This is a genomic window from Bradyrhizobium pachyrhizi, assembly GCF_001189245.1.
In the GTDB taxonomy this organism is placed as follows: domain Bacteria; phylum Pseudomonadota; class Alphaproteobacteria; order Rhizobiales; family Xanthobacteraceae; genus Bradyrhizobium; species Bradyrhizobium pachyrhizi.
On sequence record NZ_LFIQ01000010.1, the window covers coordinates 1 to 51,576 of the forward strand.

Consider the following 51,576-nt stretch of genomic DNA (forward strand, 5'->3'; position numbering starts at 1 on the left):
AGACAAGACGGCGCCCGTCGGATGCGTACCATGAACGCTCATCAAACCAAGGATCACCTCCGTCATCCAATGACCGGGCGGCATTGGAGATCTCTTTGTGAGGCACCGAATAAGATGTCTCGACACGTGCACAGTCCTTACGTCGACAGTATTCTTCCCGCAGATCGGCTTGCTCTGTATCCCTGTGAAGAGCTCTGAGCTCTCAAGCTAACGGCTTCCCTACAGCGTCTTCAAATACTCGAGAAGCGCGCGCCGGTCCGTATCGCTCAGTTCCGGACCGATGACCCCAGGCGGCAGCCTCCTGATATCAGTTTCGTTGCCCTCAAACGAATGCCCGCGATTGCTGTTGCCAAGCAACGAAACATTGAAGTCCGTCAGGCCGGCCGCGCCGGCGTCGTTCGCTCGCGCTTTCGTAACAAGCCCGACATTGACAGGATCAAACTTGCGGCTACCAACGCAGAAAGAGCTTGGCCGCCGGCCCTGCGGCAATAGCATGTCCTTCAGCGTCGGCACGGACCCATTGTGCAGATATGGGGCCGTTGCCCAAACACCGTCCAGCGGGCGCGCTCGGTATTGAGGTTCAAGGGCAAGGACATCTTTATCCTTGCCGTTACGGCTGACCCGCGCTCCAAGGTATACCCGTGGGTTTTGGCAGTTCTTCCTCGGCCCCCACATCTGCTGCTTGGCTTGTTCGGAAGAGTTGTTGGCGACGTTCCATTGATCGATCGTCTTGCCCACCACGTCCATCAGGGCTAGCACAAAAAGCGGGTCGGCCGCCCGATCGGCCGAAAGGCCGCAGCCCCAGGCTTTATTCAGGTCATCGATCGGATTGAGGCCGAGTGCTTCGGGTAGGTGAACGCGCCGCGTCGTCAGGACGTTGGATTGTTGATGGTCAGTGCCGATGACATTCACCGGTAGCTGAGCGACGTTGAAGTAGCGGCGTCCGCCGATCTCCACCCAATTCTTCTCGCCCTTGGCCGATCGATCCGGGTTCTCCGGCTTCCAGAAGGAATCTTCCGGCCACTTTGCGTCGAACGCGGGATCATTGACCGGTCCTCGGTGGCATTCAAAACAATGCGAGCGATAAAGATCCCGACCTTTCTCAACGAGTGTTTCGTCAATAGACCAGGCGGGATCGCCTTTGAACCTGTCCTGTGCGTCCTTCCATCGTGGCGCGACAAGCCCGTTGAATTTCCTGCCGCTCGCCTCCGCGGATGAGAAGGGATCGGTCCCGCGCAAAAGCTCCTCGAAGCGCGCAATGTCCGACAGATGGATAGATGATTCAAAAAGCGGCCGGCCCGGTGCGGGTGCCCGCATATTGATTTTCGCGCTGACGCCGAGCGCTTCGCCAGAATTGCGAACAAGCTCGTTGAGGACAGAGGCGTCGTACTGCGCCCACAGGAAGTACGGCGTGTCCCAGATCGGCGGAAAGCTCACCGGAGCATCGTTACGCGCGAAGTTGCCCTTGAGAAGCGGATCGGAGAGCTCTCCGGTCACAGGATCAAGAAAACTGGTATAGAAGACCTGGTTGCCGATCCTGTTCAAGGCATCCAGTCGGCCGAACCCCTCATCGAGATCCGCAACACCTTGACCCGCCAAAAGGCCATCGCTTGCAGTCTTTTGAGCCTTGATCTTCTGGAGTGCCAGCTCCAGATCACTTCGCAGCTTCTTGCGGTCGATGCGACCTTCAATGCTTTCCAGCCGGTTGGCGAAGCGTTCAAACCGCCACGGCAGGATCAGCGTGTAGCCAATCGATAGTCCAATGACCCGTTCCACCTCACCGAGATTGACCATCGCTGGTCCACCATCGAAGCGAATGCTGACGTTCTTGTACTCGAGATGACCGGTATGACAGGCGGCGCAGGTTAATCCGATCTGATCTTCGTAGAAGGCTCCCGTTGCCGGATCGATGCCCCCTTTCAGAATTGCGAAACCTACCGGCAAGGGTTGTCGGGCATGCTCGCCGTCCAAGTGGAGCCTGTCCCCTTCGCATCCTCGCGGTAGCCGTATGCAGGTGAGCTCGCATCAAAGTCCTTTGAGCTTGGACTTGGGATGAAGCCAAGGCGTCGCAGATACTCATTGTCGGTCAAGCTCGTGTAATGGATCGATAGCTCGGGACGCTCGAGAGCCAGGAACCAGCGATAGGGCACGGGAATGGTCGCCGTGCCCTGGGAGGTGTGGTGAAACCAATAACGCTGCCGTGAACTCCAGTTCTGGGGCAGCCAATACGCGCTATCAATCTTCGACGGCGCCGGCAGCGTCGCTGGCAGCAGCTGGGCAACCAGATTTGCGTCATTCTTGACCTTGAGCGCCGTATCGCGAAGCCTCTCCGGTACAAAGTACGCCATGCCGGCGACCAGTACCGCCACCACGAATACGATCGCGACCAAGAGACCGATGGCGTGCGGCAACCGCCTCAGCCGGCCACCTACCCAAGACCTGAACGAACGTGCCCCCATGGCAATCCTCCCTCATTTCAAATAGCGCGCGTCGCTCTGCGAGCGCGCCGGACAATGACCGTCCTTACTTGTTCAGCAATTGGCTATTGATGAAGGAGACGACGTCGGCGGTCTCCGCTGCTGCGCGTCGGGTGATGGTCGCGGCCGCAGGACCACCATGCAAGAACGAGGGAAACCAACCGAAATTACGAACATTCCAGTCTTCTTTCGGGAGAACCGCCCGGTTCACACCGGATACCGCGAAACCTTGCATTTTCCTTTTGAGCGGCTGCGCGGTCTCGGTATGACAGCTCACGCAATCCGTATTGAAGAAATGGCTCTTCTTCGTATCCGCAACGACGTTGACGATCTCGAGCACGCGGCTATTGGGAACGTTGCCATCGATGAAATCGGCTGTGGAGACGCCCTTACGGTTGGAAATCGGCAAAGGAGGATTCTGCAGCGCCGCGTGGCGGCAGGTCACTAGATTCTGATTATTCGTGACCGGCCGCGGGACGACATGCGTGTCGCCGACGATGCTGAACATCTGCGCAGCATGCAGGCCATCAAGGGTCGGGCCCGGCACTGGTATCAGCCCGGCCTGCGGCACCCTTAGCATCGAAACGAACACCCAGGGTTCGGGCGGCGAAATGCCCATGACAGCCATGGTGTTGAGGCGCTGCGGCGAGAGATGCTTCTCCAGCATGGCTTTGACCGCATCACGAAACGGCTTTGCAGATGAACCGACCAGCCCGGGGTGCACGTTCATGTCGCCGACAGTCGAGATCTTGACATTGCCGAACTTTCCGGCCGCAAGTTGATCGCGCAGAGCCGCAACGTCCCGAATGATCGCCTTGAAAGTTGCGTCGTCAGGCTTGAAGCGAGGGAATGGCGCACAGCCCTCGAGCGGTGGATCGGGATCGAGATTGAAGCTGAAGATCAGGTGGCCGGCAGTGTCATGGACCTTGAATCCGTCCGGGCCATTGGTCACGGGTTGGATGATCAGCCGGATTTGCGGCTGCCGTCCAAACTGGGCGATGACATCAGGGGATAGGCCCGGTGCTCCCGGATCGATCCGAATGCCCGCAACGAACCAGGCATCGATCTTTTTGACGGCATCCGGCAGATGGATGTGGCGCGCGCCGGAGTCCGGCACGCCTTCGCGTTCGGGATTTTCGGCGTTTGCGATAAAGCGCGCGAAATCCTCATCGGACAACAACCGGTGCGCGGCCCCAGCCGGACCGGCAAGGTCGGAAACCGCAATCAAATTGACGAGGTCTGCAGGCGCCTTGGGGGAAGGAAACAGGATGGACACGTCGTTGGCCGAAAGTGGCTTCGATGGCGGCTGGGCCTCTGCTGTTGCTGGTCCCAAAGCACCGGCGAAGATCAGCCCCGCTGCGAACAGATTTGTAAGCACCCACCCAAGCATCGAGCGGCGGATTTCACCTTTCGCCATCGTCGGCAATTCCCTTCTAAGATTGAAAACTCGAGGTCCGATTGAGAGACAGCCGTCTTCAGCGACATAAGCTGGCGTATTTTGGTGGGCAGCCGCGTTGAGGACGTTCACTCGAAAGACGTTCACTCGCTGCCGTAAAACTTGCTTTGCAATGTCTTGAGTTGAGTAGGATGCAAAGCCTCATCTATGCAGTTGAAAAACATCTGGCTTCTTGCATTGACACGCTCCCGATCAAGGGGGCCATGCTCCATGTCTGTTTGCAGCCCGCGCACGGCGATCCAGTCGTTCGACGGATCCTTGAGCAGCTCAAACAATGTTCCATTCTGATAGGGGTGAAGCCGAAAATGAGCGAAGGCCACCTTGGCTGAGATCTTCGCATCACGCAGTGCGTCGGGGAGCGCGAGGAGATCAAGCGCTTCTAGATCGCCGATATCTTGTATTTGGCTCTGTGCTTCCTGATATTGCTCCCGCCCCACCGGTTGATACATGCCTCGTGGGCGAAACAGCCAACCATCGTCCGTCCCCGTCTGGTTTCCGAACGGGTTGCCCTCGTAACCAAAGACAAAATTCGCCAATTCCTTGGGATGATTGAGCAATGTCTCGATCGCAATAGGCGGCTTATTCGCCGCCACCAGATCAGCGTTGTTTTTGGCGATGCGGTCGCGCCATTTGCGCGGCAATTGCGAGACCGCGCTGTAAGAGAAATTCTCGCTGCTGCGGGTAAAATCAGCGCTGTCGTAGGAGATTGCTCCCAGTATATAGGCAAGGATCCGCGGCTCGGTTTCTGCGACGCGATCCCATTCCTGCAACAATGCCTTGACCTGCTCGGCCTGAAAATACGCCATATAACTCTTCCGATATGGCGGCAGGGGCGCCGGAGCCGGCGAATGGTCTTTGATCGATGCCGCGAGCTGGTGCTCGTATGCGGCAACTTGGTCGCGGTACTTCTGATAGCCGCGCTCCTGCAACCACTTCCTCTCGTAACAGGCAAGTAGCGGCTGCGGCTTGATCTTTGGAGCGGGCCTGTACTCTTTGCTCAATTCATCGGCGTAAGCAGCTTGGGCGAGCTTAGCATCTCTGAGCGCTTCAAAGGCGGATGCGACGGATCCGTTCAAGAGATGAAACAATTTCACCTGCAGGCAATCAGCGTTGCTCTGCTTGGTCCGGGATTGATCGAAATCATCCCTTGGCACGCAATCCCAAAAGCGACCGCTGCTCAGCGAGATGATATCGTCGGTTTGCTGAGATAGGGTCCAACCAAGCGGCAGGCTGTAAAACAAGCCGGTTATTTCGGTGCGGCCGAATGTCGGAAAGCGCTGTACACTCGCAGCTAGGTCATTTTCCTGCGCGCGATCGATCGTGGTTGCGTGATTGAGTGCGACATAGGTCCGCGAGGTACGCGTGCTCAGCAGCGCGCGCACCGGCTCCATGAGCTCACCGAACATGAAGGACCCATGATCTTCGAACTGGCCGCTCACCAGCGACAAAAGATAGATCCGGAACTTTGGCGCATCGGAGGTGCCCTTGATGCTGTTGAGCCGCTCGATCAGATCGAGAGCAGTCTCGATTCCGGAGTTCTCGACATATCCGCCGTCCACCAGGCGTGCCTGTCGATTGGCGGTAATAAAGTCGTTCTTTAACGGAACCGTCGCCGCCGGCGTCACCCATGGAAAGCGCGCGCTGGTAAACGCCGCCGCGCTGAGCGGAATATGGAGGGAGCGGCTTGTGACGGTTTGATCGGGTCCAGTGCCGGCGCGATCAAGCGTTGCGAGAATGCACAGGTCTTTGTCTTTCGCGTGCAGCGGGTCGATATCGAAGGGGGAGATCACAACGCGCTTGCCGCTTCCGGCATCCGTCGTATTCAACAGCAGCGCGGGCATATTGTTGTCTGGCGCCCAATGTGACTGAAAATCGGCCTTCAGCAGGTTGGACTGTGCGCCGGCCCCCTTCTGGTTCCTGAGCGTTCGGTCTGTCGCATTTTCCAGCGTGTATTCCAGAAAGCGCGCGCGGTCGAAACTTGGAATCGCGAACGGAGAGAACAGCTGGGTGAAGTCGGTAAAAAGAAAGCCGGCGACCAACGGCGAGAGAAAATCCGTTTCCAACACGCTTGCTACGCGCTGTTCTACCGGCCCGGAAGCATCGATGTCCTCGGCGCGACCGACGCCGGCGAGGAAGTCTGCGATCTTGGGGCATGTCTTTGCGTCGGGAGCAATCGCATCAAGTGGCGCATTGTCGGCATGAAGCGCAGCCGCGAAAATTGCCGAGCCGACGCTTCCCCCAGAGACACCGCTGATCGCAAACAGATGCTGCCGAAACGCCGGACAGAGATCTTGCATTCTGGCAAGAAAGCGGGCCGCGTTGTTGGCCGCATAGATGCCACCGCCCTGGGCCGCCACAATGAACACGGGATATTCGCCAAGCCTCTTGGCCTCGGCGACCCGCGGTTTTTGCACAATCCATTCGCGAAATGCTTCGACCGCAGAGATGCGAGGTTTGTCTTCCGGCTGGCCGGCTGCAATATCGACTGTGCGCAGGCCGTGATCGTCACTTCCAAATAGGGACGCAACCAGGAATAGGCCACCGAACACAACCGGTATAAACGGGAAATTGAGCCTGATTGTCAGCAGCGCAAAGTGGGTGGAGAGAGCAACCACGCACATCGTAAAAAGAGCGATCACGCCAAACGAGCCGACGAATTGCGCAAGCCTATCGGGAAGCAGAAGGAAGCCAGCCGTCAATAGCGCGATGCCGGCGATCGTGAGCGCAAGAAATCTATAGCGGATGAAATAGGCATTGTTCGCCCTGCTCGCGAGCTCGGTGGCCCGATCTCTTGCTCCCATCCGCCAGGCAAATACGACAAATGCGGCTAGCAGAATCAACATGGCAAGGGCCAGGATGAGCAGTAGGTTGCGCTCGAAGGCAAGCGCCTGAGCCTGGATGCGGAAGATGCTTCCGACTTCCTCGACCTCACCGATCTTTTGAGCCGGCCGCGAGTCGAGTTGACCTGCGGTCGCAGCCAGTATGGGCAATGCGCCGAGGATTACGGGCGCAAGTCTTATATACAGGGCCAACCGGCCTGTCGCGCGCGGCATGCGAGCTATTGTTGCAGCGGTGAGCTGAAACGCAGCCGCCCAAATCGTTATCGCAATCACGCCAATGGCGATGAACTCTTTGACAGTTGTCCAGCCAATGTCGTCGGCGCCGATTCGGTAGAGCTCCTGAATCTGATCTGGTAGGTAGAGCAGAACGGAAATGGCGACCGAGAGAACGATGATCCATCGCAGATTGCGCAATAATGTGAACAATTGCTCGCGCACAGTCATCGCTCGTTCCCTAATACTGTCTACAGAAGATAGTCCTGAGCAAATATTGGCTTTAATCCCAAACACACGGCCGAACTCTCACCGAACGCGAACGCTTAAAGAGAGCTCGCCGCGCGCAATGCAAAAATAGATCCGCTATCGGAAAGCGGGTTTAACGCCATAAACTTAACCTGCAGTAGTGGAGCGATTTATCGAATATTCCGCTAGACGGTCAAGAGATTTTCGGTGCGGATGAGACGAAATGGAGCGCTCGATGTTTTTCATCTCGCTCCAGCCCACTTGCGCACTTTTTCCCCACTCATTCGACTGAGACGCAAAGAAGGCGCACGGCGCCGCCGCACTTCTTCCTGCTATCGCCGGTCGCATTCATCGATCGGTTCATTGATCGATGCGGCTTGACGTTGACGAGAGCTCGGACGCTTTAAGACCTAGCCTTTTGAAGCCGACTTTGAGCAGGAGGACAAGAGCTTGCCCGCGACGAGACTGCAGACGCGCTCAAACCGGCCCTAGCATCAATGATCGTGCGCTGACGCCAAGCGTTCACACCGATCTAGGCCGATCAGTTCGCCATACCCAGCGATTGAGCCCACTCCGTGAATGCATACGTGATGACCTCGCCCTGGTCCACACCACCTCGCTCTTGAACAGAAAGGTGCCCCATCAACACCGGAGCGCTCGATCGGTACAAGTCGAGGATTCCGCGAACCGACAACGCAAGCCCCGCCCCGGCAACTGTCATTTGCCACCAGAAACAGCCGGACGTTAACAAAGCAGCAGCGCTTCAGATCGCCCTTTGTAGGGCACGGCGCGCAAAGAGCGGCGCCAACTAGATGCCTCGTCCAGGATAAGCTCGGTTTGGTGTGATCAGACATGCCTCCTTCATTCCGGCCGGAACCATGGACCTAAGTGCCCGGTCGTAGCTGCATAAGCACGCAGGCATTGACCAGCGAGTCAGCGATCAAGGTTTTCTTTTTGCGCCCAAAGATCCCGCACTTCATACCCTCGCTGGTTGGACCTCTCTGTGCGTGCCCCGCGTATCGCCGCACGCTAACATCGCTGACGATCGGCGGCGGGATTGTTTTGTCCGATTCGGACAATCATCTGGACATCAGACCACCGATCGATAAGTAAGAGTCGCATCAGTCATTTGCGTCTTTGAACAAAACTTGCATCGATCATCGATGCCTTGTGAGAGTATACTCAAAAGTCTAGCGGGCTTGTGCGTCGGCTATCAACCCGGCGAATTTCAGAACGCGGAATCATATTCGGGCAGTCACGGCTTTGGACATCACCGACGAGCAGTGGCGGGAGAACGCTTTCAGCATTCCCGCCAATCTGAGAGCTGTGCCTCGCAGCGAGGACGACGACGGTTTGCGACACGCCATGCTCATCGTCTGGGCCGCGCTCGCCAAGGCATCGGCCACGATCAAACATTTATACTCGCTTGTCCCGGAATCGATGATCCTCGAGTTCGCTGCGACGCTCGACATGCAAGCGCCGGACTATGGTCTGTCATTCGACGGCACGGAGACCTACGAGGAAATCGTGATGCGGCTCGGCGGTTGTCTTCGCGCCATGGAGCGTGAATACACCGAACAGGATCTGGGCTCGAGGCCGACTGATCCAGCCAGGTGGCTCGTCGAACACGCAGGGCATTGCGCTTATCTCATCCCCATGGGGCGCTTAGCGTGGAAGGAGATAAAGACCCCTCCCCAGGATATGCGCAACTTCGACCAACGCGGGCTGCTGCGTGTCCGGTTCGTCCCAGCTGTCGTCGACGGCGCGACGGTTCAGATCGTGAAAGCCGACCGGATGGCCAGGAAGTCGTGGACATTCGGCGCCGTATTGTTTCCTGATCCCACCTTCGACTGCGATGAAACACCGACGAGGTTCTTCGTCAGAGCGGTTACCATCCCTCATGGCGAAACCATTATTTCCGATGCGTGCAAGGCGGCTCACACCGAACTCTGTCTGACCACCGTGTTTCCGGAACTCATGATCGACCCGCAATCACGTCGTCTCATCGAAACTCAACTTGTCGAGAAGCCTTGGCTTGCCGAGGGTGAAATGCCGGACGCACCTGGCATCGTGGTCGCAGGCTCATGGCATGAAGTGGAGCACGGCCAGCGATACAACATCGCTACGATCTACGACGGTCACGGCGTGCAAATTGCTCGGCACAAGAAGCGCATGGCCTACAAGGACGCTGAAGGCCGCGTGGAAGACATTCGGCACGGGACCGAGCTTGTTGTCGTGGTCCTGGAGGAAGCCCTTTTCGGCTTCGGGATCTGTCTCGATTTCTGCAATAGGTGTTATCATACCCCTTATGGATGGCTAGATGTTGACTTCGCAATCGTCCCGTCCTGCGGCAACGAGGTCACCATGGACGGACACATCCGGACCGCCAAGGATTTGGACAATGAGCGAAAAACCCGCAGTTTTGTGGTCCAACAGGCCTATCCCCCACTGGGTCAGGCTGCCGGGTTTGTCCTGAACCCGGACGGGAACTCATCGCGCTGGGCGGCAGAAGAGCTTCTGACAGGCGCGCCCTGGAGCGTTTTCCGCGGCGAAACGTTACATGACCGTTGACTTGGCGTTAAAGCAAGCCAATGTAAAGCGTACCAAAACGAGTTCCACGCCCCCTTTCTCAGCTGGTCTAATGTCCGCCACCGACCGCAAGGCCTTCGAAATATCGCTCGATCGGATTGGGCGAGGCGATGCGACGCCGGCCGAAGCGGCCGCCGCGATCCGAAAAGCGCTAACCAGCGAACCCTCTCTGACAGAGCGGGTCTATGATGTGCTGCGCGACGTCACGTGGCGCACACTGACCTCGCGCTCCTTCGGCCACGAGCTTTCGCAATGGTTTGAGGTGGTGCGACACGCTTCGGCACTTGCCGCCAGCAGAAATGCCGGCGGGATGTCGGAGAGAATGCGCGCCTTTGCCGACCTGATCTCGCAGTCAGCGAGATTTGCTGAGCTCCAACCATTGGAAGAGGTGCTCAGTCGAAAGCACACCAAGTCGCTTCTGAGCGCCATCGCAGGCGCCGGTAAGGCCGTCAGCAATATCGCACTGATGAGCATTCTCGGCCTTCGAGAGTCCAACCTTTCGAGGGTGACCGGTGCCCTGCAGGGAACAGGGCTGATTGAGCGATCCTCGTCGGGAAAGGAAGCAAGCTTCGCGCTGACTGACCTCGGTCGTCGCGTCGCGAGAAAACTCGACATCGCCGTCAATGATCCAGCCACAGATCGCGAATGGTGGCATCAAGCGCCCTATCCGTTGGCGATCTGGACGGCGAGCGGCGAGCCTGTCGGTGCGAATGCCGCGTTCTATCGACTGACCCGTTCAAAGGAGCCTCATGTCCTTCCATCGCTTGCCGACTGGAAAATGACAATCGCGAAGATGTCGCGCAATGAGCTAATGACATCCAACGATACTTGGCGGCTTCAAATCGACGACACGACGTGGCTCCAATTCACCGAAGCGGTTATGCCGGATGGCGGCCTGTGCCTCCTTGGATCAGACGTGTCCGTGGCGATGAAAGCGCGGAGCGAAGCCGAACACGCGCTCAAGATCGTGAAGGAAGCCGAGGCGCGGGTCCGACGGGAGCTCGCGGATACGCAAGATCGCCTGGTCGCCTACCAGTCCGCAAACTCGCATGTTAGAGACGAGATCATGAGCGTTGCCGCGCGATCGAACCGACGCGTGCGCGACACGATAGACGTTTGGGCACACACCGCGGAGAATCAAATCGTGCCACGCGAACTGCAGGCGGTGGAGAAGGATCTCGGTGCAATGCAGGTCGCAGTGCGCAACCTCATGGGGCCCATTGACGTCGTCGCAGCAGGAAGGTCCGCTTCCGGCTGGATCGACCCGAACAGGGTCGTGATGGAAGCTATGAACACGGCAAGACACCTCGACCCGAGTATCCATGCGACCGCATCGTTCGGCAAAGTTCCAAAAATTCGTGTTGCGGAGTCCTTGCGCATGGTCCTCAGTCACATGGTCATCATAGGCACTCGTCATGGCGCATACGATTTTCATGGCACATTGAAAGGATCCAACCTGGTCACAACGGTACGCGTCAAAAGCCCCGAGGAGCACGCGAAGCGCACGCCGTTCGAGGCGGTGTCGAGTTCCGGTCTTGGCTATTGTCGTTCAATTGTAGAAACCAACGGCGGAGCTTTCGAAGTACGGGAAGCCGGTTCGGGATCTGACACTATGATCGTCTTTTCTTGGCCTGTAGAGGGGACGATGACCCATCACGGAGGCAAGATAAAGTTCGGAGCAACGGCCAAGACGATCAAATTGCGCAAGCGCTCTGTTCGCGGAGACATCGATTAGCCGCTGAGGCTGCGGCTCGATGATTGGCTTGAGCCTGCAATTTACCGGACCACGCCTTCAGGTCATCCAATCCATTGAGCTCATCTTTCTTCAACTCAATGAATGCCCTTCTCGAGCTAGCCAGGCTTGACGAAATACCCTCGTTGCGCTCCTCATAATGAGATGCATGCACGATACGAGATCGTTTCACTGTGGATCATTGCTCCAAGTTTCGCCTGACGAGCACTCGCTCCAGCGCGGAGACTTCGTCTAACTCCCGGATGGGAAGAGCGGAATAGCCGCAGCGATGGATCGTGCAGAAAAAGTCCGCCATCGGCACGCTGCCAGCTACCTAAATACCAAGTTCGATTTCCACTCGTCTGTCCACAAGGCGTTCACGTCCTTGTCAAAAGCTGAATGGATGAACGTGACGATATCCCTATAGCGTTGGCTGGTGTGTGAGACATGGCCTTTGTTCGAAAAGACATATGTATGCGCCGCGACCGCTGAGAGGAAGCGGTTCAAGTCGGCGCGCGGACTGGAGTGTTCTTTTGGAAACCACAGATGATGTGGCCATTTCAGATAGCCTGCAGACAGCGATCCCGGCGGCAGGGCAAGAAGCATCGTCCTCATCGTGCTTGCGCTTATATCGTCGGTCAAAAGCCAGCTCGTCCCCCTGTTCACGAGTTTGACAACGATCCCAGCATCGTTCGGCTCCTTGCCATCCGACACATGATGCAGGGTGATTGTCGTGTCGTTGCCGGGATAAAGCGTGAAGGTCTCAACTCCATCTCTTTCGACTACATTCTCCAGATTGATCCAAGGCGTTACGCCGTCGCGAACGAAGTGGCCGATTGAATCTGTCGACTGGTTGTTGTATCCCGCGCTCTTCAAGCGTTTTTGTAGATTGGCAATAACCCCATCGTCCGCCAAGTCTTGCATGGATTTGCCGACTAGAATCTCATCAATGCGGAACCCAGCATCGATGAGAGCGTCAAGCCCGCCGATATGGTCCTGATGCGAATGAGTGATGATCAATTTGATCTGCGGCTTCTCATTCCTGTAGTTCCGAACGAGAAACTTCCTCAATTGCTGGACGATGTCGCGGCTTCGTCCGGTATCGACTATGACGATGGATCCATCCTCCAGCTTAATCACGCCTGCATCGCCATTTCCGTCCAGCTCGAGTATGGAGACGTCGGTCGAGCGCTCTCCTGCCTTCGCTCTCTGCACGATCTCAACATCGGGCCTTTTGCCCGGCTTCCCTGTCGGCATTCGGACAGAACTTGCCGCGAGCCGCAATCTCGCGTTAACGAGGTTTTGAGCCTCGGCGCCGGCCGCGCTGAGCAACTCGTCCAGAGCGCCATCACTTCCGTCTGTGATGAATACGGCGGGACCGAAGCTTGACACGAAACGGTCCCCGAATTCCCCTCGCGGTATCTTCCTTGTATTTAGCTTTCCATGATCATCGAACCACTGGAAACAAATATGAGTATCGTTGCTCGACACCTTCACCTTGCGCGATTTACCAAATTCGTCAGCGTAGAGATGCAGTTGACGAGCCAAAGCCTGCAGCGGAACAATCGATACGGCTGCAGCTTGTTCGTTGCGAACGAATAGCCTGCCGCCAAAAAGGCCTGCGGCTGCATCCTCCCGATCCAATTCAGCCGCGCATTGCAAGTCCTGCAGAAGATCGTATTCAACCTGGCCGCTTGCCACATCAAGCGGATTGAATCGCTGATAGGCTGCGATCCGAAGCGCCTTTGCGAAAGGCTGACCGCCCTGTGTCCGGATGGCGTAAAACGACCGCAAAATGCCGGGCCCCGAGGCGAGACCGACCTCGCTCTCAGCAGAAAATATTCGAGAAGGTTGAAGCGCCCGAGCGCGATCCAGAGCCATCAGTCTGTTGACGCTTGCAAGCATCGAAAGAGTTTCGGGCTGATCGATGTCATTCGGCAAAGCGATTTCCGTGCCGATATCAGACATCACTCGCGAAAGCTGCTCTCCCTCAGAAGCTGGAACATTGCCGCCCTTCGCGAACGTTATCCAGTCGCCGCGATCGCGCGCCTTCAACACGCCGCCTCGGGGCGCAAAATCCGCTGCCACCAGGCGGTCAACTGCGGCCCGAACTACAGGCAAGTTCACTTTGGCGCCCGCCACGTCCGCACCGGACGATTGGTTTCCGAAGAAGCGCCACTCCAGCCCCTGCCTCACGTTCTCAATCCTATCGAGAGTCTCGTATGGATCTGGCGCCGATGCGACGACCGTCCTCATTACATCGAAGGTGCTGGAGACCCTCAGAACTCCTTCATTCCCCCTCCACTCCTGGGAGGCCTTGGCAACATCGTTGGCGTCGGTCCCTGCAATCGCCAAGCCCTGGACGTGGACCGCGTAGTCGTAACGACCATCAAGCGGGGTGATCGCAATTCTTATTGCAGATCCCTCTTTGCCCGCACCGTCTTGCCCCGAGACAGAGACCCAGGGCATTGGTCCCGAAATGGCATCGGCAAATGGCTTCTCTGCGATGAGCCGGCCCTTTTCGTACCGTTGAATTCGGACGTCACCACTGAACGCCGTGATCGGGTGACCGCTGTTTGGTGCCGACCGCCCCTTGTCGATGCAGTAGGCGGGCATGCTGAAGGTCGAACGTCCGTCGCTATTGGCCGTGCGGTCCAGCCGCAGGTGCCCCGACGGGAGGTCGCCGCCTCCGCCACCCCCAATCCAATAGCTGCCGACCGGCAGCCTCATTCGTTGCGGCAGGTCGTCCGCGGATGCTGAGGTGCCTAAGAGCGGCAACGCTACAAGGATGGACAGAAACACCGCAAGTGACCCGAAACGGGCCGTGATCCGACCGAGCATATGGATTTCCTGAATCGAGATAACCGACAAAATGGCTTAGTTTATGCTAGGTTGTGATGTACGCAAAAACAACCCTTGAACTGAATGTAATCGACTGAGGGTTACGCAGTCGCCACTCATCCGATGCTGGATTGCCATGGCCCGCGGTAGCAGGTTAGTGTGGCAGCGGCACTCTCCTCTGTTCTTTGGCCTCTACGACGCGACAGCCGACCAAGGCTTCTGGAATGCTCCAATCTGGAACGAGCCAAGGCTAAGTCGAAATGCAGCTTGACCATTTCATCATGTCGCTGAGGGGGATGCTGCTCTCTAATCCTGACAGACGACATAGCCGTGCGCATTCATTTCCGTGCAGGCTGAAAAAAACGACATCAGAAGCCAGTAGAGTTGAACAAAATACGGGTCCGCTGCGTGACCTGCCTTAACGCGCTCAAGAGCAGCTTCGACCGCACTTCGGCTGAGCGATGACGTCACGATAAAGACCCGGCGGATTGCATCGGGAGCAGTTCGCGCACGTGCGAATTCGGTGGCGAGCTGACCTGCGCTTCCCCGGAGGGTCCGCGGGATCTTGGTTGTTGCCCCGCCGTTGCTATAGTCCTTTTGCCACCTGCGGATTTTTGCTCCCATCACGTCTGCCGGCAAGCTCATGCGCTGCAAATTCTTGATAGCTTGACTGACCGAAATATGAAACTGACCGGCGCCCAGCGAAGGCTGCCCATGTTTAGCATGATAAAAGGTGATGCGAGGTGGACTGCCGGAATTATTCAGCCCGATGAAGTCCGCCCATTCGTCGCCCAAATCGTCGCATACAAGAACTTCGTCTCCATCGGCGACGCTTTTTTCGATAACTCCGAACGTTGAATCGGAATCAAACGTCGCATGTGCAGCCGTAAACTTTCCCTTCTCATCGACAACACCGCCGAGGAGAGTGTTCGCGCGCAAATAACGTAGCAAAGCCACGCCACCGTCGGTGAACCCCTCATCCCTGAATAGCGTGCCGTCTATATACGCCAGCGAGGGCGAGTCGAACAATACGATGAAATAATCCTCCCGTTCTACGTAACGTCGAAGCGAGATTCGATCTGGATCTTCGCCCAGCGGACGATCAGGATCTTCAATCTCAACGTCGGCGCTGAGAGGCAGGCGTAGGTCACGCAGCGCAATCCGACTCTGATTGATCGCTATGACACCGAGCTTGCTGCTGGTGGCGCTATCGACCAGATCCAGCAGCTTACCTTGGCCGTCGATCTTTAGCACGCAGTCCAGCTCCGATAACACCTGGTCGACTTCGGGCTTTGAGAGGGCGACATAGTTCTGGTTGCTCTTCCGCACCAACCTGATATCGCCTCGCTCGTGGACGGCGTCTGTCAGGCTAGCTACGTCAACCGCAAACGCAGTCGGACTGACGCTTCCTTGGATGCTCGACAAGTCAATCGCACGGGCGAATGTACCGATGAATCTGGCTGGGGCTCCCTGAGCGTCGACCAGCTGATCAATTACGGAGGTCGCATAAACGATCAAATCCTCGTGGCCGACACGATCGGATCGTTGACCAATCCGGCCCGTGCGAGGGGTTGTCGAATAGTGGCCGGCATTCGATCGGACTGTGTAACCTTGTGGCACGTACCGGCTCGCCCCGGCCGGTCCCACAACGTTGCTTAGATCGTTAGCTTCAAATGTCTTGCTTCGCATCACGTCTTTTGAAATCGACATGTTGCGGAGCCGGATCTTTTCGAACACGGCGTCGTTACGCGCGATAGCGATATCCACTCGTTCGGACGGTACCCGCGCAAAGTATCGGGTCGAGAATTCCGCGGGGAGATCAAGCTTCGACCTGAATATGGCGACGTGGCCTCGGTGCTCGACCAGCAGGAGAAACCCACAAATCCGCTCCCGAATGCCGGCCTCCTCAGACATGAACGCGGCTGGGCGTTCGTAAAAAAACGAAATCGCTGACCAATAGGTCGCCCCTGCCAAAACGCGGCGATGGTGGAAAACATTCTGGGAGACGGACGGCTGCCCGGCACGAATTCGCCGGAAAAGATCGTCAACCGCGGCGTTGCTGAGTGCTCGCTTTAGACTGTGAAAATTGGCTGTCTTTGCCACGCGAAGTGCATTGATCATCTAATCCCCGGGACTATCAAATAAATTTACTCAGTCTACTTGGCGTGGCAGATCCCACTCCCAACCGGCCAGGCCGGTAGTACGAAGGGTCTCGAACATTTCATTCGAGACCTCCACGGCAGCAATGCTTGCCTTGATATCCTTCTCGGTTCAGTTTGCAGCCGTGCTGAAGCAACGAGGCCAGGGCGCGGAAGGCCATATCCGCGATGAGAACCCCGAGAAGCGGTCGGTTGGCCAAAGGCGACCCTCGTCTCGAATAAGAAAAATCTAAACACCCGCCGCCCCTAAGAAGGTCCCGCTGTACCGTTCTTCCCTGAATCGTCTTCAGCGCGAAACCGCCCAGTCCTCGCCTTCGCCAAGCGCTGCGATCCACGAGACAATCGTCTTTACTTTACATAATCTGACGCGCATGTCCTGAAACACAAATGCAGGCCGGCCCCCTAAGGCAGCGACGCCCCCACGAGCCTGCCGACGCGTTTTGTTCAGCCAGTCCAGTCGATTACCGCAAACCGACCATCCTCCACGCCAATTTTGCGAGTACTACCGAAAGTAGCCGAAGGCAGACGCAGCTTATCTGCATTTTTTCATACGTATTGATTGAAAACCTCGAGGGACCTATGCAACACTATCGTTGTGGTTGAACCTTTGCGAAGCGCCGCATATAAGCAGTTTCATACGCCGACATAATTGATCGAGTCGCATTTTTAACAGCGCTGGAGACACGGACGTGTGGCGGCGCTTGAGCCCTTGCGTCACACGTTTTCAGTGAACCATTCAGATGCCACGTCCATTCCGCAGTCGCTCCGATTTGTTCAGTCAATCACCCCCCGTGCAAGGCTCCCCAAGCCTTAGATCTGCTGAACGAAATCAAACCGGCGGTTGGACGTGATCGCTCGATTTGCGATTTGACCTTGCGAGAACGCCAGCAGCTGGGATCTCAAATGGAAGAAGCACTCATTGATCCGCATAAGCAATCTGTAGCCATCGAAGATGGGGTCGCCCTGTCGCTTTCGGGTGGCGGATATCGTGCCATGGTCTTTCATGTTGGAGCTCTTTACCGGCTCAACGAGATCGGGCTGTTGGGGAAGTTGAAGAGGATATCTAGCGTCTCGGGCGGGTCCATCACGGCAGGTGTGTTGGGATTGCTCTGGGACGAACTGCAATTTAGCAACGGTAAAACAGCAAAGCTCGGTCTGCTTGTTGACCGCATTCGCGCAATGGCAGACACCACAGTCGACGCCGGCGCTGTCATCGGTGGGATTTTCTCCTCACTTTCGATTAGCGAAAAGGTCGCCCAGTCGTATGACGACGTACTATTCAAGGGTGCAAAGCTCAAGGACCTTCCCGATGATTCACAAAACAAGGCTCCACGCTTTGTGATCAATGCAACAAACGTCCAAAGCTCGGCACTCTGGCGCTTTTCGAGGCCGTACATGGGCGATTATCTCGTCGGCTTGGTTAAGGATCCAGACGTATCGCTTTGCACTGCGGTTGCTGCATCATCCGCCTTTCCGCCCATCCTCTCGCCCATGGTCCTGCCTATCGGGCAAAAGGTGGAGGCGCCGCCCGGCAGTCAGCTCAACCGCCCTCCATTCACGACACAGGCCGTACTCAGCGATGGCGGGGTCTATGACAATCTCGGCTTGGAAACGACCAAACGTTTCAAGACGCTGTTGGTGAGTGATGCCGGCCAAAAGATTGCGCCCGAAGAGGATCCGCATCACGATTGGGTACGCCACTCCATGCGTATCCTCGACACGATTGATAACCAGGTCCGCAGTCTTCGCAAGCGACACCTGATCGACGCTTTCAAGCGCGGTGACCACACCGGCGCGTTCTGGGGAATTCGCACCTCATTTTCAGATTACCAGCTCGCGACTGATCCACTGAAATGCGCGACCAGACAGCCCGCTACGTTGGCTGCAGTCGCCACCCGTTTGGAACAGATGCCGCTGAAACTTCAAAATCAGCTCATGAATTGGGGCTACGCGATCTGCGACGCCGCACTGCGCAAGCATATCGCTCCCGGATTGCAGACGACGCTTGACATAAAGATTACTGATCCCACGGGCTTTCCGTTTCCCGACGAATACTAAGGATCAAGCGAGATAGCGGCAGCGCGCACCTGGCGCAATGCCGCTTAGTCTCGCTCATTGTGAGGCAACATGATGAGGCGTCCGACTATTGTTTGCGAGGAAGTTCGCGATCGGGGCGACAATGGAAAGCAATCGCAGGTTTCGGCACCTCCCGACATCTATACGTCGTCGGAGATACCAACACCGAGCGAACGTCCGCTAAGCGTTTACGCATTTGATCCGAGCGCAGGTCGCCTTGTTGGAAACTACATGACCGCATCGGTACGTTATGAAGCGGTTCAACCAGGTCCGATCGGCGAACGATTCGCGGTGATCGACTACGACGGGGCAAACAAGACATTTTACCAGCCGGTCGATCTAAACGATCCGAGGCTCCTGATCCGCGGGGGCCTCGCACCAAGCGAGGCAGATCCTCGCTTTCACCAGCAGATGGTCTATGCGGTGGCGAGCGAAACGCTGCAGCGGTTCGAGTTCGCGCTGGGACGTCGGATTCATTGGCGGGGCACAAAGCGCTCGGCTAGCGCCGATCCAGTTCCGCGCGGCGCGTCTCGCTGCCTCAATCTATTTCCTCACGCCATGTGCCAGGCGAACGCGTTTTATAGTCCCGATGCACACGGAATCCTCTTCGGGTATTTCAGAGCCAGCCGCAGCAATCCGGGAAGCAATCTTCCCGGGCAGACCGTCTTCACGTGCCTGTCGCATGACATTATCGCGCACGAGACGACGCATGCGATCGTCGACGGTATACGCAGCTTCTTTACCGAACCAACCAATATCGACGTTCCGGCATTTCACGAGGCATTCGCAGATCTTGCCGCGTTGTTCTCGCACTTCTCACACAAGGAGTTCCTGCTTGACACCTTGGAAAAAACCGGCGGCCGATTGTTCGACTCGCACCTCAAACCAGAGCTAGCAATTTCGGCCGGATCGACTGGAGCGGGCATTCAGGCGCAGATTGGAAAAGCCAATCCCCTCGTCGCCCTCGCGACCCAGTTTGGAGAGGCAGTCGGTTTGCGCGGCGCGCTCCGCAGCGCGCTCGGCACACCGCCCAATTCAAACGACATTAACGTCAAGACGGAACCTCACGATCGCGGGTCGATCCTGGTCGCTGCGGTGTTCGATGCGTACTTCACCATCTATATCCGCAGAACAGCGGATCTCTTTCGGATTCATCGCGCTGGTGGCGGCAATCTCGACCATGACGATCTGCCCGCGCCGCTCGCCGAACGCCTGGCAGCGGAGGCAAGTCATACGGCAGAGCAGTTTTTCGTCATTTGTGCACGAGCGCTTGACTACTGCCCGCCGGTCGACATCACCTTTGGAGATTTTTTGCGCGCCGTCCTGACTGCGGACCTCGATCTGCATCCAAACGATCCGGACGGTGTTCGCGACGCGCTGATGCAGGCATTCCGCCTGCGCGGAGTCATTGCAGACGGAGCGTCTTCATTCTCTGAAGAATCCCTGTTCTGGCCGAAAGTCCGGCGCGATGCACTCCCGACCGTCGACGGACTTCAATTCGGCGATCCGAACGGATTGACCAAGTCCGAGAAGGACAATAACGGGGACGTTCTGCGCGCCTATGCGCAGAAGTACGGTGACCTGCTCGGGTTTGATAAGAATCTCGGCAAAATCCAGGCACTTTCGTTTCATCCCATGTTTCACATGGGCGAAGACGGTCGGCTGTTTGTGGATATGGTGGCTGAATTGGTCCAAACCGTGCGAACGCCGTTCGGTGATGCTGGCTCGGGTACTTTTCCAATGCGGAACGGCGTGACGCTGCTGATCTCTCAGGACCCGCCGCAAGCGGACAAGAGGCCGCCGCCGAGAATACGGTTTGTGATTGCAAAGCTTCACAGCGCTGAGCGCGAGGATCGCGTGCGGACATACTATGCCTCGAGCGGCCGCGCGATCAGCTCCAAGATTGAAAGTGGCGAGGTCGGCGAAGCAGGAGACGACGCACGCTTCCAGCTTGATTTCGGCTTACTGCACGCCGGAGCTTAATCATGGCACCCAAGAAAAAATCCACCCCCAAAGTTCGGAACAAGACGGCAAAGGCACCTGCCAGGAAGGCCGGCAAGGCCGCGAAGATGCCTCCGCGCGGGACGGACACGAGCTCGCCTTCGACCGATCCTTCTTCAAACGAGAGCGCCCGAGGGTTACGGGTACGAATGTTTCGAGTTGGTTTTGGCGATTTCTTTCTCTTGACTGTGCCGATGGCCGGCGGGGCGAGCGAGCATGTTCTGATAGACTGCGGCGTTCACGCGCAGGACCTCGGGAGCATCCGGGATGCGGTGCAGCAGATGGCTAACGATTGCGGCTCTAAGCTCGCGCTCGTCATCATGACGCATCGACATGCCGACCACATATCGGGCTTTGCGAGCTGTAGCGACATCTTCAGCGGCTTCACGGTCGAACGTGTTTGGATGCCTTGGTTCGAGGATCCAAAGAACGACAAAGCGATGGCCTTTCAGGCGAGCCTCACTGCGATCGCCGATAATCTTTCGGCGAAATTCGCCGCGCGAGGCGGCAGTGATTCGTCGATGCTCAAGGATATGGTCGACAATATCACCGGAGGGATGGCAGCCGCCGGCGGGGGGTCAAAAAATCAAAAGGCCTTGGATGTCCTTCACAGGGGCTTCAAGAACGAGGCGGACTATGATTACTACAAGGCCGGCGACCAGCCCATCTTGCCCAAGAGTCTCACTGATGCCGGTCTATCCGCCCAGATCCTCGGTCCGCCGATTGATCCCAAGCTCATCTCGCAAATGACCAAGGTGAACCAGCAGTATTTGTCTGACGAGATCGAGACAGATGACGAAGTGGTGCGACCGTTTCCCAAGGCATTTTGCACCGACAAGAACGGCTATCCCAGTGACGCTTTCAGGATTTATGACGATCAGACGATAATCCACTTGATCGATGGCGCGCAGCCCGACGTCTTAGCGGCTCGCGCCAAGGCGGCGGATAACACCTTGAACAACCAAAGCCTCGTCGTCCTGTTCAGCTTTCGAGGAAGGCATTTACTGTTTGCCGGTGATGCCCAGTGGGGCAACTGGGAAAACTTTCTGTACGGCGGGGCGTATGGAACCCCGGGCCATACCGAGCTGACCAAAAATGCCCAGTCGATCCTGGGGAAGATCGACTTCTACAAAGTAGGTCATCATGGCAGTGCAAATGCGACGCCAAAGGATGCGGTAGCAGCTATGAGGCTCGGCTGCGTTGGGATGTGCTCCACGCAGATCCACGCATACAACCAGGTTCCTCGAGAGCCCTTGCTGGACGCTCTGCGCGGGCGAATGGAAGGTCAACTGGCAAGGAGCGACCAAGTGGCCACGCAAGGGACGAAGGCTGAGAAGACGGCTGGCGAGCTCCCGGATCAGTTCAAGGTCCCGGCCACGGGCGAATTATTTATTGATTATGAGTTCAACTAGCGAGCCGGCATGCCCCATGAGACTGAACCACTTCTTCCTGCCTGAATGTGCTTTTAAGGTTCCCGGCAGAGTCTACGCACGACTGATCGAATGGAATCGATCAGAGTATGCGCTGTTTGATGCAGTCGACGCCGACTGGTTCGACGGTGAGAACGCCTCATCACTGGGACCTCTGACCACTGGCCTTTGGCTTTCGCTTTCGACGGGGGCCCTGGTTTACGCGATCGAGATCAACTCACGGCTAGGCGAGGATCTCGCGGCCCTGGAATGGTCGGGCAGGCTTCCGACGTGGTTAGAGCTTCAAATATTCGAAGACGAACATGGCCCAGCTAATCTATACGGAAACATAAACGGGCCAGCCGTGCGTGTGCGCTTCTCTCAAGGGGGTATCACACCGCATGTTCTAAGCAGCTTGAAGAGAGTAACCGATTTATCGCCCTACGCAAAATCAGGCGATGAACTCCGAGAAGCTCTGCCGGCCGACAGTGTAGAGAGAGTTTTCGTTCTGGATGTTGGACAAGGCGCAGCCAACGCGCTGGTCACGAAATCGAAGAAGGTATTGGCTTATATTGATCTTGGAGCGGGCGTTCTGGCGGACACCGGCACATGGCCGGCTGCAATGACCGGGATATGTCTTAAGGACGATCCCGTGGTGGTGCTTACTCATTGGCACTACGATCATTTTCATGCCGCCAACAAGTTTACGACAGCGCTCAACAGAACCTGGATCGCCCCTTTTCAGAGGATAGGACCCGGCCCGCAATCCGCTATGGCGAGCAGCATTGCTCAAAATGGGAACCTGTTGATCTGGAATGGAAAGGGCATTCTGAAGAAGGGGAGCGATCGAGCTCGAGCGTTGCACGGGATCGACAGGGAACTTCAATCGTTCCGGGATCGCCATATGGGTCAATGGGCCGAACCACCAAGACGATCCAATCTTGCTGCCCGGTGACGCCGGATACTCCGACATCCCGTCCTTGAAGCGCTCAGTGCGGTCGATCACGTCATTGGTCGTATCTCATCATGGCGGACGGGCTCCGGGCAAGGCGCCCGCAAAGCCAAACCTATCGACGGCCCGCGCTGCAATGTCTTTTGGAAACAAGAACAGCTACAAGCATCCGCTAGCACCGTCCATCGCAAAATTGCAGAAGGCCGGATGGCTGATCGGCTTTCCGAAGCCAGTACAGGACGATCGTCGTACTGAGGATCGAGGCTTGAAGGGTCTCGGCACAATCGATCTCCGCTGGAGTGGCTCGGCCATCGGCTCGTATCCGTGCAATTGTGGCTGCTCGATTGAGCCAACGCAGTAGGGTTCGCGACTGCCTAGTCTAAACCGTCGGGTCGCGTTCAGCGCCACCCCGCCGTTGCGGAGCGGCAGCAGGCAGCGCAGATAATTCGCATGCAGGCTGAGTGGGCTGAGCGAATAAGTTTAGCAAAAAGAACCTGGATCACGAACCATCTGGCAGAACGCCGAAAAGCTGCGCAACTATATAGAAAAACGAAGCAAACCTGCCCAATGACATCGTACATCTCACTCGTCCCTAGACCGTAAGTCGCGGGCGCGCGCCCAGCACGCGACCGTTAGATCCGCACAACCTTTTTGAACATATCTGATTGCTGGGCAGGGGTGACTCGGTTTGACTGCATATAAGTTTAAACCCAAGCGATTTCTTGAAAGGCTTTATTTTCTTGATAGCGCAAATCCCGTCGACGCCATCTGTTGTGCGGGTTTCGAGCTGAAGGCCTGGCGCTGCATTCCGTTCGCAGAGCATCTGATCGAATGGCTCCCCGAATATGCCCTTCCTGAAGATGAGCTCGCGATCACGCATGCCAATATGTATGTGAAGCTGAAGAAGGCGGCTGTTCGGGTCTACACGAGCAAGAAGTACGCAAAGCGCGGTGAAGCCGGCGAAATCGCACTTCACGCGATTTGCCGTGAGTTTTTTAATACCACGCCAATTTCGAACCGCGTTTTTTACAAGAGCGCCTCGAATGACGTGGTGAAGGCATTCGACATGGTACACGCCCGCTTTCCTCAAGCCGGCGGGGTTGAACTTTGGCTCGGCGAGTCAAAGCTATATTTGGACACCATGGACGCGATCACCGAGGCTCTGAAGTCGGTGACGGAACATCTGGAGCAAGGATTTCTAAAGGAGCAAAAGCTTCTTCTCGGGCCTCAAATACCAAAAACCACGCCGCGGTACGATGAGTTGATGGAGCTCTTCGAGCCTCAAACGAGCCTCGACAAATTCATTTCGTGCGGAGTGTTCGTCATCGGCATTCTCTCCAACAGCAAGGCATGCGCCGGTGCAACGCAAATCACCGACGCCTATAAGGCCGCTCTAGAAAAGGAATTCGACGCGATTAGCGAGCGACTTGCCAGGTCCGGGCTGACCAAAAGCATACGCATGGTTCTGCTGTACGTGCCGCTAGCCGACAAGGATGGCTTTGTCACCGCATTCGATGACAAGTTGAAGGGGCTGCAATGACAGTTACCCAACAGCAGTGGCACGAGATCGAGAGCCTTCACGGTTCTGCGCTCAAGGAGCGTATATTTTCCATCCTTCAGGAAACCGCTCGGGACATTCAAACACTTGATGTCGACGATCCCGGTGTCCTCGCCGTGGTCCCTCGCCTTGCGAACCTCCTGGAGACAAGGCCTGAGCTGGCTTCCTACCGCGAGATCTTCAGCACCTTGGCCCGCGCCGTGGGACTATGGAACTACATCGACAAGGACGCCGCGGACTACCGCGATGCGGCAGTTGCGGACGCAGTCACTTCCGATGAACTGGATGGAATCACGTTCCATAGAGAACAGATAGCGGCATTAAACACGCTTCTATCCGGTAACAACCTCGTCTTGAGTGCGCCGACGAGCTTTGGAAAGAGCCTATTGATTGACGCTCTTCTCGCCACCGGCCGATATAGGCGGGTCGCCATCGTTCTCCCGACAATCGCCCTGCTTGACGAATTCCGCCGAAGAATAGAGCGACGGTTTGGCGGCAAGTTCGCACTGATCATGTATCACTCGCAAGAGGCTCCCGCCGATGGAAGTGTAATTTTCCTCGGCACGCAGGAACGGCTGATCAACCGCAAGGATTTGGGCACAATCGATCTGGCAGTCGTGGACGAGTTCTACAAGCTCGACCCCTCACGCCAGGACGACCGCAGCTCGACATTGAACGCAGCGGTCTATCAACTCTTGCGACGCTCCAAGCAGTTCTTCTTTCTCGGCCCCAACATCGAGACGGTTCGCTACTCGGCAGATAACCGCTGGAAGTTCGAGTTCCTCCATACGCGCTTCTCAACGGTCGCGGTTGATACGTTCGATCTGACCCGGATCAAGAACAAGGAAGAGCGCCTGACAGCGGAGCTCAAGAGCTCAAGCAATTGGCCATCGCTTGTCTTCATTTCCTCGCCCGACCGCGCAAATCAGCTTGCGACCACGCTCACGCAAGAGAGCAGTTTCGCAAAGCTTGGCGACATGTCGGCGTGGATCGACGACAATTTCGGCGAGGGCTGGGAGCTGAGCGAAGCTGTTGCCGCCGGCGTAGCCGTGCACCATGGACGTATACCGCGTTCATTGGCCTCTCAATTCGTTCGAATGTTCAACCGCGGCGAGTTACCGATCCTGATCTGCACCTCGACGCTGATCGAGGGAGTGAATACAGCGGCGAAGTCCGTGCTGATTTACGACAAGCAAATCGCCCGAAAGGACTACGACTTTTTTACCTTCTCGAACATTCGCGGCCGCGCCGGCAGGCTCGGTCAGCATCACGTCGGCGCTGTGTATCTTTTCCACGCCCCACCGGACCAGGAGGCCATCGAGGTGGAGCCCCCGCTCTTCGGCGATCTTGACCAGGCCCCTGACGAACTCGTCGTCCACATCTCCGACGAGGACAGCTCCCCTGCCATAAGCGACCGCGTCGCAGAACTCGCCCGCACGATGGGACTGTCATCTGATGAGCTCCGTCTCGCGTCGTCCGTCGGACTCGAAGATGCAGCGGCACTCAAACAGCAAACCCAGATTGCGTCGCGCCAAGGGGCCCGCGTGCACTGGACCGGCTCACCCAAATACGACGACATTCACGCCGTATGTCGAATCATTTGCGGCGTTCGGAACGCGAACGAGTTTGGTGTTCGCAGTGCGGCACAGCTCGCCGTCTATTTGACAAACTTGCGTACTCACGGGACGCTGCGAGGCTTCTTTCGCTGGCACAGCAGCTCATATCGTGGCGCCCCGCGCGGTCAGGACAACATTTTCCGTTTTCTGCGCTCCTGTGAGTACGGGCTGCCGCAACTGTTCTTGGTGGTTGAGCTCTTCGCCAAACGCATTGAACCGAAAACCAATTACGGCCTGTTTGTGGCCGAGATGCCTCGCTGGTTTCGAATGGAAGTCCTCAAGAACCTCGACGAACAGGGAGTACCGGTACAGATTTCTGAGCGCTTTCTCGTGCGCGACGATACGATCGACAGTTTGCGTCGGCGATTGATCCAGGAGGCGCGGAGCAGCCGGGACCGACTTACGCCGCTCGAGAAGCAGTGGGTGCTTGATGCCCTAGCCGTTTGAAGCAGCCCGGTTCGGCCATTGGACAACCCCGCGAGCGACTTTGGCGGCGCCCTGACGAAGCCTTTTGCCGCTCGCCGATATTGGCGCCGCGCCGAGCGCTAAGAGATTCATGCCGGAGCACCTCAAAGCTTGGCGCCCTCTGTTGGCATCATAGGCCGCGTAGGAAGTCGTCCGTGAAGAATGCGGATTGACCTGAGAAATAAGCAGAATTGGTCTTGATATAGTATTCGATTTTGCAGGAAAGCGGGGTGTTGGACCTCGCTTTCTTGCGTTTGGGATTTTGCTTTTGGGCGATTCGTGATTCCCTGACGGCGTCGTCGACATTGGGGAATGCGATGAGCAAGCCGCGGGATGATCGCCAGAAAGACCTGTTGCTTCCGGCGCTCGATCAGATCATCGACATGGGTCATCCGCTGGTGCGGTTGGCAGCGCTGATCGACTGGAACATCCTGAATGAGCGCTTCAGTTCGGTGTGCCAAGCCGGGTCGGGACAGCCGGGCTTGCCGACGCGGCTCGTCGCCGGCCTGTTCATTTTGAAGCACATGCACAACCTGTCAGATGAGGTGCTGTGCGCTCCCTGGATCGAGAACCCCTCACATGGGGAATTGGGTGTCAAGACAAGATGCACCTTTTTGTTTGACTGGAGCCACCTTTTCGCCCCGACCACATGCGCTCTTGGATGGCGCGCGCAGATCAAGTCAAGGCCGGCCCGAAGGGACGCCGCGAAGCGGCTTGGCCTTGATTTGATCGAGCACGCCATCCAGCTTTTATGGTTGGGTGTAAGCTGCTTCTCTCCTCGCGAAGCGCAAAGTCAAATCGATCGGTTTCCAAGTTCCAAAGCCCGACTGCATGACGCGGCTCGATTGCCGAGCCTGGTCCACCTCACATTCGGTCGCCGCTCATGACGGCCGCACCAATATCCCGCTTGCGGCGGGCGGGGCTCAGGATGACGAGACCATTCTATTAGTCGGCATTTCGCCATGGGGTTCTTCGGCTCGTCGACCTGGGCCACCAGGGTTGATGAACCCAGGTGGCTTTCGCGATGGCTTGAGCGGATTAGGTGCTCTTCATGATTGCTCCCTCAATGAGGACGCCGGAGGTCGCGTACTTCCAAAGCGCAACGAGCAACTTGCGCGCCAGCGCCACGATGGTCGATTTCTTCAACCGACCCCGATTGCGCTGGACGCGTTCATTGAACCATTGGGTCAGCACTGATTTGGGTTGATGCCGCAGCCACAGCCATGCCATCTGGATCAACGTCGCTCGCAATCTCGGATTGCCTGCTTTCGAGACGCCTTGCTCTCGATCGATGGACCCGCTCTGCCAGGGCGTCGGCGCCAACCCCGCATAAGCGGCAACCTGGCGACGGTTGTCAAAATGTCGGAACAGTCCCTCTGACCATAGGATGGCGGCACACTCGGTGCCGATCCCCTTGAACTGAAGCAGCATCGTGACTGGCGAAGGTGTTGCCGCGGCGGCTTGTACTGCGATGAGCGCGTCGCGTTCGGCCTCGACCGCCTTGATCTGTTCGAGTAGAAGTTCAAGTCGATCCAACTCCCGGCGTATTTGGGCTTGCATATGTGCAGGTAGTGCACGCCCATCACCGGTTCGCAGTTCAGCAAGCCGCTCTCGCCGATCCTGGCGTAGCGACCCGTAGTTCGTAATCCCTTGCGCGAACAAGAGGCCCTTGATGCGATTGACATGAGCGACGCGCTCAACGATCAGCGCCTTCCGCTCGCGGCAGATCCGCCGCCGATCCTCTTCCTCTGGAGACGGAGGGCGCGCCATGGTGCACACGCGCGGCTCGCCCCGTTTATAAGCCATCAGCGTTCGCAGCAATGCCTCACCATCAATCCGATCCGTCTTAGCTCGCCTGCTTCGGCGTGATGCCGCAATCGAAGCTGGGTCCACGACGTGGCTTTCGATTCCTTCCTTCTCAAGGACCCGATGAATCCAGAAGCCGTCAAGACCGGCCTCCTGAATGGTGATCATCGGATAGGTGTGCCCGGTCTTGATACGGCTTTTCTCGCCAAGCTTCGAAAACAGCGCGAACAGTCCGGGCACGTCCCCGGCCAGGACAGAATGCTTTGACATCTTCTCACTTCTCCCCGGCGACAACGATGTGATCAACCAGGTTGAGCGACTGAGTTCCAGTGACACGAAAATCGCACCAAGATTGGTGCGGATCACGGTCGGTTGTGAGGATTGTGCGGCTGTATGCATGGTCACCTTCAGGATGATTGTTTGGGCAACCGCATTCTGCAAAAATGCCGGCTGCCATCCACCCATGGGATCTATTACCAATACTTCTGCGGCGAATTGAGCTTCTGCCACCGTCTGCCGTTCGATCGATCGTCGATGACGCGCTGGCGGCAGCGGCTCGGCGAGGAACAGCTCGTCGCGTTGATCCAGGAAAGTCTTTCAGTGGCGCACAAGACCGGCGCTATCGGTCCCAAGGATCTGGAACGGGTGGTCGTCGGTCGAGTAGCCCCGGGGATTTGCACCCCGAGGCTCTCACGAAACCGGACGTGAACCTCTCGATTCATCCGGCTTCTATCTTCCAGCCGCAGGTCGAATGCCGACCCGCCACAAATAGAGTAGGTTCGGATCGCGCTGTGCAAGCCGTCCCAACCAATATACTGAGGCGACTTTCCGGCCTTTCAACCGCTTGTATTTCCGCCTCGTCCAACGGGCGAGCGCGTCGTTGACGTGACGAAGGACGTTGACACATTCCGTCCGGTAAAACCGTCCGTAATAGTTCAGCCATCCTTGCACGACAGGATCAATCAGCTTGGCGAGTTCTTTAAGACTCCAGTGGTTTCGCGTCGAACTCAGTCGCCATGAGCGAATGGTTTGTCGGATTCCTTTGGCAGCCTTGTTGCTGATTGCCGGGAGGAAGTTGAGGAACTTCTCGCCCTTTCGATCGCGAGCGCTGCGCGGCTGGAAGGTGTAGCCAAGGAAGTCGAACGAGATGTGTTCGCATTCCTTTCTCCGTTTGTTATCCTTGCAGTAGACGATCCGGGTTTTCTCCGGGTGGAGCTCCAGACCACATTCCGCAAGACGTTTTCGGATCGCCTCCATCACGGTTCGAGCCTCGCTTTCAGTTCTGCAATGGACTATTGCATCGTCAGCGTATCTTTCGAAACACAAACAAGGGAAGGTCCGCTGCATCCAGCGATCGAATGCATAGTGCAGAACCAAATTTGCGAGCAGCGGAGAAACCACTGAACCCTGAGGGGTTCCGCGTGTTCTCTCCACTAGGAATCCGTCTTCTCTCTCCACGGGAGCTTGCAGCCACCGCTTTACGTAGAGACGAACCCAACTCAGTTCCGTGTGATGGGCGACAGCCTTTTCGATCAGGTGCCAAGGAATCGAGTCGAAGAACGACTTGATATCAAGGTCTATAACCCAGTCGAATTTCCAGCAACGTTTTCGCGCTGTCCCTACTGCGTCAAGCGCCGAGCGGCCGGGCCGATAGCCGTAGGAGTCTGGATGGAATATACGTTCCATCGTCGGCTCTATAACCATCTTTGCAACCGTCTGAGCCACGCGGTCAGCTATAGAGGGAATTCCTAACGGACGTTTCCCTCCATTCGCCTTGGGAATTTCCACGAGACGGACAGGAGGCGGAAAGTATGTCCCCGACGACATCCGATTCCAGACCTTGTAGAGGTTTCTCTTCAAGTCCTTTTCGAACATCTCGATGGAGACCCCATCCACACCCGCCGCCCCGCGGTTCGCTCTCACCTGTTTCCAAGCTTCCCAAACGAGATGTTTGGGTATCTGATACGACTTTGCCTCAGTCATCGGCTCCTCCCGTTTCCGGTTGGCCTGTGACTTTGGCTGGAAGATCGGGTCCCTTCGCTCCGCCCGTATTACCGGGCCTCATCACTAATACGAACCCGTCCGCCCCTGCGTCGCGCTTTGGTACTCTGCCCTCGGCGGGTCCGCCGCCTTTGGGGTCTCCCTTGGCATCGTGACGCAGGTTCCCATGTTCCACGCAAGAGCCTGCCATCGGGATCACGCCGCCTCTACACCGGTTGCCGCCCGGCCAATAGACAGGCTCTCGCCGCGCTTGATCGCAGGAGGTAGTATCGCCCCTGCTTTCGACAACACTTGAACTGTACTTTCGATGCGTCATCAGCGGTTTACTTGCGTTCGTCTTCCCGTAGCTCACCTGACGGGCTGATCGCCCGCCTTTTCCAGCAACGCTCACCACCTCAGCCATTGAGCTAAAGCAGCTTGTGGCGGTTTGGACTCTGATCCTGCAATCCGAGTCCGAGGGGCCTGCCCTCATCTCTTGCGCAGCAAGGCTGCTCTGAAGATGGTCTACATACTCAACCTCCTTCTTCGCGCCGTCATGGCGCACATACCACAGTGCAGCCCAAGGCAGTTGCACATCCGACCGACGCGCGGCTGCTGCATCGAGCAATCATCAAGCTGGTCGGGCTCGCCAAGCGCAACCGTGTGCCGCTGCGCCAGAGCTATCTGCGCCTGGCCAAGCGCGCCGCCATCATGACCGGCCGCTATACCCACGCCCACCAGTTCAAACGCGCCCGGCGGCAGCTCAAGTTCCTGCGGCACGGCTTGGCCGGATCATCCGTGACATCCGCCGCAAGATTGATGGCGATACGGTGCTGGAAGCTCGCTTCGGCCCGTTGCTCGGTTTAGCGCAGCAGGTGCGCAGCCAGGATCAGCATCAGCGCGGTCCGAAGGTCTATGCGTTACATGCTCCGGAGGTCGAGTGCATCGGCAAGGGTAAGGCCCGCGCGCCCTACGAGTTCGGCTGCAAGGTCAGTATCGCCACTCCCGTGACGTCTCCGAAGGGCGGCCAGTTCGTGCTTCACGCCAAGGCCCTGCACGGCAATCCCTTCGATGGGCACACGCTCGGCCCCGTGATCGCCGACATGGAGAAGCTCACCGGCGTGGAGGCTCGCCGTATCCACGTCGACAAAGGGTATCGCGGTCACAATCACCCGCATCGGTTCAGGGTCTGGATCTCGGGTCAGGTCCGCCGCGTCACGGCTTCCATCCGTCGCCAGATGAAGCGTCGCGCGGCTGTCGAGCCCGTCATCGGCCACGTCAAGGCCGAGCACCGCATGGACCGAAATTATCTCAAGGGACGCCTCGGCGACCGCATCAACGCTGTTCTCGCCGCAGCCGGCTACAACTTCGGCCTGCTGCTGCGATGGTTCGCTGAGCTCTTGCGTGCCATCATCCGAGCCTTCCTCGAGACCGTCCCGGCTCGAAACATCGCTTGAGCCGGCCGCCGCGCCAGTTCTTCACGAACGACTAGGAAGTTTCCGTGACGCTACGATCACGCTTTTTCGCTCTGAATCAGATCGGTCTCTTACACCACACCGACGCTCGACACATAGTGCCGCGCCCGCCTGATGCTTGCCAGCGAACCCGGCCCTTTGCCCGTCGCCTTCATCGTCCAACCGGGCAATCGAACAGCAAGGACGAACTCAGGACTGGATGAAGTTTTGGGTAAGGTCACAATTTGTCTATCTTCGCCACGCCAGGCGCAACGAACTACTTCAACCACACACCGATGATTGTACCGAGGGCGCCGAAAAGCCCATTTTTCTTGATCGGCATTGTATCTCTTCGAGAGGATGATGATCAGGCTAACAGTAAGAACGATGATGCTAATGAAAGACTTCATCAATTGCTGCGCAAACTCGTACCAAGGCCTAAACTCGTCTAGGACGGATTTTGCATTCTGATTCTGGTTCGAGAGACCTTTCAAATGGGCGAGCGTCTCATCTAGTTCTGCCCGTACCTTTGGATCCTCCACTTTCACAACCTGTTGGACGTTCTGGGTGGTCGTTTTGACAACAAGGGGGCAAACGGGCGGAAGCTTGATGCCTCCGAAATTGATGTTGGGTGACCTGCATTCGGTTGTCACGGTCTGCGTCGGAACGGCCACAGTTTTCGTTTGCTCGACCGTTAGGTTCTTCTGCAGCTCCTGTAATCGCGTTTCGTAGTCTGCCCGTATCTGAGCGATTTTTTCGCTGTCCGCCTGAAGCTGGTCCAAAGCTCGAGTATAGAAATAGGATAGCTCGCCGATTGCCAGGACGAACAAAAGGGTTCCCCAAAAGAGTACTTTCGCCATTGGTGTGCTCCCCCAATAAAAATCAAGTCAGCTAGAAGCCCGCACAACGAAAAGACGCGTCTGAAATCACATGTCATTGCTTGTCGTTGTTGGCTCCGACAAACCGCATCGGCGTTTGACTTATCGCGTCCGTTGACTGTGCTGCGATATTGGTCGGTCTCGGAGTATCAGTGGCATCGAGTACACTACGAGGAAGAGTTGATCCCAGGACCAAACGATCAGCGTCTGTCCGCAATAAAATGGTAGGATCGCTTCGCTAATGCTACCGATCAACGGCTTGCCAAACTGCGCCTTAGCGGGCGAATATGTCCGGACCATGAGCTCGCTCGGTTTGTGAACGCCTGTTGCAGTCCGATCACGCGGCGCGACTCAAGCGTTGCGGATTTCGGGTGGCACCTCATTGGCACTTACCTCGTGGCAGTTGCCGTAGGTGCAGTCTGATCGGAGTGAGCATTCCAGCCACGACCCATCAGATTGCTTGAGCCATTTGAGCGGCGGTTTGTTACAACGCGCAACTCGGTCAACCAGAACATTCGTTGCTGGGTCATCCGACAGAGAGTCGGAGACGGATTCCGCGCTGGTTATTCTTGCTGTCTTGACAGCGCGCTGCTTTCTCGTTTTTTTGGCCATTATTACCCTCCAATCAAAGATCTACGTTAGACATTCTATTGACCCAGGGCACTTTTGAAGCCGGTTGTAATGCCGCTGGTCAACTGCGAAGCAATGTGCGTGCTTTCGCCGATTGGGATGAGAAAATTTCCGCTCTGTGTCTTGTCGAGCGGCGCAAAGGTCACCACGAGGTCATGCTTGCGATTGCGCAAAGCCGACAACAAGTTGCCGCTCTGATTGAACGTCGCTCTTACGAGCTTCCATGCAGGAGTAATGCTTCCGCTAGTATCGATTTCGAACGTTACTTGGTGCGAAAGCACATTTTGCTTCGCGACGCTTGTGATTTGCCCTGTCGCGACCCCGTTGACCATTGCGTCCAGCCATTCTGCCAGTTTCAAGTCACTCTGAATCAGTAATGAGTCCGTCGGCGCCGTGGTGTCACGCTCACATCTTCCGTTTGGTCCCAGATAGAGCTCGCTCACCTTGTAATAGAAATTTACTTTATCCACGCGAGTTGCGTCTGCCGATCCATTGAATGCACCGCTCAAACTGAAGATCGACGAAGGTGGTGACGGAGGGAGCCAAACGGCTGTCGGATTAGCGGTCGACTTCTCTTCAAGTTGAATAGTGAGGGCGACCTGAGCCCCCCACTTGCGCAAGAAGAGCGCATCAGACGAACCGGCTCTGGCGTTGAGAACGTTGGTGACTGCATCCTCAAGTTCGCAATGAACGCTACGAACGATCGCCTGCACCAAAGCATTGTTGGAGGCGTATGACCCGCCGTTAGGAAAATCGCGGATCTCTGGAACGCGCAACCCGCATCCGGCAAGCACACAACCAGCGAAAAGTGCAATCAAATTGACGCCCGGCCTCAACATGCCAAACCCCCGAGCTTGAAATTTACAGTGTGCAGGCTTCTGGAGGGCCGAGGACCACTCCGGTCAATCCTGACCAAAAATTCTGGTTGTTAAGGAATGCTTTTCTATCTGAGCGCGCAACCAGCAAACGTTGTCTTATTGGATTTCATGAACCGGCTGCTGCGTCTCCGCCACAGCACTGCACGTTTCGTACAATGCTGCATGTCGAAATGTTCGGGGCGGGTTTGGTCGGACAGTCTTTCGCGGATTTCGTTGACGGGCGCGACGTACCTGGCGCCAGAAACGCCATCACGGCGTGCGGGCTGCTGCCTTTTCTCTGAGGGGACATACAGAGCGCACCGAGCGTCGCTTTAATGCTCGAATTCTTCGGCCGAGCGCGATTATTGAAGGATTTCACCAGCACTGCTGAGCGAACATCTGACCCGATCTGGAGATCTTTCGCCGATTGGCCAGTGCACGGCCCATACACCGACCCGTCGAGTTACCTCCTCCCCTCAAAAGTAGGGCTTTGATTGTTCTCGAAACCTGCGATTGTACATCATGAAACAAGCTGCCAAGGGGGTAAGATGATTCGATTGATTATCGGCGTGGGGCTGATGGTTGGGTTGGCCGGCACCTCGCAAGCTCAATACCTGGGGACCGGCTCAAATCCCAACAGCCACGGCATATCAGGTTACACTCGCAGCAACGGCACTTATGTGCAGCCCTACACCGCGACGAACCCGAATAGCACCCAGCGCGACAACTACGGCACTCGCGGCAATTACAATCCCAATAATGGGACATTCGGTACCCGGACGCCGCGGTACTGAGGGGCGTTTCAATGGCAAAATCAACGCGCAATACGGGCAAGCCCTGGACCTCTCAGGATGTGACGCAACTCAAGCAACTCGCAAAGAAGAATACCCCAACTCGCGTCATTGGGCTGAAACTTGGGCGAACCGCCGACGCAGTTCAAAATAAAGCATCGTCCGAGGGCGTATCGCTCAGTCCGACAAATCAAAGCCCATACAACCGCCGCAAGGATTGAGGTCACCCCAAGTACCAACGTTGTCCACCACCCTGGTCGAAAAGAGATCGAGGTGAGGAAGGGCGACGTTGAGTTGGGGATAGCCGAGACATGGAGATGCAGCGCCTCTATTGGCAAGAAATGATAACTCTCAAGCGCGATGCTCGCTATGTTGATCTTTGCCTCGCTCGCACTGAAACGATCGACCGATGTATCAAGGGAGCACTTGCGATTGCGGCAAGCTCATCCATTGGAAGTTGGATCATTTTCAAGGAGTATTCGTTTCTCTGGGCCACCATCGTTGCTGCCTCCCAGGTCTTGCAGGTGGTCAAGGAGTATCTGCCCTACAAGAACCGTTTGCGAGCGCTGACAGGCCTCTCCCAGGATCTGAATTCAATCAGTCTCGCAGCTGAGAACAGCTGGTTTCGGGTGAGTTCGGGCAGCTTATATGACGAGGATATCCACGAGCTACGGTTCGACTTGAAGCAGCGCAAGCTCGCGGCCGTGCAGAAGGCCTTTCCGGCCGCCGGCTTGCCGAACAATAAGAGGTTCGAAAAGCGAGCCGATGAAGAGGTCCAGGACTATTTTTCGATCTACCTAAGTCAAGGTAAGGAGGCCTAGAGACAATGAGCGACAAGAAGATCAATGTTCCCCAAGGAGGACATAGGGTTATTGGCGACCACAAGGGAGCCGTCTTGCCAACCAAGCCAGCGAAGGCACCGATGCCACCTGTGCAACCGACACGAGGCAGTCGCCCCGAAGCCCCTGCCAGGCCATCAAAGCCGAAATAGCAAGGGAGGAGAAGCACAGAGGTCTGGCCCTTTGACGCAATATGCCCGCCAGCGATGGTCTTCAGGTCGACCGGCGGGCAACGCTTCTCGCTAGAAGATAAGCACTACTGGCTTCCAGGCTCTCGTCATTTTGTAGGCGGCACGTTGCGCGCCAGATTAACGACTTCCTCGTTAGCGCGGTAACGTGAAATCGTCACGCAAGAAGGAGGCCTTGAATGCAGCTTCCAGGCTATCTGCCGACAGAGGCGCAATCCATGGCAGTCGCCCCAACCACCGCACCCGTCCAATCTCGCAAATCGCTCTCACGGCATCCGGGCTCTTTTCGCCTATCAAGGCGACTCCAAGAATGTCGATCTGGCGCCTTCGGAGCGCCTCTATGGAGAGCAATGAACAATTAATTGTACTCGCAGTTGTACTGGTGCACAGCACTACAGGGATTCGCCACCTCTCCAAGAGGTCAACGTAAAGCGAACCACAATTCAGCGGCTCCATGAGCCCCCCGGTCCCCTCGATCACGAGCGGCTTTCCTCCGGTGTCCGGCACGTCCAGCAATTCCGGCTTAATGCGAGCCTCGTCGATTTCCGCGGAACAGTGTGGGCAAGCGGTCGTTTGCAGTCGGTACCTCTCAGGCACAATGCGATCCGGCGGAAGACTGGCAAGCCGAGCAACGCACTCGGTGTCCGTCTCTCCTTCGAGGCCGGCCTGAATCGGCTTCCAGAACCTGGCGCCAAGGAGATTGACGAGCCCTGCGCAGAACACGGTCTTTCCGACGCCGGCGCCTGTAGCCGTGACCACGATCCGCTGCTGGCTCGCCGATCTTGATCTTTTGTCAAGCGTTGTGCCCACCTCATTCTCCATGATATGCAGCGGGCGCCGGCGCAAAGAACGCTTACTTTTCGCCAGTCGTTGACGGCCGTGCCCTCAATTTCCGGATTTACCAACGGCTGCTCGTCGACGCTGCTGCGTGCATCGCCTACCCCTCAACGTCGAAACAGCGGTGCGATATACGCGAGATGCCCGTCGTGATTGGCGTCCGCCGACCCGTCTCAAAAAGCTTCGAATGCGGACTGTTACATCGAACTAGACGGCGGCCGGCACGATGGTCCCCCTCCTAGAGTTGCGCTCGATGCCTTGTGGCAGGTTAAGATTGTTATCGGCGTGGAAATATTGTCCGAATCGGACGGAGACGTTCACAGGCCGCTGGGTGTATCCTAATAGACGCAGAACTGTCCGCTTCGAGCGACAGCTGTGCGATTACCGGGCGATTTCACATGATCTGTCGGAAAATAGCCGATCGGCGCATATTAGCCGTGACTCTAGGGGGATTTTTGCAGGTATGACTTGAGCACGCGAGTTTATCGATGGCGGGCGGCCCCGGCAGATTTTCTGCGTGATCAATCACGATGATCCTGCAAATGACACATTGACGTCTCGCTGGCTGATGGTTGGTATGCACGGAGTGTCTCTTTTCCAACGGAACGAATCCCGACCTTGTTCGATGTGGAGGTCGCGAGCAGCGCCCTTACAGGAGCTCAGAGCGCGCCACATCGATCACCTTTATACGTAAGCTACGTTCGGACCATTGGGCACGACAATTCTCAGGTCCTACTCAAGTGCTAGCTCTGCTGCACATTTGTGGCATTATCGATGTCAAAGATGCTCCGGCTGTCGAAGCCCGTCAGCATTGCCTCAAGCTAAATCCCAAGATAAGAACGGGACCAAGTTGCGGCGTCACTTTTGCGGCCACCATGATCCGTCATATCGTCTTCTTCACAGCCAAGGAAAAAGCCGATATCGACCGAATCATCGAAGGTCTATCGGTTCTCACCTCGATCACCTATGCGCGCCGGCTCGAGATTGCCCGCAATCGCAAGAGCGACCAGCTCGGCAATGATATCGATGTCGTGGTGTATGGTGAATTCGACAGTGAGGCGGATCTCGCTGCGTACAAAGCGCACCATTTATATCAAGAAGCGATCCGATGCGTACGGCCGCTCCGGGAGTTGCGCTTTGCCGCTGACTATGAGTTGTCGACAGACGTGCATTTCGCTGGAACGGCAGGCCTAGGGCAATTCGCTCGGCGCAGCGGACCGGTTGGTCGTGAGTACCTCGATGATCAGTCACAGGACTTTGTACGTGTCGGGCGGAAATAGTCCTCGTTGGGGTGGCAATTGGGGCGCGGACCTCACAACCTGCCGGTCGTCGTAGCAGATAGCCTATGCACGTCTGCGAGTTGCCATGGATCGAGCCTATCAAGGCGCTGCGCTGCCTTGCGCAGCGGCCGCAGCTTACCTTTCTCGATAGCGCGGCAGAGCATGAGCTGCTCGGACGTTACTCATATCTGGCTTGCGAGCCGTTCGGCACATATTTCGTCGCCGATGGACAGGCAAGTTGGAATGGACAGGCACTTATAGGGAATCCATGGGAGGCCCTCCGCGAGCTTCTTGCCAGATACAAAGAAGCGCATCGCCCGGATCTCCCCCCATTCCAGGGCGGCGCAGCCGGCTTTCTTGCCTACGACCTGAGCCGAACACTGGAGCGGTTGCCGGCACCGTCAATTCCGGGTCTCGGGTTACCCCAGTCAATACTGCATTTTTACGATGTGGTGGTCAGCTTCGATCACTGCGCCGAGAAGTGCTGGATCGTCTCGACCGGCTGGCCGGACCAGGAGCCCACCCGACGGGCCGAGCGCGCGCGTCGTCGCGCCGATGAGTTTGCAGCACTGCTTGCCAGGCCCAAATCGCCGCGGATCGTAATCCCCAGCACCGCGGGCCAATGGCATTCAAATTTTAGCCGGGAAGGGTTCAAAGCGGCCGTCCAGCGTGTCATCGATTTAATCCTGGCCGGAGATATATTCCAGGCGAACATCGCACAGCGCTTCTGTGCCAAGGTCTCCCCCCTGTTCGATCCGCTTACCTTTTATTGCGAGCTCCGCTCCTTGAACCCAGCCCCGTTTGCGGCCCTCCTACAATATGACGCGCTGACGATCGCATCGAGCTCTCCCGAGCGATTTCTGAGGCTTGAGGGCCGGCAGGTCGAAACACGACCGATCAAGGGCACAATCGCACGCTCCGCTGATGCCGCGGAAGATATGCACCGTGCCGAGCTCCTTCTCGCGTCCGAGAAGGATCGCGCCGAGAATATTATGATCGTCGACCTGCTGCGCAACGATCTGTCACGCGTTTGCACAGACGATTCGGTCGAAGTTTCAGCTCTTTGCAACTTGGAATCTTATGCCTCCGTGCACCATCTTGTGTCGGGGATCGAAGGCACGCTTGGTGCAGACCAAGACGCCGTCAGTCTACTTCGCGCCTGCTTTCCGGGCGGCTCCGTGACGGGAGTTCCAAAGGTGCGGACAATGGAAATTATCGCGGACATCGAGAAAGTGGCACGAGAGGTCTACTGCGGGGCGATCGGCTTCATCGGTTTCGATGGATACATGGACACGAACATTGCGATTCGCACTGTTGTGATCGACGATGACGTGGCTGCGTTTCATGCCGGCGGCGGAATAACGGCGATGTCGGATCCCGAAGCCGAATATGAGGAGACACTTGCCAAGGCAAAACGACTGTTTCAGGCCTTCGGTGCCGATCCAACAGGTGCATTTTGATTGTCATCATCGACAATTACGATTCCTTCGTATTCAACATTGCGCGCTATTTCCGCAAGCTGGGTGCAGAGACGCAAGTGGTCCGAAACGACGCGATCAGCGTGGCAGATCTCGTTGGGCTCCAGCCTAGTGCAATCGTCATATCTCCCGGCCCCTGCACGCCGATGGAGGCCGGTATATCCACTGCCATTGTCCGCGAGCTTTCGGGTCGCGTCCCGATTCTTGGCATCTGTCTGGGGCACCAGTGTATCGGAAGCGTTTTCGGCGGACGGATCGTGCGTGCACGTCGCCCCATGCACGGCCGCGCCTCACGCATAACGCATGGCGGTCGTGGGTTGTTTTTGGCACTTCCGTCACCACTTTGGGTCGGGCGCTACCATTCTCTTGCGGTCGAACTCGATCTGTCAGATGCACCTGATCTCATGGCGACGGCCCGTTCAGATGAAGGTGAGATCATGGCCTTGGCACATCGGCACCAACCTACCTACGGCGTACAATTTCACCCGGAGTCGGTCCTTACTGAGCAAGGTCACTCGCTCCTTATGAACTTCTTGCGATTGGCGGAGAGTTTCCGATCGTGAAGCCGATACGTCCTCGCGCTCCCGGCAATCTTATCCACAGACGGAATTGATAAGCAGCGGCACGACTCCAGCTCAGCGCAACGTGATGCGAGAGAGCTCCAGCCTGATCAAGATTGTAACAGAAAGCACGAAAACAGCCTCGCTTTGTACGCTGCGTACTCAATTATTTCTTTTGGTGCCGCCTCGATTGAATTACTTCAAGCCCGCAACGCGTAGTTCTCTTCGCATCAGATGCATTGGGTCAATAGGCGGAAAACATCCTCTGGCCCAATCGCAAAGATGTCTTCTTGAGATCCGCCAAGAGCTTGGCGGTGCCTTGCGGTAGTCTCGCTACCCCTGCCCTCACGGGCGTTTCCTCCCTTGACTTGGCCGCCGGTCCCATCGGGACCGGCGGCTCTCTTACAGGCGGGTAAGCGTCATTATGCTTGAGGAATCAAGATCAATCTGCACTCGGCCGACGCGGTAACGAAACTGCCGCAACGGCGGTGATGAGGCTGAAAGAACTATGCAACACAGAGGCGTGCAATTTTGCATTCGAGAAGCGTCGGCAGGCGAATGGCGCTACAGTTTCGAGATCGGCGGCAAGACGATCAGCGGCAAAACCCGAACGAGATTGCAGCTTCTTGCAATCCGTCGGGCCAAGGATCGCATTAATCGTGAACTGAATCGCAGTGCGGAAAGTCAGAGTTGATATCAGCATGAATGCTTCTGCCGGTTGCGCTAACTCAATCTTTGCCGTCTTGGAACGCAGCGGGGCGGAGTTGGCTCGCATATCGCACTTCCTGCCCACGCTCCACACTGGGCGCGATTCGCCACTGGACATCGCCCACCTGACAACGAGCGGTACCTCTGCGTCCCGCCCGGCGTCGACATTACGGAGCCTTCTTCACCAGGCCCGCATCCATCGGCGCGTCACAGAGCACTGGTAAACTTACCCCAGTTGATGCAACCTCAGGTAACAACGGGCTGGAGACCCACATATGCGCCGCATGGTTTTGATCAGCGTTCTGGCCTTGGCTCTCGGCGTCCCCGGCCCGCGCGTGGTGGGACGAAGGGCACATGCAGATCGCTTATTTGGCGTATAAGCGCCTCTCCGATCCTGTCCGCGACAAGGCCGACGCCTTGCTGAAGCTCAACAAGGATTATGCGAAGTGGACCTGCGGCGCCGCCGACGACAAAACGGCGAAGATGTACGCTTTCATCCATGCCGCGACTTGGGCTGACGACATCAAGACCAAGGAGTACGGCTATACGCGCGATGCGGTCACCAGCCCGACGGCTGGCCAGAACATCGGCTACTCGGATCACAACCAACATGCCTATTGGCATTTCAAGGACATCGACTTCACGCCCGACGGCACGCCAATGGCCGCCGCGGCCCCAGTCGATTTCGTCACCCAGCTCAAGCTGATGATCGCCGCGCTGCCGGCGTCCTCGGGCGCATCCGACGATGTGCGCTCGTATGACCTTGTCTGGATCCTTCATCTCATCGGCGATGCCCATCAGCCGCTGCACGCTAGCGCCCGCTACACGCATGAGATCCCCGACGGAGATTCCGGCGGCAATGCGGAATCTGTGATACCGGCCAGTGGATACAGCATCGCTCTGCACGCCTACTGGGACGCGATCTTCGGCGGTTACTCCTCGCCCCATGGCGCCATTTTCGACGCCGACGATAAGGACGGGCTATCGAGCGTCGGCGTTAACCAGGTTGAGGCGCAGATTGACGATCCCGCCGTTTGGGCTCAGGAAAGCGCGGACCTCGCCAAGCGATACGCCTACGCTCCGCCGATCAGCACTGGAAAGAATCCAGTCCTTCTGACGCGCGACTATGAGACGAGCGCCAAAAACCTGGCCCGCGCGAGGGCTGCACTTGGCGCGGCGCGACTGCAGGCCGTTGCATGCTCCATGATGAAGCTCGCGACGTGCCGTCGATTGCTGATCGATCGTAAGCACGCGGCGATCGCGGAAGCTTGCGAAGAGAGGGCGGGAAGTCCCACAGCCACGTCCGGCCCCAATGCGGCCAACTGGTAATCCGTAGGTCTCGTCCTCCCGGTCCGGTAGCCTCCCCCCGGTTGGCTGACAACCCCAACCATTGGTTAACATATTGATATTATATCTTTTTCTCTCCAAACCTGAGAGCCAAACTCTGGCGAGTGGAGGCCAAGCGTTCTTGCCGGCTTGGCGAGGGATCTTCTGGCTAAACCGCAAAGCTTGAACACTGTATCTTTTTACAGTATCATCCCGTCTTATGAGTATCCACGCGGAACTAACACCCAGGCAGCGACAAATCTTTGAATTCGTTGAAGAACATATGGCCGCGACTGGCGCCCCACCAACGCTTGAGGAGATTTGTGACCGGTTCAGCTTCAAAAGCCCGAATGCCGCGCGCGAGCACCTGCGGCTCATCGAGCAAAAGGGCTATCTGCAGAGAGCGCCACGGCGGGCTCGCGGAATTCGGATAGGTCGCGAAGATTCCGCTTTGGGCGATTTGGTGCGGGTGCCACTCTTGGGCAGGATCGTTGCCGGCAACCCAACAGAAGCTGTCGAGAATATTGAAGCCAGGCTCCCGTTGCCGAGAGCCCTTTTAGGAGGAGCTCATCTTTTTGCGTTGCGCGTCGGGGGACGTAGCATGGAGGGTGCGGGTATCTTCGATGGCGACATCGCAATTCTGAACGGCGAGGTGGAGGTAGCGAACGGCGCAATTGCCGCTGTTCTGGTCGGCGAAGAGACCACTCTCAAGCGTGTTTTTCGCAGCCGCGACGGAGTTCGGCTTCGCGCCGAGAATCCGGAATTTCCTGATCTCGTTTTCGACCAGTCCAACGCCGGCGCGCTCCGCGTCGCGGGTCTTCTGGTCGGCGTCCTGCGGTTGGTGTGAACGTGGCTGAAGCATCCCCCTCACCTTCGCTTATCAGACTCGAGCGCGAGATGAATAAGATCGGCTGTCCGGAGCTGATCGCGCTCGACGGGGCGCCAGGGGCCGTCCATCTCAACTATTTGGATCTGATGTCGGGGCGGCGCGCCAGCGATCTGCGGCCGAAGGCCGTCGCAGAGTTTCAGGGTCGTCCAGTCCTTTATCTGGTCGATGGCTTGACGGATCGCGAGCAACCGAGTGACGCGCAAGTGCGTGAACTCGGCCAGTTGCTCGCGAATCGAAGTGAACATGCGATGCTCGGCGTTGTGCGGCCCGGAGAGCTAACGCTCTATCCGATCAACCTCAGTCGAGCGGAGCTTGATGGCGCAACACCAAAGCCGGTCTCACTAACGAACCCGGATCCCATGCTCTTTCAAAGCCTGGCTACCGGCTTGGTAAACGTGGAGGGTCAACCGACCGCCCCTGACTATGTTTTCGATGAGATTCACGAGCTGTTGACAGCGGCAGACAAGGCTCTCGCCGGGCGGATGTCACCGCTTGAGGTATTGTCCGTTGCAGGGCGAGCCTTGTTCTTTCGGTTTCTCCATGATCGCAGGATCGTCCTACCGGCTGAACTCCAGGAGATATCACCAAAAGCCAAAGACTTGAAGGACGTCTTTTCCGACGCCGAGTGTGCGGCGGCAACATCATGCTGGCTCGACGAAACATTCAATGGCGATCTGTTGCCGCTCGTGGACGAAGTAGCACACGCCGATCCAGCGAAACGGCTTACGGCATACAGGAAGTTCTTTCGCGAAGCTCACAAAAAGACCGACGGAAAAATTTTTCTTCACCTGCAAGCCATCATGCGTGGCTGGAAGCACCTTGGCGATTCAACATTCCAGACGAGGATCGACTGGGACGATTTTGATTTTGCGCATATTCCGATCGGCGTGCTGAGCCAGGTCTATGAAACCTTTAGCCGGAGATGGGATGAGGCGCACGCCGAGGAGACGAGTGTCCATTACACACCGAAAAACATCGCCCACCTACTGGTTGAGGAGGCGCTTGCTGGTGTGAAGAATGCGCATGACGCGGTCGTACTCGATCCCGCATGTGGCGCCGGCGCGTTCCTGGTTTTGGCGTTCAGACACTTGGTACGACTGCACTGGCAGCACATGGGGCAACGTCCCGACAAGAAAACGATTCATCGGATTCTTTATAGGCAGATTCGCGGATTCGATGTGAGCGAGCCGGCGCTTCGGCTTGCAGCGCTCGCGCTATACATCACAGCCATCGAACTGAATGGTACAACGCGACCGCCCAAGATTCTAAAATTCCCGCGCGTGTTGCAGAACGAAGTTCTCTTTAACTTCGATAGCCGTGAGGTAAACGGAGGTACGCGAGGTTTTGTACTGGGGAGCTTGTCTGCGGCGGTTCCGACGAAGCTCGACGCGTCGTTTGACGTTGTCCTGGGTAACCCGCCTTGGACACGCCTGCGGTCGAAGGCGAAGACTTCAGCGGAGAAAGTTGCTGATCAGGCACGTTTTGCGGAGATCAACCGCGCATTCACGACAATCACGCGACGAGCATTGAAGGCGCGAGATCTTCCTGGGCTTTCGGCAGAGGAGTACGATAATCCGGACAACAACCCGGATCTTCCGTTTATTTGGCGTGCGACCGAATGGGCGAAGCCCGGCGGCATGATTGCCTTTGCACTACCGGCGCGGATCATTCTCAAGCAGAGCGAAGCTGGTCAGAAGGCACGCAAAGCGCTTTTCAGTGGCCTGACGGTCACCGGAATCCTAAATGCGTCCGATTTGGAGAAAACTCCTGTTTGGCGCAACATGGACGTTCCCTTCATGTTGCTGTTCGCACGAAATGTGCCCGCAGCTTCGGAACATCGATTCCAGTTTATAACGCCCTTGCGCGAAAACCCGCTGGTCAAGCGGGCAGAGTTTCGCATTGACTATCAATCTGCCCAACCCGTATCGCTTGCTGACACGATCAATCGGCCATGGACTCTTAAGGCACTCGGCGTCGGTACCGTTCTCGATATCGAAGTGTGGGACAAAGTGAAGGGTCGATGCCTGTCGTCAGTCGGCGAGGTGTGGTCTAAAGCCGGCTTTCTATCGGGAGAAGGATACAACATCTCTGCTGGACTCCCTCAAGCTCCGGCGCGGCATCTTCTCGACCTACCGGATTTTAAACCTCCGGAGAACGGCTTCGCTATTGATTTCAAGGGTCTCGATCGCTGGGAGGAGAGACACAGGCGCACAACAGCGAACAGGCCGCGAGAAAACGAGCTGTACCAATCACCATTGGTCATCATCCCGCAGACCCCGGGCGAGACCAGAGAGCAACCGAAGGCGTTTTTGTCGGTGGAGCGGCCGATTGCGTTCTCCAAGAGTTACTACGGTTACTCGACATCCAAGCACCCAGATGCGGAGGTTTTGGCACGGCTGTTGTACCTCGTTGTTCACAGCGAGCTTTGGCAACATTACAGCCTCACGCACAGCTCGCGCATCGGTGCAAGCTATCGCACGATCCTAAAGGAAGAACTAGACGGTTTCCCTTTCGTCGACCCTTCGAACCTGACGCTTTCGCAAAGGCAGGAGGTTTTTGCGCTATCAACACATCTCGCATCGGACGGCGTCAAATCCTGGGATAAGATCGACCATCTCATTTTCGCTTTGTATGGACTGAGCGAGCACGATGTTGTCGTGGTCCGCGACACGATACAGTTCGGTGCACCATACCGGTCATCCCGTGATCCTGCCGCCCTGCCACCTGATCGGAGCGATTGCGAGCGATTTTGCCAGTATCTTCAAGACATGCTGCAGCCGTTTGTAGGGTCAACTGGCGCCCAACTCCATGTCGAGGCATTGGATGCCCCGGGGGGCACATGGATGCCTTCGTGGAGGTTCGTTACGCTCGGAGCAGAGGGCGTAGCTTCCAACGTCTCGTCGGCCCTCGTTTCGAAGGTCATGCGCGAAGCCAATCGCACTGCGGCCAGCCGCGTGATCATGGTCCTACCCCAGCACCGTGGACTTCTCGTTGGGCTGCTCAACCAGCGCCGCTTCTGGAGCAAGAGCCGCGCTCGCCTGTGCGGACTGCATATCGTTCGGCAGCATTTGGGGGCATTTCGTCCCAGATGAGCATCGCAGGGTTCTTTGCCGAAGGTATTGACTATCGTCTACCCCATCCGGCGCTGGACGACTCTGTCCTACTGATTGCCCACAACGCGATCTGTCATGCGTTCTCGCTGCTGCGCGCAACGCCCCCCGATGGATTTGACCTCTCGTCGGCTCAAGAAAACGCCATAACTCAACAACTTGAATGGATACTTGAGAACCGTCTTCGAAAGAGCGGCAAAGTGGCTGGCTTCGATGAACGTGTGTTCCAGAAAGTTCGCCGCGGCCCCGAGGTTACGAACTACAACGGCAAGCATCCGAGCAAGAAGCCCGATCTGGTCTTCGACCTTGCACGAGATGCGCCACTCGTGCTGTCGAGCCTGGATGCGCTATTCGTTGAATGCAAGCCGGTCGACAAAAAGCACACCTTCGAAACGGACTACGGAAAAGAAGGTGCGCTCCGGTTCATCAACGGAGACTATAGCTGGGCGATGCAAGAAGCCATGATGGTCGCTTACGTCCGTGACGGGAACGCCCTTTCGGCAAGCCTTGGTCGAGCTTTTGCCAAAGAGCCCCTGCATTCCTTGTTAGGAAAGCCGACTGCGATGATGCAGGTGGCAAATTGTGCCGGTAGCTCTGTGGCCGAGCCGTTGCATTTCACGACGCACGAGCGAAACTTCGAGTGGCCACAAGATCGGGGAAGCGCGAGTGCGATCCGCATCTTCCATTCGTGGCACAAGTGCTGGTAGGGCAAGCGGCAAAGCGAAGCGTTGATTTCCGCGGCATCCGAAGAATGGGCGTCAGCCGCCGGCTCCGCTCCGTCAGTTCCCTTCACCAATCTTGATATCGTCGACCAATTGGATCAGCTGATCGACCGCATGGCCGTTTGGCCCGGCTTTCATCCTCTTCAGGGTGGTCAGCAACTCCTCTTTCGTATCCATCCGGCGAGGACTTCACCGGACGGATACAAACAATCAGCGCGTAGCTGTGGCACAGCAGCTCCTTCAGGATCACCCGAATGCAAATGACGGCCTCGAATTGGTGGACATGGTACCGGAATCGTCAACGCTGCGGTTCACGTGATCAGCATCGCGCCGGCTTCATGGCAACGGCTGACCAGCTGGAACAGCAGGTGCGCCCGCGTCAGGCTCCGGCTTCACTCAAGTATAAGTCAGTGGACTGGAGAATGGCCGGCGCACTTCAGTGCGCAGCTCTTAGTGAATCTGAAGTTGAGATACCCGATCAACGATTGGTTAGTCGATCACAGGGAGGCACCTCAACGGGAACAGCGAAGCCAGCCTTTACCCGATCCAAGACGACCAGCGTCTTGAAGCATTTGATGTCCGGCATCTCGTAAAAGAACCGTCTGGTGAATTGCTCGTAGTCCTCCATGGTACGCGCGGTAACGTATAGGATAAAGTCAGCATCACCGGTGACGTAGAAGCCATTGACGACTTCGACTGAAGACTTGATGGCCTTCTTGAACCTGTCGATGATATCAGAACGCTCCCGCTCCATAGTCACCAGTACAAGCATTTGGATGGGTCTACCAATGGCCTTCGGCGAAACGATCGAGATATCGGCCTCAATGATGCCTTCCGAGCGCAGCCTCTTCAAGCGGCGTTGGCACGCTGTTGCAGAAAGCCCCGCTATCTCGCCGATCACCTCGGAAGTCAGGCGATTGTTCTTCTGCACGAGTTCGAGGATGCGAGCGTCTATCCGATCATATCGCATTGCATACCAGCTCCAAGCCTAAGATGAAATTCTCCGGCAGATCCACGCGCGGGCGACGAGAAGCGCCCAAGGCATGAAGATATAGAAGATGTTCAGAGCATCCTTGATCGATCAAGCTCGGGAAACTACCGGCTGCGGGCGGGCGCTCGTCACAACACGCCCGCGTTTCGATCGTCTCGGTTATTCGAGCCCCATTTCCGCTCCAGCTTGAGCTGATTCCTATGCACATGCAGGACTTGCCCGATGCCGTTCGCACGGTGCACTGCGAATCCTTTTCGAGCACTGCTGCACCCACTTCGCCAGAAGTGAAGCGAGCCGGCCAAGTTCGCGGTTGACGGCGATTAACGATCGCCGGGTCGTGGCATTTTGAAGTCGAGCGGCAGCGCTTCAATTGGTCATCACTTATGAGCGATGGCTGTCGGCTCCGCCCTCTTTGCTGGCCCAATTGGCCGCGCATTGACACGCCAATCATGATAGAGCGGCTCTGGCCAGTTGATCATGATCGATACCCGGGCGCACCAACCACCTTCGATCATTGACGTTCAGGCACGTCGACAAGCTTTTTCAAAGCGGTTGGCCGCCGCTCACCGCCGCGTCGTATCCTCCCGATGCGCTTTCTGAAAGAACTGAAGCGCGTTGCCGCGCATGATCCGGTCAATGAGGCCACGGGCGTCCTCGAGCGCGATCCAGCCTTCGGCGACCAATTGCGAGAGAGCTCGTGCGATTCCACGGCGCGCTACGCACGCATGGCCATAAACTGGCTCGACAGCGACATAGTCGCCGCCGAAGGTGAAGATCTTGTTGGACGGAACCGCCATCAAAAACTCCCTCAAGAAGCGAACGCCCGCCACCGGATTGATGATCCATGCCCAGCACATGTCGATCGCCGCGTTAGGATAATGTTTGGCCAGCGCGATAAACTCGTGCTCGTACGGGTAGCCAATATGCATGAGCACGAATCGGGTTTCGGGGAAATCCTGCAGCAGACGGCAGACGTCTGCGGCATTGCTGCGAGTACGGGCGAGTTGCATTACGCCGTAGCCAGCCAAAACGCCGGTGTGGAGTTTGACGGGCAAGCCGTACTCGCCAGCCTTGCCGAGGCAATAGCGGAAAAGATAGTCTTGCAGCGCCTTCAGGTCCTCAGGACCAAGGGCGTGCAACGCGCCGACCCTGTCGGCATGGTGCGGGAATAGTCTTGCGGCACGCGCCTTGGTGACCGGCTCGAAATCGAGGGCGCGCGAATAGGCGATTTGCGATTTTACAGCCACGGCTTTGGCGCCGTATGTCGTAAAATAAAAGTCAATAACCCCGAGCCATTCATCGAGCGTGGTCGGGCGTCTGCCCGTTTCGGCTTCCACCCACGCAAAGTCAGCAGCACTACACCGGCACAATTGAAGAATGCTTATGTCGTGGTCGAGCAGCCCTGGCTGCTCGGTCTCCATAAAGATGCGCTGGAGCGAATTGACGTGACAGCCTTTGATGTTAGCCAGCTCCAGAATCCGTGCGTAAAAACCCGGCTGTACGGTTTGATGGTATTTCTCGGCGATGCGGGGCAGGCTTTCATCCGTCAGGTCCTCTTCACCGTAAACGCCACGAAACGTATGGCGCAGCGCCTGGGCGTAGCCGGTGTGGCGGATCCTTTCCCAATAGGGCGCGATCAACCGATATTTTTCCTGGCTCGTAAGGTCCGGCCCGAGAAACCCTCGAAGGTCGCTGGCTGGCAGGCCCGCAACTACCAGATCCTCGGCAGCATAGGATCTGAATAGATAGGCCCAGTCGTTGCATGGCAATGTTCGTGGATGGATTGCTCCGGAAAGGCGCTGACTTTCCTCGATCAGATGTTCATGGGTGTCGACAAATGGCGTCTGCTCGACCCATTGCGCGATTTGTCGATCCACGTCTGTCATCGACTTCCAGTCAGCCGCTCCGCTTGTCATTTCGCGCTCCCTTTAGGTGACGACAGTTGCTTGCGTCCGCATTCGCAATCGCAACCAGCATTGGACCATGCTGTAGGTCTGGCGTGACGTCCTATCGCCGCGGCGGCTTCGGCTCGCCGCGATCAAGCTCAGTAGTTGACCACATCACTGGGGTGAGCGACGCGCTCCTTGAGCGCATCGGTCATTGGGAAGTTCAGATTGATGTTTTTCGGCGGGATCGCAGCCACGAACCATTTGTCGTAGATTTTGGTGAACTCGCCGGAAGCCATGAGTTTGGAGAGAACGTCGTCGACCATCTTTTTGAAGTCGGGATCATCCTTCGAGAACATCAGGCCATAATAGTAAATGGTGCCATAGTTAGCATTTAGAAAGATGAGGTCGGCTGGTTTCGCATAATCCGCCTTCATACCGGCCAAGAGAATGTCAGCTTCCACCCACGCCGCCGCACGACCGGTCGTGAGCAGCAGCAATGATTCCGCATGGTCTTTGGCTTGCGCGATGGTCAGGTTGAGATCGTCCTGCTGCGAAATGCCTTTGGCAATGCCGAGAGCATCGGACCCCTGAGTTACGACAACGGTCTTCCCTTTCAGATCTTTCGGCGTCTTGAGCCCGCTCGACGCCTTTGCGAGCCAAGCCGTTTGACTGGCGAAGGTGGCAACACTGAATGAGACCTGTTCTAGACGCTGCTTACTGCTGGCAGTGCCGCCGCACTCGATGTCGATCGTGCCATTCTGGATAAGTGGAATCCGGTTGGACGAGTTGACGGGCGTAAGCTTTGTCTGAATGTCCGGAGTACCAAGATCAACTTTCAGACGATCGACGACGTGCGCGCAAAGGTCGAGGGAAAAACCAACAGGCTTCTGGTCAGCGCCCAGATAGGAAAAGGGAATCGACGCCTCGCGATAACCAATGGTGATCATCTTTTTCGATCTAATGTTGTCAAGGGTTGGACCCGCGTGCGCCGTGGAAATCGCAGTTACAGTGATCGCGGTCGCTGAAAGCAGTGCAAACATTTTAGCCATGGGAATTCCTCTAATTCATATGAAACGCGCCTTTTGCGCTTTTGATCTTGGGCAGCGCGCGCGCTCCCAGGCGATCCGAGCGCGATCCGGCGTCGCTAAGATGACCGCTTCCGACCGCCGGCAGACGCCTAGTTCCCGACGCTGGGCAGCGTACGATCCGCTCATTCCGCACCGCACATAAACCGGGCAGCGTTCAGCCATGGCTAAATGATAGGCCTCTCAAGCCATTTGGCACTACAAAAATGTCAGTTTGCGAACATTTAAATTTCAAAATATGAGAATTCTTTGACGTAGTGTCGTGAACTCGACGGGCCGCGTTCCCCATTTGTGTGAGGCGCTCCCGTCCCATCGGCGATCATGCTCAATCGGAAACCACGAAATACGAGCGATACGCATTTTCTAGATTTTGGTTGCCCGAAGTTTTTCATGGTTCGCAATCGGCTCCATCGCCGGGGCGTCAGAGCGTCTTTTCCCAGCACAAAGCTTGTGGTTTTAGAGCAAGGCGGCGCCGACTAAGGCTACGGGATGGTCGGGACCGAGCCGAATGGGACACCGGACCGGGTCGAACCGCGAGTAGAGCTGGCGATGCTTTTATTGGTGTTGTCGGCACTTTCGGGACCCCGATCGCACGGCATCTCGCCTCGTAGTGTGCTGGCGTGTCAAACGCCATCCGGAACTGCC

33 protein-coding genes and 3 pseudogenes are annotated in these 51,576 nt (G+C 56.9%); 21 read left to right on the plus strand and 15 right to left on the minus strand.

Annotated features, from left to right (window positions below; genetic code table 11):
- Window positions 1-219: 219 nt before the first annotated feature.
- From AKL29_RS00200 to AKL29_RS00210, 4 genes are all read right to left on the minus strand, one after another.
- Window positions 220-1,971, minus strand: a complete 1,752-nt coding sequence (locus AKL29_RS00200) for a di-heme-cytochrome C peroxidase (protein WP_244481641.1) — start codon at window positions 1,969-1,971, stop codon at window positions 220-222.
- Complete coding sequence (locus AKL29_RS44050) at window positions 1,935-2,411, minus strand: hypothetical protein (protein ID WP_244481642.1); 477 nt, start codon at window positions 2,409-2,411, stop codon at window positions 1,935-1,937. The genes AKL29_RS00200 and AKL29_RS44050 overlap by 37 nt, the downstream gene beginning before the upstream one ends.
- A gap of 112 nt (window positions 2,412-2,523) precedes the next feature.
- Entirely contained in the window at window positions 2,524-3,894 is a 1,371-nt protein-coding gene (locus AKL29_RS00205) for a hypothetical protein (RefSeq protein ID WP_244481643.1), read from the minus strand.
- A 122-nt stretch (window positions 3,895-4,016) separates the two neighbouring features.
- The gene (locus AKL29_RS00210) at window positions 4,017-7,217 is read right to left on the minus strand and encodes a hypothetical protein (RefSeq protein ID WP_244481644.1); all 3,201 of its coding nucleotides are present in this window, start codon (window positions 7,215-7,217) and stop codon (window positions 4,017-4,019) included.
- A gap of 1,281 nt (window positions 7,218-8,498) precedes the next feature.
- On the opposite strand from AKL29_RS00210, the gene AKL29_RS00220 reads away from it, so the two are divergent.
- A complete protein-coding gene (locus AKL29_RS00220; protein ID WP_050382190.1) occupies window positions 8,499-9,806 on the plus strand; it encodes a carbon-nitrogen hydrolase family protein in 1,308 nt (435 codons plus the stop codon).
- Entirely contained in the window at window positions 9,796-11,559 is a 1,764-nt protein-coding gene (locus tag AKL29_RS00225) for a hypothetical protein (protein ID WP_152977365.1), read from the plus strand. Before AKL29_RS00220 ends, AKL29_RS00225 begins: the two co-directional genes overlap by 11 nt.
- A gap of 327 nt (window positions 11,560-11,886) precedes the next feature.
- Here AKL29_RS00225 and AKL29_RS00230 read toward each other — a convergent pair whose 3' ends face one another.
- Both AKL29_RS00230 and AKL29_RS44055 read right to left on the minus strand, forming a co-directional pair.
- Window positions 11,887-14,397, minus strand: coding sequence for a ComEC/Rec2 family competence protein (locus tag AKL29_RS00230; protein WP_050382195.1), 2,511 nt, complete (start codon window positions 14,395-14,397; stop codon window positions 11,887-11,889).
- Window positions 14,398-14,703: 306 nt separating this feature from the next.
- Complete coding sequence (locus tag AKL29_RS44055; RefSeq protein WP_244481645.1) at window positions 14,704-16,518, minus strand: hypothetical protein; 1,815 nt, start codon at window positions 16,516-16,518, stop codon at window positions 14,704-14,706.
- 941 nt (window positions 16,519-17,459) lie between these two features.
- On the opposite strand from AKL29_RS44055, the gene AKL29_RS00240 reads away from it, so the two are divergent.
- From AKL29_RS00240 to AKL29_RS41500, 7 genes and pseudogenes are all read left to right on the plus strand, one after another.
- On the plus strand, window positions 17,460-18,614 hold the full coding sequence (locus tag AKL29_RS00240) for a patatin-like phospholipase family protein (RefSeq protein WP_050382196.1): 1,155 nt from the start codon (window positions 17,460-17,462) through the stop codon (window positions 18,612-18,614).
- A 249-nt stretch (window positions 18,615-18,863) separates the two neighbouring features.
- Window positions 18,864-20,615, plus strand: a complete 1,752-nt coding sequence (locus tag AKL29_RS00245; protein ID WP_244481646.1) for a gluzincin family metallopeptidase — start codon at window positions 18,864-18,866, stop codon at window positions 20,613-20,615.
- Window positions 20,616-20,617: 2 nt separating this feature from the next.
- The gene (locus tag AKL29_RS00250) at window positions 20,618-22,045 is read left to right on the plus strand and encodes a ComEC/Rec2 family competence protein (protein WP_244481647.1); all 1,428 of its coding nucleotides are present in this window, start codon (window positions 20,618-20,620) and stop codon (window positions 22,043-22,045) included.
- Window positions 22,046-22,061: 16 nt separating this feature from the next.
- Window positions 22,062-22,997 carry a ComEC/Rec2 family competence protein gene (locus AKL29_RS00255; protein ID WP_050382198.1) on the plus strand — a complete coding sequence of 312 codons (936 nt, stop codon included), beginning with the start codon at window positions 22,062-22,064 and terminating at the stop codon, window positions 22,995-22,997.
- Window positions 22,998-23,682: 685 nt separating this feature from the next.
- Window positions 23,683-24,534, plus strand: coding sequence for a HamA C-terminal domain-containing protein (locus AKL29_RS00260; protein ID WP_050382199.1), 852 nt, complete (start codon window positions 23,683-23,685; stop codon window positions 24,532-24,534).
- Window positions 24,531-26,615: a DEAD/DEAH box helicase gene (locus tag AKL29_RS00265; RefSeq protein ID WP_050382201.1), complete on the plus strand. Its 2,085-nt coding sequence runs from the start codon at window positions 24,531-24,533 to the stop codon at window positions 26,613-26,615. The genes AKL29_RS00260 and AKL29_RS00265 overlap by 4 nt, the downstream gene beginning before the upstream one ends.
- 335 nt (window positions 26,616-26,950) lie before the next feature.
- A pseudogene (locus tag AKL29_RS41500) lies at window positions 26,951-27,208 on the plus strand (transposase); the annotation flags it as partial.
- Window positions 27,209-27,671: 463 nt separating this feature from the next.
- Here the strand turns inward: AKL29_RS41500 and AKL29_RS00275 are convergent.
- Window positions 27,672-28,838 (minus strand): IS110 family RNA-guided transposase, encoded by a 1,167-nt coding sequence (locus AKL29_RS00275; protein ID WP_050382245.1) that lies wholly within the window; start codon window positions 28,836-28,838, stop codon window positions 27,672-27,674.
- A gap of 72 nt (window positions 28,839-28,910) precedes the next feature.
- Here AKL29_RS00275 and AKL29_RS43165 point away from each other — a divergent pair.
- Window positions 28,911-29,093, plus strand: a pseudogene (locus AKL29_RS43165) (IS5/IS1182 family transposase); the annotation flags it as partial.
- A 75-nt stretch (window positions 29,094-29,168) separates the two neighbouring features.
- Here the strand turns inward: AKL29_RS43165 and ltrA are convergent.
- On the minus strand, window positions 29,169-30,422 hold the full coding sequence (gene ltrA, locus AKL29_RS00280; RefSeq protein ID WP_050382203.1) for a group II intron reverse transcriptase/maturase: 1,254 nt from the start codon (window positions 30,420-30,422) through the stop codon (window positions 29,169-29,171).
- A 564-nt stretch (window positions 30,423-30,986) separates the two neighbouring features.
- On the opposite strand from ltrA, the pseudogene AKL29_RS00285 reads away from it, so the two are divergent.
- A pseudogene (locus tag AKL29_RS00285) lies at window positions 30,987-31,876 on the plus strand (IS5 family transposase); the annotation flags it as partial.
- Between the two features lie 89 nt (window positions 31,877-31,965).
- On the opposite strand, the gene AKL29_RS00290 reads toward AKL29_RS00285, so the two are convergent.
- Both AKL29_RS00290 and AKL29_RS00295 read right to left on the minus strand, forming a co-directional pair.
- The gene (locus AKL29_RS00290) at window positions 31,966-32,733 is read right to left on the minus strand and encodes a hypothetical protein (protein ID WP_050382205.1); all 768 of its coding nucleotides are present in this window, start codon (window positions 32,731-32,733) and stop codon (window positions 31,966-31,968) included.
- Window positions 32,734-33,398: 665 nt separating this feature from the next.
- Entirely contained in the window at window positions 33,399-34,220 is an 822-nt protein-coding gene (locus AKL29_RS00295) for a hypothetical protein (protein WP_050382206.1), read from the minus strand.
- A 566-nt stretch (window positions 34,221-34,786) separates the two neighbouring features.
- Here AKL29_RS00295 and AKL29_RS39995 point away from each other — a divergent pair.
- From AKL29_RS39995 to AKL29_RS00300, 3 genes are all read left to right on the plus strand, one after another.
- Window positions 34,787-35,032 carry a hypothetical protein gene (locus tag AKL29_RS39995; protein WP_082190420.1) on the plus strand — a complete coding sequence of 82 codons (246 nt, stop codon included), beginning with the start codon at window positions 34,787-34,789 and terminating at the stop codon, window positions 35,030-35,032.
- An 11-nt stretch (window positions 35,033-35,043) separates the two neighbouring features.
- Window positions 35,044-35,250, plus strand: a complete 207-nt coding sequence (locus AKL29_RS40000) for a hypothetical protein (protein WP_082190421.1) — start codon at window positions 35,044-35,046, stop codon at window positions 35,248-35,250.
- Between the two features lie 90 nt (window positions 35,251-35,340).
- Window positions 35,341-35,850 carry a hypothetical protein gene (locus AKL29_RS00300; protein ID WP_050382208.1) on the plus strand — a complete coding sequence of 170 codons (510 nt, stop codon included), beginning with the start codon at window positions 35,341-35,343 and terminating at the stop codon, window positions 35,848-35,850.
- Between the two features lie 341 nt (window positions 35,851-36,191).
- On the opposite strand, the gene AKL29_RS00305 is transcribed toward AKL29_RS00300, so the two are convergent.
- Window positions 36,192-36,878: a dethiobiotin synthase gene (locus tag AKL29_RS00305; RefSeq protein WP_050382210.1), complete on the minus strand. Its 687-nt coding sequence runs from the start codon at window positions 36,876-36,878 to the stop codon at window positions 36,192-36,194.
- Between the two features lie 755 nt (window positions 36,879-37,633).
- Between AKL29_RS00305 and AKL29_RS00310 the strand changes: the two genes are divergently transcribed.
- From AKL29_RS00310 to AKL29_RS00320, 3 genes are all read left to right on the plus strand, one after another.
- Window positions 37,634-38,173 carry a Dabb family protein gene (locus AKL29_RS00310; protein ID WP_244481648.1) on the plus strand — a complete coding sequence of 180 codons (540 nt, stop codon included), beginning with the start codon at window positions 37,634-37,636 and terminating at the stop codon, window positions 38,171-38,173.
- A 65-nt stretch (window positions 38,174-38,238) separates the two neighbouring features.
- Complete coding sequence (gene pabB, locus AKL29_RS00315) at window positions 38,239-39,633, plus strand: aminodeoxychorismate synthase component I (RefSeq protein ID WP_050382215.1); 1,395 nt, start codon at window positions 38,239-38,241, stop codon at window positions 39,631-39,633.
- Window positions 39,630-40,214, plus strand: coding sequence for an anthranilate synthase component II (locus AKL29_RS00320; protein ID WP_050382217.1), 585 nt, complete (start codon window positions 39,630-39,632; stop codon window positions 40,212-40,214). The genes pabB and AKL29_RS00320 overlap by 4 nt, the downstream gene beginning before the upstream one ends.
- Before the next feature lie 439 nt (window positions 40,215-40,653).
- On the opposite strand, the gene AKL29_RS43170 is transcribed toward AKL29_RS00320, so the two are convergent.
- Complete coding sequence (locus AKL29_RS43170; RefSeq protein WP_167350361.1) at window positions 40,654-40,986, minus strand: hypothetical protein; 333 nt, start codon at window positions 40,984-40,986, stop codon at window positions 40,654-40,656.
- A gap of 287 nt (window positions 40,987-41,273) precedes the next feature.
- Here AKL29_RS43170 and AKL29_RS00325 point away from each other — a divergent pair, with 287 nt between their 5' ends.
- From AKL29_RS00325 to AKL29_RS00345, 4 genes are all read left to right on the plus strand, one after another.
- Window positions 41,274-42,248 carry a S1/P1 nuclease gene (locus tag AKL29_RS00325; RefSeq protein WP_063779867.1) on the plus strand — a complete coding sequence of 325 codons (975 nt, stop codon included), beginning with the start codon at window positions 41,274-41,276 and terminating at the stop codon, window positions 42,246-42,248.
- 217 nt (window positions 42,249-42,465) lie between these two features.
- On the plus strand, window positions 42,466-43,092 hold the full coding sequence (lexA, locus tag AKL29_RS00330) for a transcriptional repressor LexA (protein WP_050382218.1): 627 nt from the start codon (window positions 42,466-42,468) through the stop codon (window positions 43,090-43,092).
- Window positions 43,093-43,142: 50 nt separating this feature from the next.
- Window positions 43,143-46,226, plus strand: a complete 3,084-nt coding sequence (locus AKL29_RS00340) for an HsdM family class I SAM-dependent methyltransferase (RefSeq protein WP_082190422.1) — start codon at window positions 43,143-43,145, stop codon at window positions 46,224-46,226.
- Window positions 46,223-46,951: a hypothetical protein gene (locus AKL29_RS00345; RefSeq protein WP_050382226.1), complete on the plus strand. Its 729-nt coding sequence runs from the start codon at window positions 46,223-46,225 to the stop codon at window positions 46,949-46,951. Before AKL29_RS00340 ends, AKL29_RS00345 begins: the two co-directional genes overlap by 4 nt.
- Window positions 46,952-47,444: 493 nt before the next feature.
- Here AKL29_RS00345 and AKL29_RS00350 read toward each other — a convergent pair whose 3' ends face one another.
- From AKL29_RS00350 to AKL29_RS00360, 3 genes are all read right to left on the minus strand, one after another.
- Window positions 47,445-47,936, minus strand: coding sequence for an Lrp/AsnC family transcriptional regulator (locus tag AKL29_RS00350; RefSeq protein WP_050382229.1), 492 nt, complete (start codon window positions 47,934-47,936; stop codon window positions 47,445-47,447).
- 584 nt (window positions 47,937-48,520) lie between these two features.
- Window positions 48,521-49,873, minus strand: a complete 1,353-nt coding sequence (locus tag AKL29_RS00355) for an amidohydrolase family protein (RefSeq protein WP_082190423.1) — start codon at window positions 49,871-49,873, stop codon at window positions 48,521-48,523.
- A 128-nt stretch (window positions 49,874-50,001) separates the two neighbouring features.
- Window positions 50,002-50,895 (minus strand): amino acid ABC transporter substrate-binding protein, encoded by an 894-nt coding sequence (locus AKL29_RS00360; RefSeq protein WP_050382232.1) that lies wholly within the window; start codon window positions 50,893-50,895, stop codon window positions 50,002-50,004.
- Between the last annotated feature and the right edge of the window lie 681 nt (window positions 50,896-51,576).

What these genes read in the sequence shown, in the direction of transcription:
- AKL29_RS00265 (WP_050382201.1), top strand. Translation starts at nt 24,531, where the DNA reads ATGACAGTTACCCAACAGCAGTGGCACGAGATCGAGAGCCTTCACGGT.
- AKL29_RS00345 (WP_050382226.1), top strand. Translation starts at nt 46,223, where the DNA reads ATGAGCATCGCAGGGTTCTTTGCCGAAGGTATTGACTATCGTCTACCC.
- AKL29_RS00275 (WP_050382245.1), bottom strand. Translation starts at nt 28,838, where the DNA reads ATGCATACAGCCGCACAATCCTCACAACCGACCGTGATCCGCACCAAT.
- AKL29_RS00290 (WP_050382205.1), bottom strand. Translation starts at nt 32,733, where the DNA reads ATGGCGAAAGTACTCTTTTGGGGAACCCTTTTGTTCGTCCTGGCAATC.
- AKL29_RS00300 (WP_050382208.1), top strand. Translation starts at nt 35,341, where the DNA reads ATGGAGATGCAGCGCCTCTATTGGCAAGAAATGATAACTCTCAAGCGC.
- AKL29_RS43170 (WP_167350361.1), bottom strand. Translation starts at nt 40,986, where the DNA reads ATGCGAGCCAACTCCGCCCCGCTGCGTTCCAAGACGGCAAAGATTGAG.
- ltrA (WP_050382203.1), bottom strand. Translation starts at nt 30,422, where the DNA reads ATGACTGAGGCAAAGTCGTATCAGATACCCAAACATCTCGTTTGGGAA.
- AKL29_RS00340 (WP_082190422.1), top strand. Translation starts at nt 43,143, where the DNA reads ATGAATAAGATCGGCTGTCCGGAGCTGATCGCGCTCGACGGGGCGCCA.
- AKL29_RS00250 (WP_244481647.1), top strand. Translation starts at nt 20,618, where the DNA reads ATGGCACCCAAGAAAAAATCCACCCCCAAAGTTCGGAACAAGACGGCA.
- AKL29_RS00225 (WP_152977365.1), top strand. Translation starts at nt 9,796, where the DNA reads ATGACCGTTGACTTGGCGTTAAAGCAAGCCAATGTAAAGCGTACCAAA.
- AKL29_RS00210 (WP_244481644.1), bottom strand. Translation starts at nt 7,217, where the DNA reads ATGACTGTGCGCGAGCAATTGTTCACATTATTGCGCAATCTGCGATGG.
- AKL29_RS44055 (WP_244481645.1), bottom strand. Translation starts at nt 16,518, where the DNA reads ATGATCAATGCACTTCGCGTGGCAAAGACAGCCAATTTTCACAGTCTA.
- AKL29_RS00205 (WP_244481643.1), bottom strand. Translation starts at nt 3,894, where the DNA reads ATGGCGAAAGGTGAAATCCGCCGCTCGATGCTTGGGTGGGTGCTTACA.
- AKL29_RS39995 (WP_082190420.1), top strand. Translation starts at nt 34,787, where the DNA reads ATGATTCGATTGATTATCGGCGTGGGGCTGATGGTTGGGTTGGCCGGC.
- AKL29_RS00350 (WP_050382229.1), bottom strand. Translation starts at nt 47,936, where the DNA reads ATGCGATATGATCGGATAGACGCTCGCATCCTCGAACTCGTGCAGAAG.
- pabB (WP_050382215.1), top strand. Translation starts at nt 38,239, where the DNA reads ATGCACGTCTGCGAGTTGCCATGGATCGAGCCTATCAAGGCGCTGCGC.
- AKL29_RS00230 (WP_050382195.1), bottom strand. Translation starts at nt 14,397, where the DNA reads ATGCTCGGTCGGATCACGGCCCGTTTCGGGTCACTTGCGGTGTTTCTG.
- AKL29_RS40000 (WP_082190421.1), top strand. Translation starts at nt 35,044, where the DNA reads ATGGCAAAATCAACGCGCAATACGGGCAAGCCCTGGACCTCTCAGGAT.
- AKL29_RS00255 (WP_050382198.1), top strand. Translation starts at nt 22,062, where the DNA reads ATGAGACTGAACCACTTCTTCCTGCCTGAATGTGCTTTTAAGGTTCCC.
- AKL29_RS00240 (WP_050382196.1), top strand. Translation starts at nt 17,460, where the DNA reads ATGGAAGAAGCACTCATTGATCCGCATAAGCAATCTGTAGCCATCGAA.
- AKL29_RS00360 (WP_050382232.1), bottom strand. Translation starts at nt 50,895, where the DNA reads ATGGCTAAAATGTTTGCACTGCTTTCAGCGACCGCGATCACTGTAACT.
- AKL29_RS00245 (WP_244481646.1), top strand. Translation starts at nt 18,864, where the DNA reads ATGACCGCATCGGTACGTTATGAAGCGGTTCAACCAGGTCCGATCGGC.
- AKL29_RS00355 (WP_082190423.1), bottom strand. Translation starts at nt 49,873, where the DNA reads ATGACAAGCGGAGCGGCTGACTGGAAGTCGATGACAGACGTGGATCGA.
- AKL29_RS00325 (WP_063779867.1), top strand. Translation starts at nt 41,274, where the DNA reads ATGCAGATCGCTTATTTGGCGTATAAGCGCCTCTCCGATCCTGTCCGC.
- lexA (WP_050382218.1), top strand. Translation starts at nt 42,466, where the DNA reads ATGAGTATCCACGCGGAACTAACACCCAGGCAGCGACAAATCTTTGAA.
- AKL29_RS00305 (WP_050382210.1), bottom strand. Translation starts at nt 36,878, where the DNA reads ATGGAGAATGAGGTGGGCACAACGCTTGACAAAAGATCAAGATCGGCG.
- AKL29_RS00295 (WP_050382206.1), bottom strand. Translation starts at nt 34,220, where the DNA reads ATGTTGAGGCCGGGCGTCAATTTGATTGCACTTTTCGCTGGTTGTGTG.